The sequence below is a fragment of the Halomonas sp. SpR1 genome, assembly GCF_031010175.1.
GTDB lineage: Bacteria > Pseudomonadota > Gammaproteobacteria > Pseudomonadales > Halomonadaceae > Vreelandella.
Genome location: NZ_JAUAMB010000017.1, coordinates 1 through 57,671 on the forward strand (window position 1 = coordinate 1; position 57,671 = coordinate 57,671).

General features: G+C 52.2%; 39 protein-coding genes (1 of these 39 running past the window's edge). 29 read left to right on the forward strand and 10 right to left on the reverse strand.

Going from position 1 to position 57,671, the window contains the following annotated elements; all coding sequences use genetic code 11:
• Positions 1 to 134 precede the first annotated feature (134 nt).
• A complete protein-coding gene (locus QT231_RS13175; protein WP_308337316.1) occupies positions 135 to 1,466 on the reverse strand; it encodes a M20/M25/M40 family metallo-hydrolase in 1,332 nt (443 codons plus the stop codon).
• An 80-nt stretch (positions 1,467 to 1,546) separates the two neighbouring features.
• On the reverse strand, positions 1,547 to 2,431 hold the full coding sequence (locus QT231_RS13180; protein WP_308337317.1) for a LysR family transcriptional regulator: 885 nt from the start codon (positions 2,429 to 2,431) through the stop codon (positions 1,547 to 1,549).
• 156 nt (positions 2,432 to 2,587) lie between these two features.
• Here QT231_RS13180 and QT231_RS13185 point away from each other — a divergent pair, with 156 nt between their 5' ends.
• The 6 genes from QT231_RS13185 to QT231_RS13210 all read left to right on the forward strand — a co-directional run bounded on the left by QT231_RS13185 (position 2,588) and on the right by QT231_RS13210 (position 10,093).
• Positions 2,588 to 3,553, forward strand: coding sequence for a TAXI family TRAP transporter solute-binding subunit (locus QT231_RS13185; protein ID WP_308337318.1), 966 nt, complete (start codon positions 2,588 to 2,590; stop codon positions 3,551 to 3,553).
• A 21-nt stretch (positions 3,554 to 3,574) separates the two neighbouring features.
• Complete coding sequence (locus QT231_RS13190; RefSeq protein WP_308337319.1) at positions 3,575 to 5,482, forward strand: TRAP transporter fused permease subunit; 1,908 nt, start codon at positions 3,575 to 3,577, stop codon at positions 5,480 to 5,482.
• Complete coding sequence (locus tag QT231_RS13195) at positions 5,479 to 6,885, forward strand: acyclic terpene utilization AtuA family protein (protein ID WP_308337320.1); 1,407 nt, start codon at positions 5,479 to 5,481, stop codon at positions 6,883 to 6,885. Before QT231_RS13190 ends, QT231_RS13195 begins: the two co-directional genes overlap by 4 nt.
• A complete protein-coding gene (locus QT231_RS13200; RefSeq protein ID WP_308337321.1) occupies positions 6,872 to 7,225 on the forward strand; it encodes a hypothetical protein in 354 nt (117 codons plus the stop codon). The genes QT231_RS13195 and QT231_RS13200 overlap by 14 nt, the downstream gene beginning before the upstream one ends.
• A gap of 118 nt (positions 7,226 to 7,343) precedes the next feature.
• Positions 7,344 to 8,567, forward strand: coding sequence for a YbfB/YjiJ family MFS transporter (locus QT231_RS13205; RefSeq protein WP_308337322.1), 1,224 nt, complete (start codon positions 7,344 to 7,346; stop codon positions 8,565 to 8,567).
• A gap of 62 nt (positions 8,568 to 8,629) precedes the next feature.
• Positions 8,630 to 10,093, forward strand: a complete 1,464-nt coding sequence (locus QT231_RS13210) for a sodium-dependent transporter (protein ID WP_308337323.1) — start codon at positions 8,630 to 8,632, stop codon at positions 10,091 to 10,093.
• Between the two features lie 2 nt (positions 10,094 to 10,095).
• Here QT231_RS13210 and QT231_RS13215 read toward each other — a convergent pair whose 3' ends face one another.
• The 3 genes from QT231_RS13215 to QT231_RS13225 are packed head-to-tail and all read right to left on the reverse strand — an operon-like array spanning position 10,096 to position 13,038.
• Complete coding sequence (locus QT231_RS13215) at positions 10,096 to 11,205, reverse strand: hypothetical protein (RefSeq protein WP_308337324.1); 1,110 nt, start codon at positions 11,203 to 11,205, stop codon at positions 10,096 to 10,098.
• 42 nt (positions 11,206 to 11,247) lie between these two features.
• A complete protein-coding gene (locus tag QT231_RS13220; RefSeq protein WP_308337325.1) occupies positions 11,248 to 12,549 on the reverse strand; it encodes a Y-family DNA polymerase in 1,302 nt (433 codons plus the stop codon).
• Between the two features lie 45 nt (positions 12,550 to 12,594).
• Entirely contained in the window at positions 12,595 to 13,038 is a 444-nt protein-coding gene (locus tag QT231_RS13225) for a translesion error-prone DNA polymerase V autoproteolytic subunit (RefSeq protein ID WP_308337326.1), read from the reverse strand.
• A gap of 328 nt (positions 13,039 to 13,366) precedes the next feature.
• Here QT231_RS13225 and glyA point away from each other — a divergent pair, with 328 nt between their 5' ends.
• Complete coding sequence (gene glyA, locus QT231_RS13230; protein ID WP_308337327.1) at positions 13,367 to 14,632, forward strand: serine hydroxymethyltransferase; 1,266 nt, start codon at positions 13,367 to 13,369, stop codon at positions 14,630 to 14,632.
• Positions 14,633 to 14,719: 87 nt separating this feature from the next.
• On the opposite strand, the gene QT231_RS13235 is transcribed toward glyA, so the two are convergent.
• Both QT231_RS13235 and QT231_RS13240 read right to left on the reverse strand, forming a co-directional pair.
• Positions 14,720 to 16,156 (reverse strand): phosphomannomutase, encoded by a 1,437-nt coding sequence (locus QT231_RS13235; RefSeq protein ID WP_308337328.1) that lies wholly within the window; start codon positions 16,154 to 16,156, stop codon positions 14,720 to 14,722.
• 168 nt (positions 16,157 to 16,324) lie between these two features.
• Positions 16,325 to 20,875, reverse strand: coding sequence for an ExeM/NucH family extracellular endonuclease (locus QT231_RS13240; RefSeq protein ID WP_308337329.1), 4,551 nt, complete (start codon positions 20,873 to 20,875; stop codon positions 16,325 to 16,327).
• A 215-nt stretch (positions 20,876 to 21,090) separates the two neighbouring features.
• Between QT231_RS13240 and QT231_RS13245 the strand changes: the two genes are divergently transcribed.
• The 7 genes from QT231_RS13245 (at position 21,091) to QT231_RS13275 (ending at position 32,322) form a co-directional block, all read left to right on the forward strand.
• Positions 21,091 to 23,430 carry a DUF4214 domain-containing protein gene (locus QT231_RS13245; protein WP_308337330.1) on the forward strand — a complete coding sequence of 780 codons (2,340 nt, stop codon included), beginning with the start codon at positions 21,091 to 21,093 and terminating at the stop codon, positions 23,428 to 23,430.
• Positions 23,431 to 23,585: 155 nt separating this feature from the next.
• Entirely contained in the window at positions 23,586 to 25,349 is a 1,764-nt protein-coding gene (locus tag QT231_RS13250; RefSeq protein WP_308337331.1) for a type I secretion system permease/ATPase, read from the forward strand.
• Between the two features lies 1 nt (position 25,350).
• Positions 25,351 to 26,730, forward strand: coding sequence for an HlyD family type I secretion periplasmic adaptor subunit (locus QT231_RS13255; RefSeq protein WP_308337332.1), 1,380 nt, complete (start codon positions 25,351 to 25,353; stop codon positions 26,728 to 26,730).
• Positions 26,730 to 28,181, forward strand: a complete 1,452-nt coding sequence (locus QT231_RS13260; protein WP_308337333.1) for a TolC family outer membrane protein — start codon at positions 26,730 to 26,732, stop codon at positions 28,179 to 28,181. Before QT231_RS13255 ends, QT231_RS13260 begins: the two co-directional genes overlap by 1 nt.
• Positions 28,182 to 28,190: 9 nt before the next feature.
• On the forward strand, positions 28,191 to 29,567 hold the full coding sequence (locus QT231_RS13265) for an undecaprenyl-phosphate glucose phosphotransferase (RefSeq protein WP_308337334.1): 1,377 nt from the start codon (positions 28,191 to 28,193) through the stop codon (positions 29,565 to 29,567).
• 151 nt (positions 29,568 to 29,718) lie between these two features.
• A complete protein-coding gene (locus QT231_RS13270) occupies positions 29,719 to 31,158 on the forward strand; it encodes a mannose-1-phosphate guanylyltransferase/mannose-6-phosphate isomerase (protein WP_308337335.1) in 1,440 nt (479 codons plus the stop codon).
• A gap of 48 nt (positions 31,159 to 31,206) precedes the next feature.
• Complete coding sequence (locus tag QT231_RS13275; RefSeq protein WP_308337336.1) at positions 31,207 to 32,322, forward strand: glycosyltransferase; 1,116 nt, start codon at positions 31,207 to 31,209, stop codon at positions 32,320 to 32,322.
• Here the strand turns inward: QT231_RS13275 and QT231_RS13280 are convergent.
• Positions 32,319 to 33,317, reverse strand: a complete 999-nt coding sequence (locus QT231_RS13280) for a hypothetical protein (protein ID WP_308337337.1) — start codon at positions 33,315 to 33,317, stop codon at positions 32,319 to 32,321. The genes QT231_RS13275 and QT231_RS13280 overlap by 4 nt on opposite strands.
• Positions 33,318 to 33,344: 27 nt before the next feature.
• Entirely contained in the window at positions 33,345 to 34,748 is a 1,404-nt protein-coding gene (locus QT231_RS13285) for an MBOAT family O-acyltransferase (protein WP_308337338.1), read from the reverse strand.
• Between the two features lie 459 nt (positions 34,749 to 35,207).
• Between QT231_RS13285 and QT231_RS13290 the strand changes: the two genes are divergently transcribed.
• From QT231_RS13290 to QT231_RS13360, 15 genes are all read left to right on the forward strand, one after another.
• Positions 35,208 to 36,002, forward strand: a complete 795-nt coding sequence (locus tag QT231_RS13290) for an ABC transporter permease (RefSeq protein WP_308337339.1) — start codon at positions 35,208 to 35,210, stop codon at positions 36,000 to 36,002.
• Complete coding sequence (locus QT231_RS13295; protein ID WP_308337340.1) at positions 35,999 to 37,276, forward strand: ABC transporter ATP-binding protein; 1,278 nt, start codon at positions 35,999 to 36,001, stop codon at positions 37,274 to 37,276. The genes QT231_RS13290 and QT231_RS13295 overlap by 4 nt, the downstream gene beginning before the upstream one ends.
• On the forward strand, positions 37,276 to 40,767 hold the full coding sequence (locus QT231_RS13300; RefSeq protein WP_308337341.1) for a glycosyltransferase: 3,492 nt from the start codon (positions 37,276 to 37,278) through the stop codon (positions 40,765 to 40,767). The genes QT231_RS13295 and QT231_RS13300 overlap by 1 nt, the downstream gene beginning before the upstream one ends.
• Positions 40,764 to 41,801, forward strand: coding sequence for a glycosyltransferase family 2 protein (locus QT231_RS13305; protein ID WP_308337342.1), 1,038 nt, complete (start codon positions 40,764 to 40,766; stop codon positions 41,799 to 41,801). Before QT231_RS13300 ends, QT231_RS13305 begins: the two co-directional genes overlap by 4 nt.
• Positions 41,798 to 42,691 carry a hypothetical protein gene (locus tag QT231_RS13310; RefSeq protein ID WP_308337343.1) on the forward strand — a complete coding sequence of 298 codons (894 nt, stop codon included), beginning with the start codon at positions 41,798 to 41,800 and terminating at the stop codon, positions 42,689 to 42,691. The genes QT231_RS13305 and QT231_RS13310 overlap by 4 nt, the downstream gene beginning before the upstream one ends.
• Before the next feature lie 38 nt (positions 42,692 to 42,729).
• Entirely contained in the window at positions 42,730 to 44,544 is a 1,815-nt protein-coding gene (locus tag QT231_RS13315; protein ID WP_308337344.1) for a hypothetical protein, read from the forward strand.
• A gap of 39 nt (positions 44,545 to 44,583) precedes the next feature.
• A complete protein-coding gene (gene gmd, locus QT231_RS13320) occupies positions 44,584 to 45,624 on the forward strand; it encodes a GDP-mannose 4,6-dehydratase (RefSeq protein ID WP_308337345.1) in 1,041 nt (346 codons plus the stop codon).
• 79 nt (positions 45,625 to 45,703) lie between these two features.
• A complete protein-coding gene (locus QT231_RS13325) occupies positions 45,704 to 46,603 on the forward strand; it encodes an NAD-dependent epimerase/dehydratase family protein (RefSeq protein WP_308337346.1) in 900 nt (299 codons plus the stop codon).
• A 464-nt stretch (positions 46,604 to 47,067) separates the two neighbouring features.
• Positions 47,068 to 50,763 (forward strand): DUF4214 domain-containing protein, encoded by a 3,696-nt coding sequence (locus QT231_RS13330; RefSeq protein WP_308337347.1) that lies wholly within the window; start codon positions 47,068 to 47,070, stop codon positions 50,761 to 50,763.
• Between the two features lie 120 nt (positions 50,764 to 50,883).
• A complete protein-coding gene (locus QT231_RS13335; protein ID WP_308337348.1) occupies positions 50,884 to 51,699 on the forward strand; it encodes a SapC family protein in 816 nt (271 codons plus the stop codon).
• 24 nt (positions 51,700 to 51,723) lie between these two features.
• Positions 51,724 to 51,864 (forward strand): hypothetical protein, encoded by a 141-nt coding sequence (locus QT231_RS13340; RefSeq protein ID WP_308337349.1) that lies wholly within the window; start codon positions 51,724 to 51,726, stop codon positions 51,862 to 51,864.
• Positions 51,861 to 53,531, forward strand: coding sequence for a DUF4214 domain-containing protein (locus QT231_RS13345; RefSeq protein WP_308337350.1), 1,671 nt, complete (start codon positions 51,861 to 51,863; stop codon positions 53,529 to 53,531). The genes QT231_RS13340 and QT231_RS13345 overlap by 4 nt, the downstream gene beginning before the upstream one ends.
• Before the next feature lie 121 nt (positions 53,532 to 53,652).
• Positions 53,653 to 54,234, forward strand: a complete 582-nt coding sequence (locus QT231_RS13350; protein ID WP_308337351.1) for a hypothetical protein — start codon at positions 53,653 to 53,655, stop codon at positions 54,232 to 54,234.
• 98 nt (positions 54,235 to 54,332) lie between these two features.
• Positions 54,333 to 54,548: a DUF6447 family protein gene (locus QT231_RS13355; RefSeq protein WP_308337352.1), complete on the forward strand. Its 216-nt coding sequence runs from the start codon at positions 54,333 to 54,335 to the stop codon at positions 54,546 to 54,548.
• Between the two features lie 337 nt (positions 54,549 to 54,885).
• Positions 54,886 to 56,403, forward strand: coding sequence for a DUF4214 domain-containing protein (locus QT231_RS13360; RefSeq protein WP_308337353.1), 1,518 nt, complete (start codon positions 54,886 to 54,888; stop codon positions 56,401 to 56,403).
• A gap of 192 nt (positions 56,404 to 56,595) precedes the next feature.
• On the opposite strand, the gene QT231_RS13365 is transcribed toward QT231_RS13360, so the two are convergent.
• A protein-coding gene (locus QT231_RS13365; protein WP_308337354.1) for a DUF4347 domain-containing protein crosses the window boundary here: on the reverse strand, positions 56,596 to 57,671 show its end. Its footprint extends 5,029 nt past the window's final position; only the last 1,076 of its 6,105 coding nucleotides appear in the window; the start codon falls outside the window, past its right edge; the stop codon is at positions 56,596 to 56,598.

Below are 57,671 nucleotides of genomic sequence, written 5' to 3' on the forward strand. Positions count from 1 at the left end.
CAGGGACTGATCTCGATACTGGACGCGGTAAGATGGCTCAAGCGTTCTTCATGAACCGCCGTGGTACGGAACCGTATGCCCGGTGGTGTGAGAGGACAGGGGAGGCGACTCCCCTTCCTACTCGATCGCTTGTTTTACTTTTTGCCTTTCTTCTTGTTTTTCTTACTGTGATTGCTTTGGTTACTTGTTTGGCTTTCGCTACTCTCGTCGTTGTTACCATCATCCTCACTGTCAGGCTTGTCGCTACCTTGGTGAGTAAGCGGGCTCGCCTGGTCTAAGCGCGGGTGGTTATCGAGGAATTCACGCTGCAGATCCGGCAGGCTGTCAAGGGCTTGCAAGGTGTGGGTGAGGGCGTGAATAGCTGCCAGCACATCCTGGGTATGGCCCGTTTCGGAGATGGTGTGCATATTGCGAATTGGGAAGCCAATCGAGGTAGCCGCGCTATCGATAGAGGCCAGTACGCCCGCCATACCATCGGTACCCGTATCCACACCAACAATATCGCGCTGCAGTGGAATGTCCTGCTCTTTAGCGGCAGTGGCGATAATCCGGTTGAGCTGTTCGCTGGCAATCGAGCCCACCGACATGGTGAAGCCTTTGCCCATCTCTAGCGGCTGCATACGCTTGTCGCCGATGCCGGGGGCGGCTACGTAGTCGTGATTTACATCGACGCCAATCAACGCATCCGGCTTCATCTCACCCGCCATCACGCGGCTGCCGAAGCGGCCAATCTCTTCGTAGCTGGCAATTGCAAACAGTACGCGCACGTTTTTGGTGCCGCCTGCTTCCGCAATCAGACGCGCCACCTCGGCGGCGACAAAACAGCCCAGGCCGTTATCCAGGTAGGCACCATAGAAGGTGTTGGGGCTAAAGCCAGGGCGGATAGGGCGGTCAAATATAATTGAATCGCCCGGGCGTACGCCCAGATTCAATACCTGCTGCTTCTTGTTCTCGCCGTGGATCTGTAGATCCAGGTAGATCTGCTCTTTCTTCAGGCCCTTGCTGCCATCGCGCATGGCAGGGTCAGAAAAATGAATGGCGCCCAGCGCTTCTACGGTGCCGCCTTCAATACAGCGATAGCTGCCAGGAGCGTCGGGGTCTTCGCTAAACAGCTTCACTTCATGGCCAATCAGTACGGTAGGCAGGAACGAATCGGTGTTGATCCAAATCTTGCCGTCTTCACCAATTGAGCGCACCTGCATACGGATTTTGTCCGCATGGCCGATGATCATGACCTTAAACATATCGTCGCGGTCTGGGTGGGTGTCCAATACGACGCCCGCATTGCCCTTGAATTGGTGCAAATGCCAGCTTTTGGGGGCAAAGCTTTCAAAATGTGGTTTCAGCACGCCATAGGTCATGGCAGCTTCCAGGCCCACGGGGCTGGGGGCAGCAAGAATATCGCGCATTAGTTTGAACTGCGCGTCGGGCATCGGCTGTGTCCAGGGTTTTGCACTATCGCTCATCGTTGTCGCTCGCTCATTTGAGGTGGATGTTAATCACCTCTAGTCTGCCAGATTCCTACCTCTTGTGTAGAGAAAACCCCTCAGGGGTGATCATGTATTAGTTGACGCAAAGCACTAGTCGCGGCGGAAGGAGGATGGCGACGACTTAATATAATACCTAGCTCACGGCGTATGGTTGGCTCGATCAGAGGGCGGTGTTCAATGCCTTCGGTAGCGATCTGACGAAAGCTGAGCGAGGGTAGTACGCTAATGCCTAACCCTGCCGCTACCATGCGGCCTACCGTGGCGATCTGGCGCGCATCGCATAAAATATCCAACCGCTCTCCTACGCTCTGCATAATACGGTCAATATCCTGCCGTGAGCTGGAAAGGCGATTAATGCCAATAAACGGATACTCAGCCAGTTGTCTCCAGGCCACTGTTGATTGTGCCAGCAGCGGATGCCCGCCGGGGCAAACGGCCACATAGCTATCTTCAAGAACGGGCTCAAACATCAGGTCATCTGCATCGCTTGGCGGCACTGAAAGCCCCAGGTCAGCTCGGCCTTCGCGCACCATCTGATTGATCTGTTCGGCCAACACATCGTGCAGGCTGAGGTTGATGCGCGGATAGGCCTCATGAAAACGCTTAATAACTCGAGGAAACAGACCCGCAGCGAGGGTGGGCAGGGCGGCGACCGTCACCTTGCCACGCTGTTTTGAAAACTGGTCGTTAAGATCCTCAAAAGCTTCATTCCAATCATTCAATAGCCGCACGGCGACCGGCAGAAAGGCTTCGCCTTCCGGGGTAAGGGCAAGCTGGCGGGTAGTGCGAGCAAACAGCGCGCCGCCCACACTCTCCTCTAGTTTGCGCAACGCGATGGAGATCGCCGGTTGGGAAAGGTGTATCCGTTCGCTGGCCTCTGCAAGGCTGCGGGAATGGGCGACGGCAACAAAAACACGCAACTGCTGGATGCTTGGATTCATTTAGAAAGTAAAACATAAATTAAAAACTATTCAATATACAAAATAGAACTGGCAGACCATGCTCTGTTTATCGCATGCAAACAGTGTCGCGATCACCGTTTTTAAGCAAGTCGATCTACAACAACAATTGCTCGCTGAGCGAGCTTCGGAGACACGATGAAAACGCTACTTACTGCCATGGTGGCCAGCGCCACGGTGCTGGCCGCGGCTACCCTTCACGCTGATGAGCGCCTGTTGATTGGTTCCACCTCAAGCTCCTCCAGCCACTACAGCTACTTTGTCGCGGTTAACCAGATTATTAACAACCAAGTCGATGGCGTGAGTTCCTCTGTTGCGGAGACTGGCGCCACGGTGGATAACCTGCGCCGTTTGGGCCGCAATCAAATTGATATGGGGCTGGTAACGACCAACACCGGCTATCACGCCTACGCCGGTGAAGAGGACTTTGAAGGCCGTCCGGTCGATAGCCGCCTGCTATGGGTCTACACCGTAGCACCGCAAAATGCCGTGTTGCGTCAGGATGCGGGCGTGGAAACATTCGCTGAGCTAAACGGCGTACGTTTCAATCCCGGTATTACTGGCTCTGCTACCGAGAAAACCACCGAGGCGGTGATGCGGGCATTAGGCATTGAACCTGACTACGTGCGTGGTTCCACCACCGATATGGTCGACGCCATGAAAGATGGACGGGTGATGGGATCAGTGAAGTCTGGCGTGGGTGAGCGTTTAGACGGCTCCTCCATGGATATTGCTACTTTCACGCCTATCAGCGTGCTATCGCTAAGCGCAGAAGAGGCGGAAACATTACGCACTGAAATGCCTGACGTGGCGATAGTGGATGTGCCGGAAGGGGCAGCAGAGGGTATTCCCGCTTATACCACTTGGGCCTTCGGTGTGGCCGTGCATGCCCACCCGGACATGGATGAAGAGACCGCCTATCAAATCGTCAAAGCCGTGATGGAGAACCCAGAGCCGCAGGTTAATGCGTTTGCGGCCATGCAGGATGCGGATATGGCGAAGATGACCCTGGAGGTAGGCACCGTACCGCTCCATGCCGGCGCTGCGCGCTATTTTGAAGAGCAGGGGCATGACATCCCCGATGCCTTGCAGCCAGTCCAGTAAGGTCAAGCGGAGAAGATGATCATGCGTGAGACACTCACCAAAGGCTTAGCGCTCATATTGGGCGGACTAATCCTTTATACCTCCGCCACTGGGCCATTCGAGAGCTTGATTCAGCGGAGTATCTTTCTCGCGCTGGTTATTCTGCTGGGGCTTGCCGTTTACCCATTAGGGCAAGGCAAGCGCTGGCGACCACTTGGCATCGCTATTGATACCGTGTTGGCGGTTGGCGTGGTAGCCGCCTGCAGCTATGTAGCGCTCAATCACGAACAAATTCTGGTTGAGCTTCCTTGGGCAACACCCCGCGATATGTTGCTGACCGGCGTGCTCCTAGTGGCTATTTTGGAGCTCTCTCGGCGTGCCATAGGGGCTATTTTTCCACTGTTGGTGCTGGTGGGCTTAGCCTATGCGTGGTTAGGAGCCGCTATACCGGGGCCGCTTGGTCATCGGGGCTTCGATCTTTACTACATGACCGAAACCATCTACCTCGGCGATTTAGGCGTGTGGGGCATGCTGGTAGGAGTGGCAGCAACGACGATTGCTGCTTTTGTGCTGTTCGGCTGTTTGCTGCTGCACACCGGGGGCGGCAATACCTTTATGGATTTGGCGCTGCGTATTAGCGGCCGTTCCCCGGGCGGTGCCGCCAAAGTCGCCACGGTGGCGTCCGGGCTATTCGGCATGGTCAGTGGTAGCGCGGTGGCCAATGTGGCGACAACGGGCAACTTCACCATTCCTATGATGAAGCGCTTAAACTATCCACGCCCATTCGCCGCCGGGGTTGAAGCCGTGGCGTCCACCGGTGGTCAAATCGCACCGCCAATTTTAGGTGCTGCGGCATTTATCATGGCGGAAATTCTCGGTGAAAGTTATCTGCGTATTGCCTTGGCGGCCTTGTTGCCAGCGATCCTTTTCTACCTTGGGGTGTTTGTCACCATTCATCTAGTCGCCAAGCGCCGTCAACTGCAGGTAGTGCCTGATGATGAGCTGCCGACTTGGTCTGAAGTGATGCGGCCAGAACGGATTATTCCCATCCTGGCCGCATTAGGCGGGCTGTTTTATGGCGTGCTCAGCGGCCGTTCGATTCAGATGTCAGCGTTTTACGGCATTTTAATGACGGTACTGACCTTTATACCTTTTGCTCTGCTGTCGAAAATGCCTCTGCGCGAGATTGTTGGCAAGCTGGTGGCGGGCTTGGTCGATGCAGGCAAAGGCATGGTGATTATCGGCGTGCTGCTTGCCGGGGCGCAGATTCTGGTCGCGATGATAGGAATGACCGGAATAGGTGTGACACTAGCAAGTTTGATCGTCACGGTAGGCGGAGAATCGCTGTTCCTGGTGGCCTTCATCGTGGGTGGTGTCTGCTTGATCCTGGGCATGGGGATTCCCACTACGGCGGCCTATGTGCTGGTGGCGTCGGTACTGGCCCCTGCGCTTACCGCCATAGGCGTGGAGCCACTGATTGCCCACCTGTTTGTTTTTTACTTCGCCACACTATCGGTGATTACACCGCCCGTTTGTATTGCGGTCTTTGTGGCTTCAGGTATTGCCGATACCAACTGGCTGCCTGCTGCCGTGGAATCGGTGCGCTTGGCGGCGGCTATCTACGTGATTCCTTTCTTGCTGTTGATCTATCCGGCTTTAGCAGGCTTTGGCACCGCTATCGATATTGCGTTGGCTAGCTGCCAAGGCGTGGTGTTCGTAATGGCGTTTGCCGCGCTGATGAGTCGCGTAGCGATGACCGGCAAACGCGTCATTGACGTGGTGGCGTTGGTGATCGTGGTTGCGCTTGCACTGACGCCCGGTTGGCTCTCCACGCTAGCCGCGCTGATGCTCATTATTGGGCTGTTTATTCGCCGTCGTGCGCTGTTGGATGACGAGCCTGCACCCTCTAGTGACCCCCAAACCCTTCAGGCCAAGGAGACGCAGCTATGAGCTTTTTATTAGGCAGTGGCGCAGGCTTCTCAGGTGACCGCACCGATGCGGCGGTGGCGGTGGTGGCCGAATTAATCAAGCGTCAGCAGCCCTCTGCCTTAGTGTTTGAAACCCTGGGGGAGCGTACGCTGGCGGCGGCCCATCGGGCCATGCGCGACGACCCCGAAAGTGGGTTCGAGCCGCTGCTAGAAGAACTGTTGGCGCCAGTACTTCGGGACTGTCTGGATCACAATATTAAAGTTCTAGGTAACTTTGGCGCGGCCAACCCAGCCGGTGCTTGTCAGGTTATCGCCGATTTGGCTACTCAGCTTGGGCGCGCGGACGTACGCATCGCCCAAGTGCACGGCGATGATATCCGCCAGCGGCTGCATAGCTTGGATTTACAGCGTTGGGAAGCTGAGCGGCTTGATATGCCGGATGATGATGCTTTGATTTCAGCTAACGTTTACTTAGGAGCAAAGGCGCTTTGTGAGGCGTTGGCCATGCAAGCTGAGGTGGTGGTCACTGGGCGAGTCGCTGATCCGGCACTGTTTTTAGCCCCGCTGATGCACCACTTTAATTGGCGCTGGGACGATTGGGATCGCCTAGCCTGCGGCATGATGGCCGGGCACCTGGCCGAGTGTGGTGCACAGGTGAGCGGTGGCTATTTTGCAGATCCTGGCTTTAAAGACGTGCCGGGGCTCGCTACCGTGGGCTACCCGATTATCGAAGTAGAGCAGGACGGCAGCCTGATCATCACCAAGCCTGCTAATACCGGCGGCTGTGTGACTGAACAAACGGTGAAAGAGCAGTTACTTTATGAAGTCCACGACCCTGCTAATTACCTGACCCCGGATGTCACAGTGGATCTCTCCCAGGCTGAAGTGCGCCAGCTCTCGCCCAATCGCGTAGCGGTAACGGGTATTCGCGGTAAGCCTGCCCCTGAACGGTTAAAAACCACAGTGTGCTACGAAGGTGGCTGGCAGGGCGAAGCGGAAATCTCCTACGCCGGGCCCAATGCGTTAGCTAGAGCACAGCTCGCTGCGCAGGTACTGCGCGAACGGCTCGTGTTTCGTGCCCCCGCCGAGCTACGTACCCGCTTGGATATTATTGGCCTGGCCAGCGTGTTTGATGGTGACAGCGGTGAACTGCAGTGCAGTGCACCGGCTACCATCAGTGGCGACTATAGACTGCGATTAGCGGCTGAGCACAGTGAACGGCGCTGGGTGGCACGCGCTACACAAGAGCTGTTAGCGCTTTACTGCGCCGGGCCAGCAGGTGGCGGTGGGGTACGTCGGCAGTTTCAGCGGCGTGTCTTTACCGCCTCTTATTTGGTGAAGCGTAGTGATATTCATGCCTATGCCAACCTGTTCGAACCGTTGGCGCTCGGGGAGCGTAGGAGTGAATGCGATGCAGCAAGTTGAACACACGCAAACGGCGGTGCGCCCGCATGCCTCAGCCACCCTTCATCAATTAGCCCACGCACGGGCGGGTGACAAGGGTGAGCGCCTGAATGTGGCACTGTTTGCCTATGACCCAGCCCACTACGCGACCTTGCTGGAGCAGGTCACCGAGGAGCGGGTGCTGGCGCTGTTTGCCCACCGTGGTGCCAGCCGGGTGAGGCGTTATCCATTGCCTAATTTGGCAGGCATGAACTTTGTGATTGATGATGTGCTGGAAGGCGGTGTTAATGGCGCGCTTAATTTGGATGGGCATGGCAAAACGCTGTCGTTTTTGTTGTTAAGCCTGGAGGTGAATATTTAGCCAGACCCACGACTTAGGTGGTCATGACGGGCTGCTCGAAACTCCTTACTATGCGGTTAATGCATAAAACAATAATTAACCGCCACGCTATATGTAAAGGTGTTTAAGGAGCAATTCCATGGCCCCACCCACGCTAGGTTCTCGGCGCTTTAAAGTGCTACTGGCGGGCGTTTTCAGTCAGATATTGTGCGTTGGCGTCGCCCGCTTTGCCTATACGCCGTTATTGCCGGTCATGCAGCAGCAAACCTGGATGGGTGACGCCGATGGCGGTTGGCTGGCGGCACTCAATTACGTGGGCTATATGCTGGGTGCTGTGCTGGCAGCCTGTATACGTAGTATCCATATCAAAGATACCCTGTACCGTATTTGCTTGGTCCTGGCCGTTCTCACGACGGCCGGCATGGCATTGACCGAACACTTTTGGCTCTGGGCGGGGCTGCGCTTGTTGGCGGGCTTTTCGAGCAGCGGCGCGATGCTGTTGGCCTCGGGGCTGATTCTTCACTGGTTGATTCAGCACCGCCTGCGCGGTGAGCTGGGGATTCATTTTGCCGGGCTCGGTCTTGGCATTGTCGTTGCGGCCGTCGCCGTTGAGTTGATGCTGGCGCTGTCGTTGAACTGGCAAGTGCAGTGGTGGGGATTTAGCCTGCTTGGCGCGGCGTTGCTCGTGCCCGCCTGGCGCTGGCTGCCCCGCCCGTCGACTGATAGGCCTGGTGCCGGCGGGCACAGTAATGTCGCGGTAAAACCACCCACGCGAACCTTTATGCGCTGGATGCTGGCCGCCTATTTCTGCGCGGGGTATGGCTATGTGATCAGCGCCACCTTCATCGTCGTGATTGTGGAGCGCGAGCCGCTGTTGGCAGGTGCCGGTAATTGGACCTTTGCGTTGGTGGGCTTGGCAGCGGCCCCTGCGGTCATACTGTGGGATCTTGTGGCACGGCGAATCGGTTATTTGGGCGCGCTGATACTGGCAATGAGCCTACAGGTTATCGGCATTATTCTGCCCGCCATAACGGCGAATCTAGCCGCGGTGCTGTTCAGCGCGGTACTTTACGGCGGCACTTTTCTTGGCTGCGTCAGCCTGGTCCTGACCATGGCGGGTAGGCTCTATCCTTCCAGTCCCGCGCGATTAATGGGGCAGATGACGCTGGCATACGGCGCCGCCCAAATAGTCGCCCCGGCGTTAACCGGCATGTTGGCGGAAGCTACTGGCCACTATGGCGTTGGGCTATGGCTTGCGGGTGGCTTTGTGACCCTCGGTGCAGTGCTGCTGGCCTGCCTGCGCAAGGTAGACCAAACTGCCCAACGCTTGGATGCCGCTGCCAAAACCACGGTTTACGCTTAGTGGGCATTGTCCGTGAAATCCTTTAGGATAAGTGCCTTTTTTCTAACAGGATAACGACACAAATGACCACTTCTGGGCAACCTCGCACTCAGTGGCTAGGCCGTTGGGGCTTTCTGTTGGCCGCCACCGGCTCGGCGGTGGGGCTCGGTAATATCTGGAAATTCCCCTACATGACCGGGGAGTTTGGCGGCGGCGCCTTCGTGCTGGTTTATTTGGCGTGCATTTTTGCCGTAGGCGTGCCAGTGATGATGGTCGAAATCGCCTTTGGGCGACGTGGGCGCGGTAGCCCGGTGGATGCCATACGGCGCGTGGTCAATGAATCTGGCCGCTCGTCGGCCTGGTCGTTGATTGGCTGGATGGCCATGCTGTGTGGCTTTATGATTTTGTCGTTTTACGTGGTGGTCGCGGGCTGGTCGTTTTCCTATTTATGGAAAATGCTCACCGGCGGTTTGGCGGGCAGCAGCGTCGATGAGATGGCCGCCGTGTTTGGTGCCAACAACGCTAATCCGCTGAATCTCGGCTTCTGGAGTACGCTCGTTACGCTGGCCACTATGCTGATTGTGGGCAAGGGGGTTCAGCAAGGGATTGAGAAAAGCGTCAGCTGGATGATGCCGGGTCTGGTCATTATGCTGGTAGTGCTGATCGGTTTTGGCATGTTCTCCGGTGGCTTTGGTGCGGCGGTGAGCTTCCTGTTCTCGTTCAAGGCGGGCAGCCTCTCGAGCGAAGGCACGTTGGCAGCGCTTGGCCATGCATTTTTTACCCTCTCGCTGGCCTCCGGGGCGATTCTTACCTATGGCAGTTATCTACCTAAAGGCGCCTCGATTGGCCGCACCACGGTCAGTGTGGCGGTGGCGGATACCGTTGTTGCATTGATGGCGGGGCTGGCGATCTTCCCGGTCATTTTTGCCAACGGCATGGATCCCAGCGAAGGTCCTGGGCTGATCTTTATGAGTCTGCCACTGGCCTTCCAGGCGATGCCGCTGGGCACGCTGTTTGGCATCCTGTTCTTCCTGATGCTCTCCATGGCCGCATTAACCTCCTCGATCTCTATGGTCGAAGCCACGGTTTCCTGGCTGTGTGATAACAGAGGCATCTCGCGTTCGGCTGCCTCCTGGGGCACCGGTATTGTGCTGTGGGTGATCAGTACTCTCGCGATGCTGTCGTTTAACCTGGGGGCGGAGTGGACATTGGCCGATAAGAATTTCTTTGACTGGCTGGATTACCTCACATCGCGTTGGATGATGCCGCTGGGCGGCCTGGGCATGGTGGTTCTGGCTGGGTTTGTAATAAAAAGTGATGCTTTCCGCGAGGAGCTCGGGCTGGACCCTGTGCCTTATGCGCTGTGGCTGGCCATGGTGCGTTACGTTAGCCCGCTCGGTATTGTGGTGATTTTTGTCGATGCTCTGGGGGTATATCAGGTTTCGTTTGCCACCCATTGGCCGTGGCTATTGGCGATTCTGGTCGCCATGGTGGCGCTTGGCGAAACCCTAACCCCACGGCTGCGCCACGCACTGAAGGGGGCGTAATACTACGGTACCTGCCCCGATAACAAACGCTGCTGCTGAGCTTTTACCTCATCGCTACGTAGCGGCGTTTGGCAGGTGGCAAACACCTCCTCTAAAAAACGCTTGCGCGAACCACGGTAAGTGCCGCTGAGAAGGGCGGCCTGGGTAAGTACATTGAGCAGCGTTTGGCGCTCAGGGTCACTGAGCTGCGCATACGCTTGCTGGGTGGTTGGCCAATCCACCTCAAGGTTTTGTGGCTGATCAGGCAGGCTGTTCAGTAGGCGGGCAAGTAGCAGCACCAGGTTCGGGTGAGGGTGCTGGTTGCGCATAATCAGTTCTCCTACGCCCTGGGCCACCAACCGGCGTAAATGCGCGTCACTCTCTTTCAGCGTTGCCATTAAATGTGTCACCAGGGCGGGCCCGCGAGCCTGCAAGTAAGCTTCTTGAATAATACGCGCGGCAATCCACGCGTTCCAAACGGCGTATAGCGGGCCGGTTAATAGGGGTAACAAGCCGCGCAGTGTGAGTCGCCCCAATAGCCGACGCAGCAGTACACGCAGTAGAAAACTGCTTAAGCTGATTTTTAAGCGATATAGCAGTGCTCTAAGTGTCAGCTTCCAGCCATGCAGGTAGGCGTGGGGGTCTACGCCATAAATAAGACTACCAGGGCTGGGGTACTCCAGCGCCGACCGGGAAACGCCGTGAACGGTCAACTGAATATCGGGTTCAAGCGTATCTGTTTGGCCGTAGCGTAGGCCCGCCAAACGGGTAATGCTCGCCACGCCGCGCAGCGCATTCCAGTATAAAAAGCCGATTTCCAGAGCGGTAACCAAGCCAGCGACGGCCAGATAGCCGCCCCAGTAGGGGAGTTGCTCCCTAAGGCTCATGGCTTCCCAGTGGCTGGTGGCAAACTCACGCATCCACCATTCGGCGCAGCCAATCAGCGTGCCGGAAATCAAACCAGCGAGCGCTGCCCAGGTGATGATCCATCGCCGTGCCCGTTTCAGGGCCTGCGGGTCGGGGGAGTCAAGTGCTGGATGGCGGCGTAAATAGCCCTGTACATAGTGGCTAGCCCAGCGCTGCGCTAGGTCGGGGGCTGGGGCGTACTCTTTATCTGGCCGAGTGAGGGACATAACAACAGCGGTTCCTGCGCATTGGGTCTTCCAGGGTAGCGGTTAGGGTCGTGAAGTACACCCATGAATAGCGCCGGGGTGAGTGCCTACTTTCATAAGTTCATCCCAACGCGTGGTATAGCGGTCTGAGCGATGGGCGCAGCGTAACTGCCAGGCGGCTGGCGCATTCGTCATGCCAAAGCTGATCGTGCCCTGCCCCAAGCGCTGGTTGATTTGATCAATGGTTGCCATCAGCAACGGGTGGCGGTCTCGGGCAGGTTGATGCAGTAACGACATTTGGTACTGTTCGGCGTCCACTAAATCCAGCAGCATCACACCGGCTTTCATAAATTGGTAACGGGGGCGATGAATCTGCTCAAGCCCTTGGCGAACGGCATCCAGGATCACCCGGGTGTCGTCACTGGGTGAGGGCAGCGGTATCAATGCATTGGGATTATATTGCAACTGATCGTGGCGATGGCGGTTAGTGTTGAGAAATACCATCACCGCACGGGCTAAACTGCGCTGCTCGCGCAGTTTTTCAGCGCTGCGCTGGGCGTGACGACGCAGCGCGTTATGCACCTCTGCAAACACACCGGTCGGTTGACCGAAGGAGCGGGAGGTCATAATGCGTTCCCGGGGCTTATCTAGCGCGTTCATCGCCAAACAGGGTACGCCGCGTAGCTCAAGCGCCGTACGTGCTAGCACCACCGAGAAGCGTTTGCGGAGCTGTTTTTCATTGCTTTCACGCAAGTCCCAGGCGGTGTTAACGCCGCCAATGGCCAAGCGCTCGGCAAGCCGGTGGCCGACGCCCCACACGCTGCCTACCGGTGTGCGTTTGAGCAACGCCTGCGTGGTGTGATCCTGTCCATTAAGCAAGCAAACGCCTTGGTAGAGAGGGTCTTGCTTGGCAAGGTGATTGGCCAGTTTGGCGAGCGTATGCGTGGGTGCCAGCCCAATACACACTGGCAAGCCCAAGTGGCGGCGTATACGCTGGCGCAGGTGGCGACCCAGCGCCTCACATTGCCTGCTGGTAAAGCCTTCTAAATAGACGAACATCTCATCTATTGAGTAGGGCGCCACCTCCGGGCAGGCATCACGTAGTAGTTGAGTCAGCCGCCCCGACATATCGCCGTAGAGCTCGTAATTGGAGGAGAGCAGGTGAATCTCGCCGCGCTGGCGTAGCCCTTCAAGCTTAAAGGCTGGCGTGCCCATGGGAATATCCAGCGCTTTCAACTCCGCGGAGCGGGCGATCACGCAGCCGTCGTTGTTTGACATCACCCCAACAGGCCTGCCTTCCAGCGCCGGCTGAAAAATCCGCTCGCAGCTTACATAGAAGTTGTTGGCATCGATTAGACCGATCATCGCCACTCCTCATCTCGAATAGGCGAGTTAGCGCAAAGAAGCATGTCAACGTACATACTCGTGCACGACAGCACGCACTACGCCCCATAGCTGGCAGTCGCTGCCTTCAAGAGGCAGCGGCGGATAGTCTGGGTGACCCGAACATAGATGCGGCGTGCCCCGGTAAAGCGCGTAGCGTTTAATCAACGCCTCGCCCTCCAGCATAGCGATCAAAATATGGCCCAGGCGTGGTTCTATACTGCGATCAACAATCAGCAGGTCGCCTTCAAAAATACCCCAGCCTTCCATGCTGTCGCCGGTGGCGGTGACATAGAACGTCGCGGTGGGGTTTTTAACCAGCCGTGTGTTGAGATCCAGCGTGCATGGCTCGTAATCCTGAGCAGGCGAAGGAAAGCCGCTAAAACCAGCGCGGCCCAGAAAAGTTAAATAAGGCAGCGGCTGAGAAGTTAACGGCAAGTCTGGCGGAAAGTGAGCTGACTGGCCCGGCATCGTTGGCATCCTGGCTGATATTGATATGTATAAATATACAGTATTTAGTTTTGAGAAAGAAAATGCAAGCGAGTCAGCCGGCGTTCACTAAAAGCCTCGCAAATCGCGGGTTGAAGCACCCTACCAAAAGGGCTGCAAGCCCCCCGCACTCTTGTCAAGCTGGCAGCCCGGACATTTGCGAGCTGAAGCTACCAACGTTTAATCACTCAAGATGAATATGGCTCATTAACAACCTGACGCGGATGCGATGAAAGTCGCGTCAGGCTGCGTTATGATAGCTCCCTCGCTTCTCCCATGATGATCCTTTCTCGTTACGAGGTTCCTGCCGATGTTCAGCCGTGATATGACAATTGCCGGATTCGATGATGTGCTGTTTGATGCCATGCAGAAAGAGGTGGCGCGCCAGGAAGCCCACATCGAACTGATCGCTTCCGAAAACTACGCCAGCCCCCGCGTACTTGAAGCTCAGGGCAGCCAGCTGACCAACAAATACGCCGAAGGCTATCCCGGCAAGCGCTACTACGGTGGCTGTGAATTCGTCGATATCGCTGAGAACCTGGCCATCGATTACGCCAAAGAGCTATTCGGCGCTACCTACGTGAACGTTCAACCCCACTCGGGTTCGCAAGCTAACAGCGCGGTGTTCCAAGCGCTCGTTAAGCCCGGCGATACGATTTTAGGCATGAGCCTGGATGCAGGTGGCCACCTAACTCACGGTGCCAAACCTAACTTCTCGGGTAAGCACTACAATGCCATTCAGTACGGCTTGAATGAGCAAGAGCTGATCGATTACGAGCAAGTGGCCCAGCTTGCCCGTGAGCACAAACCCAAAATGATCATCGCCGGCTTCTCAGCCTATTCACAAATCGTTGATTGGGCCAAATTCCGCGAAATAGCCGACGAAGTGGGTGCTTACTTACTAGTCGATATGGCCCACGTCTCAGGTCTGGTTGCCGCAGGCGTTTACCCCAGCCCCTTGCCCCATGCCCACGTGGTCACCTCCACTACGCATAAAACTCTGCGCGGTCCCCGCAGCGGCGTGATCCTCTCAGCGGAAAACGACGCTGATATTGAGAAAAAGCTGCAGTCAGCGGTTTTCCCCGGTGGTCAGGGCGGTCCCTTGATGCACGTCATTGCCGCTAAGGCGATCTGCTTTAAAGAAGCCATGGCGCCGGAGTTCAAAACCTACCAGCAGCAGGTAGTTAAAAACGCCAAAGCCATGGCGAAAGTGTTTATTAACCGCGGTTACGATATTGTCTCTGGTGGCACCGAAGACCACCTCTTCCTGCTTTCACTGATCAAGCAGGGCGTAACAGGTAAAGATGCCGATGCGGCTTTGGGTCGCGCCCATATCACCGTGAACAAGAATGCTGTGCCTAACGACCCGCAAAGCCCGTTTATTACCTCTGGCCTGCGTATTGGCACTCCGGCGGTGACCACCCGCGGCTTCGCTGAGCAGGAGTGTACCGAGCTAGCAGGCTGGATCTGTGACATTCTGGATGTACTGGCCAAAGGCGAAGATACCAGCACCATCGAAGCCCAGGTGCTGGATAAAGTAGCCGAAGTTTGTGCGCGGCTGCCGGTTTATAAGTAAGCAGCTGTAACACTACTCCTTGGCTAAGGATAGCCCAAAGAACGGGTGGCCCATTAGGGTCACCCGTTCTTTGTTGGGTATATGCGGCTAGTTCAGTTTGTTGAGCGCAGCCAAACTCAGTTTTACCAGTGCCGATGCCTCTGCTTGCGAAGCTGATTCACTATAGCAGCGCAGCTCCGGCGCATTGCCAGAGGGGCGAAGATGCACAATATCGCCATTTTCAAGCGTGGCTCTTAGTCCATCGATACTGTTCACCGATGAGATGCGAGACTGAAGCCCTAACGTTTGCTGCATTAGCTCAGGTGAAGCCTGCCATTCGGTCAGCATCGCATGGCTTTTCTCTGTGGCGAAACCCTTGAGCCGGTCACTCGCCGTATAGCGAGCAGGTAAGTCAGCGATTAATCGCGAAAGGCTAACCCCACGTTGGGCGGCCATCACCATCAAAGTAAGAGCGGGTAGTAGCGCATCGCGGGTGGGCAGCGCGGCTAACTGACGGCCTTCGCTCTCCAGTCTGCTTCCCAATAGAAAACCGCCGTTGGCTTCAAACCCAGCCACTCGAGCAAACCGTTCACTGAGCTTAGCCATACTGTCCAACACATAAGGCGAACCAATGCGCGTGCGCTCAACTCGCTGAAAGGCACCGCAAGCCTCAATCGCCGTATTGCAGCTGACCGGTACTGCCAGCGCTTCGATTCCCAATGCGCGAGCGCAGAGTAAACCAACGATATCGCCACGCTGCCATGTACCCGTTTCATCCCCCAGTAATGGGCGATCACCATCACCATCAGTAGAAAATAGGGCCTGTAACTGGTGCTGGTTTGCCCAGGCACGCCCTTGGGCCTGATCTTCGTCGCTAACGGCTTCGGTATCTACGGGAACAAAAGCCTCACTGCGGCCCAGTACCACGACATCCGCACCTAACTCGCTCAAAATATGCGCGCTTAAATCGCGGCCTGCAGCAGAGTGTTGGTATAAACCTACCCGCCAACCCTTTAATGGCTCACCTGGAAACCATGTAGTGAAGCGCTGGGAGTATGCCTTATTAGCCGCTTCAGAGACTTCGCTGCGCGTTGGCGGAGGTAGTGTAGGCATCGCTGCCTCGGCATTAAGAATGGCGGTTTCATCAGCTTTGGTGATCTCGCCGTCGGGGCGGTAAAACTTGATGCCGTTCCGGTTAAACGGAATATGGCTGCCGGTAATCATGATGCAGGGTACGCCATCTTCCATCGCCTTTAACGCCAGAGCGGGCGTTGGCAATATGCCGTAATCATCCACCTCCACTCCCATTGCATGGGCCGCGCTGGTGCAGGCAGCAGCCATCGCGGGGCTGCTGGGACGGCGATCCATTCCCAGCGCAATACGCGCCACCGGGGAGGAGGCTCTCAGGGCGGTAATAAACGCCACGGTGAAGGCCGCACATACCTCATCGGTAAACTGTTCTACCAGCCCTCGCGCGCCGCTGGTGCCAAAAGCAATGCCGCTGTCATTAATAATTGCGGTAGTGGAACGCACTGAGCTCAACATGTATCTCCTGAAAAAGGTGTCTGCAGTGAGTTTAACATTCTGCTAGGGAAGTACGATGGAACACTGCGTGGTCACTAGCGAAAACTAACGTCTGCTAGGCAAAACTTAGCGCCATTAAAAAAATGGCCTCTGCAAGCGGAGGCCATTCTCTCAAGTCAGTCCGTTTAATTAAGCGTCAGCAAGGCCCAAATTTAGGCCTACTAAGATAGGATCATGGTCTGAGCTGCGAAATGCATCATTGGCATATAGGTTGTCATCCTGACGGTCGTTGGTGAAGTCGGTGTTGTAGTCCAACGCCGGTGCCTCATCCGCATTGATGTGCCAGGTCGTGGTTCCGGTGACTTGGCCTGCCAGAGATTCACTGGCTAACGCATGATCCAAAGAGCCCCAGAAGCCATCAAAGACGTAGCTGTAATCATCGTCAAGCAAATCATAGCCAGCGTCCGTCAGTGTCGTAATGGGGTCTTCCATGGCATAAGCATTCAAGTCGCCAAGAATCAGCACATCGCTGTCATCGCTACCGGTGGGTTTGGTGCCTAGCCATTCAAGCAACTCCTCTGCGGCCTTAATACGGGTAGGATTATTATTCGCTTGGCCATCGCCAATGGCATCTTCGCCGTTAACCACACTGCCCTTGGACTTAAAGTGGTTCACGACGACAGAGAATTCCTCCCCATCGCCATCTACAAAGGTTTGCATCACTGGAGCACGGTTTGCAGTGACGAAAGCACCATCGGCTTTAGTCGCAGCGGCGCCAGCAGGTGTTACTGCCTGACTGTTGTAGATTACCCCAACCGCAATGGCATCATCCCCAGGGCTAATGGGATTACCATTCTTATCTTCGGGAACGCTGTAAGCCCAGGTGACCCCCTGAATGTTTTTAGCCTGCACATCTGCATTAAGCGCATCTACCAGCGCGGCAATAGCACTATCGTCTCCATAGCCGTTGTTCTCTATTTCCATGAGACCCACGACATCTGCACCGCTACTATTGATTGCCGCCACGATCTTGGCTTCCTGACGAGCAAACTCCTCGACATTGTTGGCTCCACGCGGATCATGCAGAGTGCCATTTAAGGTTTCTGTTTTATTGCCGTTCTCATTCAGAGTAGTGAAGTAGTTCAGAACGTTGAATGAGGCAACCGTAATATCGGCGTCACCCAGGACATCTGTGTCAGGTGTAGCGGGGCGTGCCGGGCCGGTAAAGCCCAGACCCTCGACGTTTTGGACTTTCCACTCTTCGAAGTTGTAATCAAGTACACCTTCGAGTACTTGCAGCTCATCACCACCGCGCAACGGATTAGTGGCAGAAAGCGCCTCACCGTTTCTGCCATAAATAATCGGGTCTGGATTTTGCGCTGAGTTCGCGTCATCGATCTTGATGGTGCGCGCTGCGGCGTCTTCAAGCCAGGCGCTATAGCCTGCTACGTCAGGCTCGTTGACTTCCGTGAACTGTTCTAAACGGCCACCCGATGAAAGCGTGACTTCGCCGTAGCGGCCTAGCTCATAAAGCTCGGTGACCACCAAAGGTTCGCCATCCAGCGCTTCGATAGCAACGCGCATACCTTCAAAGGCTTCCAGGCCCTGCTGGTCGGTAAACGGCATGATGACGCGCTGGCTTGCCGGCAAGGCCATATCATTAGCCAGTACCTCCAGGCTATCGCGCGCGGCGGTTAACTGGGTTTTCTTGAAATACTCTGAGACCTCGCCGCTAATGCGAATCTGATCACCGGCCGTAAGCTGTTCCAACCACTCACCACTGCCGTTACCTGCATATACAAAGATGCCTTCTGATGTCTCTGCATTATCGTCGTTATCGCTATCTTCCTCTTGAAGGAAGAAGCCATCCAGGCCGGGGGTTACCATGGTGACAATGGCTTCAAGCGTCACTTCTTCACCTGTCATGGGGCTGGCATCTTCCTCACCCTGCACAGAAGAAATAAGCGTAATATCCACATGTGGCTCATTAGCCAGACCGGGTGATGCCACGGCGGGGACATCGCCATTATCGCCGCCCAACGCATCAGAGCTGAACGCCCCGTTACTTTGAGTGGTGGTAAATGCCTGTAAATCTACATCCCATGAGGCAGCGTCAAACCCATCGGTATCTGGATAGGCTTCCAACGCCACTTGGTTGCCGTCAACACGCGGGTCGCCTTGCCATAGGGTTACGGCATCGCCACCACCGCCCAGGCCAGAAGCGTCCTCAGCATAACCAATTTTTAGGCTATCGATATTGTGTAAGTTGCTCCACGCTGAACGAAACTCTGCGACTGATTCGGCGTTGCCATCCACCATGACAATTGCCGATTCTCCCGGAGCAAGTGATGTTAATCCTTGAATTTCAACAGCATCCATAGGGTCGGCGCTGTCATCATCGTAATAAAGCGACTGAGTAGTGAAATCCAGCGTTTCGTTAGAGCGGTTGTTGATCTCGAACCAGTCTTCCGTAATATCGGTGCCGCTTTGACCTGACCAAATCTCAGTGATAGCTAGTCCAATATCGCGCTCATCGGGTACATAAGGCGCTTTCATTGTGCCCAGTTGGAACTTGGTCGTTGTATTAGCAGGTAATGCACCATACTCAAACGACCAGTTTTCCGGGGCGCCGATGGCGCTTAAGAGCTCATCCGCCGTACCGAAACCATCGCCGCTAAAGGCGGCGTTGCGGGCACTGCCAACGGCCACCGCCGTTACACCCTCTTCGAGGCCAGTAGGAAGTGCGGAGTTGTTGGAGGAGTTGGCGGTGTTCTGCCACTCATCGCTATTGGTTTGCACAGCGTAGATAAACGTAGGGTTGCTAGCCTTGCCAACGAATGCAAGCACCTGATCACCGCCGACCGAAAGATTGAAACCATTGTTGCCCACATCGCTACCGTTAGCTGTGGTGAATTGCTCAGAGTCCGCTGTGTAAGTGATCACGGTGCCGGCAGCGACACCGCCTTCTGGCGCTGTCCACTTCACGGCACCTTCACTAGCGCGAAAGGCATCGCCTACCCAGCCTGAATCGGTAAAGGTAATTTCCGCACCTTCGCTGATACCCTGTAACGTCACAAACTGAAAGGTTTTTTCACTACCACTGACCGACGTAACCGCGATATCACCGGCTTGAGGTACCCAATCAGGCAAATTAAACTCAATATCAGTGCTGATAAAGCGCTGCTGTTCAGCGGGCAGATCCTTAGACTCTTGGCCATCGTCCAACCAGTCCACCGTACCGCTATCAAACAGCACACTGGCGATAACACCCGCCTCTGTGACGGAAACATCAAAAAGTGATTCCGGCTTCGCCGTCAATGCGTCCGGTAGCGTATTGAGATCCGGCCCATTAATTTCACGAACGGCATGAGCGCCATCCCATAGGTAAAGCCCAAAGCCAATGTCCTCCGAGTCATCTACCGGGCCTGCCAATATCAGATAACCCTCATCGCCAGCAGGCTCAATAGAGCGCACCGCGCGGCCATCCAGGTCTAAACGCAGGGGGTCGCCAAAGGTTGCTTCACTAGTCTCACCGGCGACCAAGGCAATAGCGTTCTCTACCGGTATTAATTGTGCAAAGCCGTTATCCAGCGGCGCGCGTAGACCCAGATAAAGGGAGTCGCCGATAAACGTAGCGCCCTCAACATTGATACCTAGTGAAAGGCCAAGCGCATTTTCACCCAATCCATGACCATCATTGGCATCCCAGTCATTAAGCTGGCTGGCTAAATCAGTAAATTGTCCTGTTACCTGGATATCCAAATTATCAGCGTTATCGCCAGTGACTTCAGTGGCAAAAATCATTGAGCGCTGGCTGCTCTCATGAGAGCCAATCCAATACTGAGTACCCTGATAAGTGGCAACTGCTTCCAGGTCGGCTTCTTGAGTTTCATTAAGCCCCAGTGCATCGTTTAGATTGATTTCCGCTAGTGGGCCATCATCGCTGTCGCGCTCATAAAGGCGAAGTACTTGGTCTTCGTCATCTGCTACCAGCATTAACCCTTCACCCACGGCAATCGCCGCTGATGCGTCAGAGGTGCCTGAGTGGTAGCGCTCTCCCAGGTTAAAAACTGGGTTGCTTGGCTCAGGTTCGCCAGGATTGGTTGGTTCTGTTGGTTCTGTTGGTTCTGTTGGCTCGGCAGGAGCTGCTGGCTCCTCTAACTCACTCTCAAGCCGCTCAATATAGCGATTCAGTAGTGACTCAGCGTCGTCCGCGCTGGAGCCATCACCCATCAGCGGAGCTAATACCCGAGCAGGTTGATGTTCAATGCTTTCGTTGTTGTTAAAAAATGCTGCAGCAAGCTCCTCGCGCGGCAGCCCATTAGCAAGTAGTTCTGACCAGTATGCTAACCCTTCGGGGTCAGGCTCACGGTTAACAGCGTCAGCATAGAGCCGAGTTAGCCAAGTGGTATCATTTAAGTTGGAAACGCTGCTTTCAAACTCATTAGATGATTGGAAACTATTTGAAATATCTTCTAATGCTAAGCTGTTGCGATACTCGTTGATCCAGTACGCGAGGCCTGCGGGATCAGCCGTACGTAATAAGTGAACACCATAGAGCGTAATAATAGGCTGAATTTGCAGCTGAAATTCATTGCTTGCCACGATAGCGTTAACAATGGTTGTTACGTCGGTAGTTCCGCTCTCTAGGGCGGTAGCCCAATAATTAGCGCCAGCTTCATCCGGCTCACGCAACAAAATATCGCGATATAACGTAGAAACAAGCTCAAAATTGGTCATTTAACCAGCCCTCATAGAGTGAATAGAAAGGTCGAACTTATTACTAAGTCATAGCAATAAAATGACTTAAATGTTTTATTTTTATGATGCTTGGATGACAAGGCGATTTCTAGCAGCATTAAAATGCTTTTTCTTTAAAGCGTCATGTTTTTGCAATGGCTGGCTGCGTAATCTCACGTTTGCCTGTTTTTCCACTGATTAAAAAAGGAATCGCCATGAGTAACTTCCAACTTCAACTCCTACACGCAGCCGATATGGAAGGGGGAGGGGGAGACCTGCTTAATGCACCCAATTTCATCTCTATTGTGGATCACTTAGAAGACCAATACGCCAACTCGCTGTTTGTCAGCTCAGGAGATTTAGTTCTGCCTGGGCCATACTTGAATGCCGCAGCTGATTCAAGCCTGCAAGCGGCCTTCCAAACAGCGGTTGAAGAGATCTATGGGCTGGAAGCCGGATCCATGAGCGGTATCACGGCGGCCTCTGGGCGCGTTGAGACTCTATTGATGGATCTGGTAGACGCGGCGGCCGTGACATTGGGCAATCACGAATTTGATTTGGGCACTGGGCTTATCGAAGCAATGATTGCTTCGGTTGTGAACGGCGACTCCGCGGCTGACATTGAATGGCTAGGCTCACAGTTCCCTTACCTTTCAGCCAACCTGGATTTCTCAGGCGATTCTGCGTTAAGTGAGCTGGCGACTAACGAATTGTTAGACCAAGATGCTTTTCAAGCCACCTTGGAGGAACTGCTGGCGGGCGCAAACAAACCTAAGCTCGCTCCGGCAGTGATTGCTGAGCGTGGTGGGGAGAAAATCGGCATTATTGGCGTGACTACACAAATTCTGGAGAGCATCTCTTCACCTGGCGATGTAGACGTGCTGACCGGTGGCAGCAATGACATGCAAGCCCTGGCCGACCTTATTCAGCCTGTTATCGATGACCTTGAGGCGCAAGGTATCAATAAAATAATCCTCAGCTCGCACCTACAGCAAATTCAGTTTGAAGAAGAGTTAGCGACACTGCTGGACGGCGTGGATATCGTGATCGCGGGTGGTTCCAATAGCCTGCTGGCAGATCAAGAAGATCAAGACCGTGGCTTATTTCCGGGGGCCGGGGAGCCCTATGACACTTACCCCATCGTTACTCATGACGCTTCAGGTAACGATGTAGTAATCGTTAATACTGACGGAGGCTGGCGCTACGTTGCCGAGCTAGTTGTGGAGTTTGACGAACAGGGGCGGGTTCTTGTTGATTCAATTGACGAGAATACCTCTGGCGTTTACGCCTCCACTGATGAGCAAGTGGAGGCGCTATGGGGCGACTTGGAGAGCGCCTTTGCCGAAGGCACTAAAGGCAATATCGCTAATGATTTAGTCAGCGCGGTGGGTGAATTTGTTGCCGAGCAAGACGGCAATATCCTGGGGTTGACCGATGTTTACCTGGTAGGTGAGCGGGAAGCGGTGCGCACCGAAGAAACCAATCTGGGTAATCTAACGGCCGATGCCAACCTCTGGTATGCCAAGCAACTTGACGAAGACGTCGTGGTATCGTTCAAAAACGGTGGTGGTATTCGTGAACCGATTGGTAATGTTGTAGTGGAAGGAGGCGACAGCGAGCCAAGCTACCAAGCACCAGGTGCCAATCCCGCTATAGGCAAGCCTGAGGGCGGCGTATCCCAGCTGGATGCAGCATCATCACTCCGGTTCAATAATGACCTTACCATCATCACTGTTACGCGCAGCAAACTGCTGGAAATTCTGGAGCATGCGGTAGCCGCATCGGCACCGGGTGTCACCGCAGGTCAGTTCGCCCAGGTGGGTGGTATTCAGTACAGCTATGATGTCAGCCAACCCGCTGGCGAGCGCATCCAAAATGCGGTCATTGTTAACGAAGATGGCAGCGCCAACGATGTAATCGCCGCTAATGGTCGCCTAGTAGGCAGTGCTGAAGAGACTGTCAAAGTCGTTACACTAGGCTTTTTGGCCGACGGCGGCGACGGCTATCCGCTGGGTGAAGACAGCTACCAAGACCGGGTAGATCTTATGGATACATTCGAGGATGACGGGCTGTTTGGCTTCGCCGACAAAGGCACAGAGCAGGATGCCTTTGCTGAATACATGACCAGCATGTTTAGCGAAACGCCGTTTAGCCAAGAAGAAACCCCCGCCAGCGAAGACCTGCGAATCCAAAATCTTGGTGAGCGCTCTGACGCTATTTTCGATGCACCTGTTGACCCGCTGTTGCGCCTTTATGATGCCGCCTTTGACCGCGCAGCGGATGGGAAAGGTCTGGGTTACTGGGTGGAGGTGAAAGAGGCTATGGGACTAGGTGATATTGCCGATAGCTTTATTGCCTCAGCTGAGTTCAGTGGTCAAAACGGGAATTTAGAAGATGAGGCCTTTGTTGAACTGATGTATTCAAATGTACTCGAAAGAGAAGCTGATTCAGCAGGGAAAGAATACTGGCTGAATCAGTTAGATAATGGCGTCGATCGAGGCGCCGTAATGGTTGGTTTTACAGAGTCAGATGAGAGCATGATGCTGTTTGGTTAATGAGTTGTTTGCAGACCTTAGGTTGAGAGATAGATAAACTCGGCCCCGTCAGGCAATTTTTACTCTCATGACGCCCCTACCCTAGGCAGGGGCGTTTCTGTTATGCTGCCGCGATAATCTTCGCGTGACTTCTTTGATTCAACGGTGACCCTTCCATGGCAAAGCAACAGGAAGCAACGGATCTGCAGCGTGCATTAAGCGCCTGTAAAGGTTCGTTTGTATCGGTGGGCTTTTTCAGTATGTTTGTCAACTTGCTGATGCTAGTTCCCCCCATGTACATGCTCCAAGTGTATGACCGCGTGCTTACAACGCAAAGTCTCGATACGCTCATCATGTTGACGCTTGTCGTCGTCTTTCTTTTTATGGTGATGGGGGGACTGGAGCTAGTTCGGTCAAGAATGTTGGTTAGGATAGGGAACCGATTAGATACCACGATTAATCAGCGCCTCTATGGCGCCATGTTCCGCCGCAGTCTAATGGTACAGGGCTCACAAAGTGCTCAGCCGCTTAACGATCTGACCAGCCTACGGCAGTTTCTTACTGGAAATGGATTGTTTGCCTTTTTTGACGCTCCCTGGGTGCCTATATATCTGGGTATTTTGTTTATTTTTCACCCGTGGCTAGGCGTATTTGCTACCTGTGCAGGGGTTATTTTGTTCGCGCTTGCAGTTGCCAATGAAAAGTCCACGAAAAACCTGCTTGCTGAAGCCAATAGCGAGCAGATTCAAGCGCAAAATCTAGCTAACTCTAACTTAAGAAACTCAGAAGTACTGCATGCTATGGGTATGCTGCCTGGAATTATGGGACGCTGGTCAAAACGTCATCACGAATTTTTAGCTAAGCAATCGCAAGCCAGTGACCGTGCTGGCGCTTTGACGAATACCTCCAAAGTTATGCGGCTTTTGTTTCAGTCCATGATTCTGGGGCTGGGGGCGTTTTTAGTACTCGAAGGTGAAATGACACCAGGCATGATGATTGCGGGCTCTATCCTAATGGGGCGTGCATTGGCACCGATCGACCAAATGATCGGAGGTTGGAAGGGGTTTGTATCTGCTCGTGGTGCTTACAGCCGGTTAAACGAGTTGCTAACACAAATCCCTGATGAACAGCGCCACATGTCGTTGCCTTCACCCCAGGGCGTAGTGGATATTGAAAACGTGGCTGCCGCGCCGCCGGGTACTCGCATGGCCACCATTCGTGGCATTAACTTCAGCGTTGCGAAGGGTGAACACGTCGGAATTATTGGCCCCAGCGCCGCAGGTAAATCAACGCTGGCCCGTGTCCTGTTGGGGATATGGCCAACCCAGGTAGGTGATGTAAGGCTTGATGGTGGGGCAATTAATCAATACAACCGTGACGAGTTAGGCCCCTATATCGGTTATTTACCTCAAGATATCGAATTATTCGATGGCACCATCAGCGAGAACATCGCTCGATTCGGCAATATAGACCCCGAAAAAGTTGTTACAGCAGCCAAAAAAGCGGGTGTTCATGAAATGGTGCTAGAGCTTTCTAATGGTTATGACACCATTATTGGTTCTAGCAGTGGAGCCCTCTCTGGTGGACAGCGTCAACGCTTAGGCCTGGCTCGTGCCTTATACGGCAATCCCGTTCTGGTCGTTCTAGACGAGCCTAATGCCAATCTAGATGATGCTGGAGAGCGAGCTCTGAGCCAAGCAATCGCTCAGTTAAAAACTGAAGGCACAACGCTATTTGTAATAAGCCATCGAACCAGCGTGTTGAAAAATATGGATAAGCTACTGGTAATGAAAGAAGGCCAAGTGAGCATGTTTGGGCCTCGCGACCAAGTGCTTGCCCAGTTCGCTAAAAAGTCGCGCCCCCAGGTTAATCAGCAAAGCGCTGCTCGTCTCTCTGCCATAGCAGGTGGGCGTGGTACCGGTGGCAGCGAGGAGTCGTAATATGAGCAACCGCAAAGATCAGCTCCCAGTTAAAAGCGAAATAGATGTAACGCCACAAGGCCCTGCTACCATTGATGGCGAGGCGCAAGAAGCTCTCCCAACCAGTGATAAAGGTTACCGTAAGCTCGGTTACGCTATTTTGATCGTAGCACTGGGTGGGTTCGTATTATGGTCTGTAACGGCATCATTGGCGGTGGCTGTGGTAGCCCCTGGTAACGTGTCCATGGAGTCCTTTAAGCGCACGGTTCAGCATCTGGAAGGCGGTATTGTTAAAGAGTTATTAGTGCAAGATGGCGATAAAGTAGAAGCGGGTCAGCCGCTGGTTATATTGAGCGACACTCAGGTGCGATCTCAATTGGAAATTGCCCAATCTCAATACTATATAAATCGTGCCATGGAGGCGCGTCTACTGGCAGAGCAGGAAGGGGCAGAAACGCTTGAAATGCCTGAAGAGCTAATGTCTGTGGATAGCGATAGAATCCAGCAGGTGACAGCCGTGCAGCAGAGTTTGTTTCATGCGCGCCGTCAATCGCTGCTCAGTACCCTAGACTCGATGGATCAGCAGATCATTCAAATGCAAGAGCAGATTGATGGACTAGAATCACGAATCAGCGTCAATAACCAGCGTATTAGCTCATTGCGCTCTGAAGCAGAAGACTTCCGCTCCCTCTACCGTGAAGGCTTGGGTGATAATCAGCGCCTGCGCGAACTCGAACGTCAGATATTGCAGTACGAAGGTGAGAATGCCGAGTTCCAATCTAATATTGCTCAATTACGTTCGCAAATCAGCGAAAATCGTATGCAAAAAGAGATTACTCAGCAGGAGTTTCAAGCTGAAGTCGGTGAGCAATTGCGCAATGCTCAAGCACAGATAGCTGAAGCGGAGGAGCAGATTATCTCGTTGACAGACCAAGTGGATCGAACTGTTGTAAGCGCTCCTGTTTCAGGCACTGTCGTGGGGCGTCAAGTGCATACTGTCGGTGCCGTTATTAGGGGAGGCGACCCCATTATGGAAGTGGTTCCTTCTGATGATGGCTTTGTGGTAGAAGCTCGAGTTCCAACGCGCGATATCGATAATCTGTTTATCGGCCAGCTTGCTGAAATTCGGTTTTCCGCCTTCAATCAGCGATTAACTAATGTGATTGATGGTGAAATTATTCACATCAGCGCTGATAGCTTCGAGGATGAGGCCACCGGCCAGCGCTACTACAAAACGCGTATTCGAGTAACCGACGAAGGAAAAGAAGACATGACTGAGCAAATGCACTTGCTTTCGGGGATGCCTGCTGAAGTCATGATTCGTACCGGTGAACGTACTTTTGCTAGTTACATCGCCAAACCAGTTACAGATATGCTATCACGCGCTATTCGGGAGGATTAATGGCACGGACGACATCTTTTACCCTCAGCGTATTTGCGCTTTCGGTTTCACTACTAAGCCAGTCTGTGCTAGCACAAGGCGATGTGCCTGCAGACCAACAAGCCTTAAGCGAATTAGAGGCGCTCGCTAATAGCGAGTCGACGTCCCAAACGTTACCTTCTCTGCCCGAGCTATTTAGTCGAGCACTGCGCCACGATGCTGATCTCTCACGTCAGCGGTATGAGTTAGATGCCTCCCGTGAAGAAATCCCCATGGCGCGCTCGCAGCTATTGCCGCAAATTAGCGCTTCAGGGGGGTACTTATGGCAAGACTCTTCGAATTCTCAAACGGTTGATGAGTTAAATCTGACGGGTGATGCGCCGCGCCCCGCTGAAATTGATGAAACCTATTATGAAGTTCAGCTCCAGCAACCGCTGTTTAGCCTAGAGCGTTGGCGTAAAATGGATGTTGCTAACGCTCAGGTAAGTGCTGCCGAATTACAGCTTGCCGTTGTTGAGCAAGAACTGGCGCTACAGGTCAGCGAAGCCTATATAAAAGCCTATTTAGCCTCGCAGCGGTTAGGGCTCCTAGAGTCTCAGCAAGAGTCGCTTGATCTACAAGTCCGCCAAGCGAGCCGGTCGTTTGACTTAGGTGTTGGCAATCGGGTTGATTTGCTGGAAGCCCAGTCAAGATACGATCAAGCGGTATCCGACGCGGTTGAAGCTGAAAATGAGTTAGATAATGCGCTTAGCGAGCTAGAGCGTCTTACCGGAGTAACGCCTCGATTTGAAGGCACCGCACCCGGAGAGTTGACCACCGTCACCCTAAATGGTGATACAGGTAGTCCTGATGAGTGGATATCACGCACTGACCAAAATCTAAAAGTATTGCTGGCCCAAGAGGAGCAGCGAGTTGCGCAAGCAAACACCAGCGTTAGACGCTCTGGCTATTATCCTGAGGTAAACTTAACGCTTAGCTATTCGGATAGACAAAGTGAAGATTATCTTCGTGAAAGCGAAGATTACCGCGCCAATGTCGAGGTTAGTGTACCCATTTATCGTGGGGGCTATACTAATGCCAGCGTTCGTCAAGGCGAAAAGCGTATCGAAGCGGGCCAAGCTGCTGTGGATAACGAGCGCAACCTCGCCATCCAAGAGGTGCGTCAGCGGATCAGGGCGTTAAATGGAGGCGAGCGTCGCCTCGAAGCATTGAATCAAGCCATTTCCTCTAGCCAGTTATTTTTAGAAGCTGCAGAAAAAGGCGAACAATTAGGACTGCGAGACCTAGTGGATGTGCTTGATGCTCGGGCGAGCCTCTATGATCAACGTATTCAATATGTCGATACAGTCGGTAACTACGCACTGGATATGTTATCGCTCCGCACTGCAGTGGGTAGCTTAGAAAGCGAAGACTTAGACCGCATTATGGCGCTACTAGCCTCAATGTCTACATCGGTACAGGTGGCGCAGTAGTCAACAACTATGGCCGTTATAAAAACAAGTCAAGGTAGTGAATGGTTGCGGCGTGCTATGCGTTGTTTCGATGCAGGTATCGCCACACTAGTCGCATCAACGGCGTTATGGCTGATGCCTAACATTGACCTAGACGGCAATGACTACCTTTTCTTAATAATCATAGGCAGCCTACTTTTACCCGCAGTAGGCGAATTATTTGGTCTCTACCAGCCGTGGCGCGGGCGCAGCCTTTACACCATGCTCGGCATTTATCTCGCCACCTGGATTGCTACTATAGGCCTGCTCAGCCTATTGCTTGTCGCTATTCAAGGTACACAGAGTTTTTCCCGGTTGTGGATGGGCGTTTCTGCATTATCAGTTTTGGCCGTGGGCAGTGTCATGCGTACCTTGCTGTATGGGTATTTAAGACGCCTGCGTGCAAAAGGGCACAATCTAAAGCGCGTGCTGCTAATCGGTAAAAAAGATAATATCGCGCTATTAGAAAAAAAAATCATCGAAACGCCCCATGCTGGTTATATAGTAGTAGGGCATTACGTAGATGAAGACGACACAACTTTTTTTCACAGGATGGCTGTTTTCGCGAAAGAGAATATATTTCAACGTAGCTTTGACGAGATATGGTTAGGCTATCCTTTGATTCAAGGTAATCGCGTTCGCCACTTAATGCGTTTACTTGCTGGTATTCCATCTAGTATCCGCTTTTTCCCTGATCTACCTGATATACGTTTTCTGAATCATCGTATTGCGCAGGTGGCAGGTCTTTACTCATTAGAGCTCAATTATACACCTCTCAATGGCCCCATGCGTTTAATTAAAGCCTTGGAAGATCGTGTGCTAGGCCTAGTGCTCTTTATAATCTTTCTTCCTGTAATGTTAGTTGTTGCTATCGCGATCAAGTGGAGTATGGGTAGTCCAGTGCTTTTTAAACAAGAGCGTCATGGTCTGGATGGTAAGCGTTTCAGAATTTACAAGTTTAGAACAATGCTCTTACACGATGGTAGCCAAACAAAACAGGCATCACATGGTGATGAGCGGGTAACCCCGCTGGGGCGTTTCCTGCGGCGCACTAGCCTAGATGAATTGCCTCAGCTCTATAACGTTCTTCAGGGCCGCATGTCGTTGGTGGGCCCCAGGCCTCATGCAATGGATCATAACGATCACTACAAAGATCATATTGATATCTATATGCAAAGGCACCGGGTTAAACCGGGCATGACAGGTTGGGCGCAAGTCAATGGTCTACGAGGCATAACTGACGATGTAAAGCTTATGGAGAAGCGAGTAGAGTACGACCTATATTATATTGAGCGATGGTCTTTAGGATTTGACTTGAAAATATTAACGATGACCTTAACTAAAGGTTTTGTTAACGGCCAGCCTTAAAGTAGAAAAGTACGCTTATAGCTAAGAATTAGTGTTCTACTAAAAATTTTTGATGTGAATTAGTGTTTAACGGCGCGTACGTAAATGCTAAATGAAACTTTTTAAGTTTGGATACTTATAGCTACCAAGTGGCTTATCTCAAGGAGGATTTATGATTTTACCCGTAATTTTATCAGGTGGTTCAGGTTCGCGCCTATGGCCAGTATCTCGTGAGCATTACCCCAAGCAGTTTCTGAACCTGCATAACGATGATGTTAGTTTGCTGCAAGAAGCGGCCCTTCGTCTGAAAGATGTCGCCAATGCAGGCGACCCTATTATTGTATGTAACGAAGAACACCGCTTTTTAGTTGCTGAGCAAATGCAGCAGGTCGGCTTCAAAGGCAGCCAAATTATACTAGAGCCCTGCGGTCGGAACACAGCGCCCGCATTAGCAATTGCCGCGTTGGCCGCAATTGATGTAAACGTAGAAGCCGAATTATTGGTCATGCCTGCTGATCACGTCATCAAAGATGCAATAGCATTCTCTGATGCGGTAGAAAAAGGCCGCGTACTTAGTCAACAAGGCAAACTAGTGACGTTTGGTATCACGCCAGCTTCGCCGCACACAGGTTATGGCTACATAAAGCGTGGTTCAGCATTGAGTGAAGGATTTGCCGTTGAAGCGTTTGTCGAAAAACCGGATTTAGCCGCGGCTGAAAGCTACTTAAAAAGTGGGGACTACCTCTGGAATAGTGGAATATTCCTATTTAAAGCAAGCAGCTACTTAGAAGCACTAAAGCAGTATGCGCCTGATATTTTAACGTCTTGCCAAGCTGCCTACCAAGCACGCACAGAAGACATGGACTTTTTGCGCATTGAAGAGGCATCGTTTGCCCAATGCAGAAATGAGTCCATAGATTATGCGGTGATGGAGCACACCAAGCAGGCAGCCGTTGTGCCTATGTCACCTGGCTGGAGTGACATTGGCGCTTGGGACGCGCTCCACGAACTGCGCTCTAGCGAGGACAAACAGAGCGGTAACGTCGTCCATGGCGATGTGATGCTCCATGAAACCCAGAATAGCTTAGTTTATAGCGATTCACGCTTAGTGGCGGCTGTTGGCGTTAAAGACCTAATCATTGTCGAAACCGACGATGCTGTGCTAGTTGCTGATCGCCATCAGGCTCAGGATACAAAGTTAATCGTTAATGCCCTTAAAGCTGCGGGTCGTAAAGAGTTTCAGTCGCATCAACAGGTTTATCGACCCTGGGGGCATTACCGCACCATGGTATTAACGGATAGCTTTCAGGTGAAAGAAATAGTCGTTAATCCAGGCGGCAAGCTATCCTTGCAAATGCACCACCATCGTGCAGAGCACTGGGTGGTTGTGCAAGGCACGGCGCAGGTTACTCAGGGCGAAGGTCATGGGGATATATCGAAGTTGCGCAGCTTTTTGCTGTCTGAAGATGAGTCCACCTATATACCATTAGGCACAGTGCACCGTCTTGAAAATCCCGGTGTGATACCCCTCAAGCTAATTGAAGTGCAAACTGGCTCCTACCTGGGGGAAGACGATATCGTCCGTTATAACGACAAGTACGGTCGAGAATAATTACGGTCGATAACAAAAAGTGGTTACACATAGGAGCAAAATGTTGTAATGAAAGTCGCCATTGTCCACGACTGGCTGACCACCTGGGCTGGCGCAGAAAAAGCGCTGGCTGAGTTGCTCAACTGTTTCCCTCAAGCAGAAATATTTACCATCGTTAATTTTCTCGAAGAGGGAACAATTCCTGCGCTCAATCGCCATGTTATCCACACCAGTTTTATCCAGCGCATGCCTTGGGCACGAACGCGATATAGGCAGTATTTGCCACTAATGCCATTAGCAGTAGAGCAGTTCGATCTCAAGGGTTTTGACCTGATTCTGTCTAGTAGTCATGCAGTAGCAAAAGGGGTGATCTCTGATCCCAGTGCGGTACACATTTGCTATTGCTACAGCCCTATGCGGTATGCCTGGGACATGCAGCACCAGTACTTACGCCAGTCAGGAAAAGAGAAAGGCTTAATGAGCTGGCTGATGCGTTGGCAGCTATACCGGCTACGTCAGTGGGACTATATTAGTGCTCAGCGTGTTGACCACTTTATTGCAATTTCAAGCTATATAAAACGGCGTATTGAAACGTTCTACCGTCGCGAAGCCGATGTGATTTACCCGCCAGTGGATGTAGATAAATTTTGTTATGATCGCCCTAGAGAACATTTTTATCTAACCGCCTCACGCATGGTGCCCTATAAGCGCATCGATTTAGTGATTGAAGCATTCAATAAAATGCCGGACAAACAGCTAGTTGTTATTGGTGATGGCCCTGATTATGCCAAATTGGCAGCGTTGGCAGGTTCGAATGTGATAATGATGGGATACCAATCTGACAGCGTGTTGATTGATCACCTAGAGCGTAGCCAGGCATTTTTATTTATGGCAGAAGAAGACTTTGGTATTTTGCCAGTAGAGGCGCAGGCCGCAGGGGCCCCTGTCATTGGCTATGGTGTTGGGGGATTGGCTGAAACAACGCTGAATAACGTGTCCGGCTTATGGGTAAAAGAGCAGTCCAGTGATGCATTAGTGGCATGTATTGAGCACTTTGAAGCGAGTAAACGGCTAGATCCTTCACTATTTTCTCCGAAAGTATGTAGACAAAGTGCAGAGCGTTTCACTACTGCGAATTTTGTCCAAGCCATGCAGTCCTTGGTTAAGAAACATCTACTCCACTAGCTGGTTTCTGTTAAGGAGCGATAAAACTGCTCACACCGTTCCATCGGCTGACTACCCAGCCAACCGATTAACTGCTTGGTATAATTTAAGCGTGCCTCATCAACTAAGTGGAAATTAGTGTCAAAGAAATCGTTGGCATTACGCATAGCAGCTCTGGGCTTGCCCACCCAAAAGAGCCCCTCTGCTGTGGCTATGTGGGGTAATGTTTCATAAAAATGTGCTTCGGTAAGAGACTCCACATAGCTTCGCTGGAACAACATAGGAGGGGGCAAAAACACCGGGCATGCGCCTTTCGCAAGCAATTCATCGCGAAAGCGACGTAGCCGCTCCCAATCAAAGCTACCGTCTCGCAACGCCTTGCCATAGGTTTCAGCAGGTAAAGAGTTCAAAAAATTCCAGTGACGCTCTTCACGCTGTGCACGCTCGGTACCTATTTGATCGCCATGCTCATTCTGGTGCTGGACACCATAATCACCGCTGACGGTGAAGCCCTCTGGGAGTCCACGGTAACCTTCTAGAATCCGGGTGAAGGATGTTTTGGCGAACACCTCAAAAGCGCGCTTGAGAGGTAACTGCAACAGGGTAATAGGATAGCTGTTTGCCCAATGGATCAGCGAGCTTGAAACCGCCTCTTCACGATTATAAAGCGGATATTCAAGTGGCAAAAGTACCAAATCTCCTGACCGGATACTGTTTTCAGCGCTGCTTAAAATAACAGGCAGAGAGATGCCAGCATTGACACCGAGATTAACGGCAGGGCGATCGTAGGTTGCTTCCAAATAGGTACTGTTAACCCCAAACATAGCCCCAGAACCAGCCAGCACCATTATTTTTGGGGACGATAACGCATCAGCGATTTCCCGTTTGTAGTTGATCGACTCAATAATCCACTCGTTGTTAGGGTGAGGCCGTCCCAGCTGCCCAGCCCAAAAAATTACCCACAAAGTGAAAATGACTAAACTGCCAGTGGCCATCCCTGTTAAAAAACGTACCATTTAAAATTCCTTCAGGAGGGCGCAATACTAAAAGTTGAAATAAAGAAAAGCCTGGCTGGGCAGATCCAACATTGCTTTCATCACCATTAATAATACACCGCCAACGATTGCGCCTTGCCAAAAATAGCGGCTTGGTTGGTTCAACTGCTTCACCCACGCCATACTGTTTGGCATTACCAACACAATTAGCGTTGCCACTATGATTAGCAGCCCAGGCGAGCGTAGAGTCATGGCCCCTTGGCCTAGATTATTAACGAGCTCACCAAGCGCGCCCCACTGCCATACTGTCAGGCCTGAATAGAGAGACCAGGTGTGTTCAAGACTGGTTGCTCGAAAAGGCACCCAGGCCAGCATTACAGTACAAAAGGTCAAAAGCCAGCCAGCGGTTTTAGGCATACGAAATAGGCTAAACTGCCGCCATAAAACCATTACCGCTAACAAAGCCCCATGCATACCACCCCATAACAAAAACTGCCAGCCAGCACCATGCCAAAGTCCGCCTAACAGCATCGTTGTGAATAACGCAAATAAGTGGCGTGGTAAGCCGTGTTTGCTACCTCCAAGTGGGACATACAAGTAGTCGCGAAGAAAACGCGAAAGCGTTATATGCCAGCGTCGCCAAAATGCTTGAATGTCACTCGCTTGGTAGGGTGACGCAAAATTTTCGGGCAGCCTGATGCCAAGCAGTAAGGCTAGGCCAATGGCCATATCCGCATAGCCTGAAAAATCAAAATAGAGCTGTAAACCATATGACCAGCCTGCCATAAGTGTATCACCAGCGACGAAGGAATCTGTCGGCGCGCTATATATATGATCCACATAGGGCGCTAAATTATCAGCAATCATCAGCTTTTTAGCCAGCCCAAGTGCTAGCAACAGCAAACCACAACGCACCGCTGAGGAACTGGGCCGCTGTAAATACGCTAACTGAGGAGCTAAATCGCGGTAATGAACAATGGGGCCCGCAATAAGCTGCGGGAAAAAGCTAACAAATACACCGTAAAGTGATAGTGGCCCCCGTTGAATGACCTTCTGCCTCACATCCACCAAAAAAGCGATCTGTTGAAAGGTAAAAAAAGAGATCCCCAGTGGCAGCACCAATGGGCTAAATGGTTGGGGAGGGAGGTCGGCTAATGAAAGAAAAAAGATTGAATACTTAAACCAGCACAGCAGCGCTAGGTTAAAACCAACACCCAGCCATAACCAAGCCCGGCTAGGCCTGCATATGTGGCCAGCCAACCAATAGTTGACGACAATGCTGCCCACTAAAAGTGGCAGTAGCGTGATATCCCATACGCCGTAAAAGGCAAAGGACACCAGCCCCAGCCAGCCAAGTAATAAATGCTGCTTGGCATAAAGTGACAATAGCCAAAAAACCAGCCACACAGTGGGTAAAAAAATAAATAGAAACTCAGGCGTGCTAAAGACCATGCTAAAAGTGCCCACTCACTCACGGGTTAAAAACGCAGGAGCATACCACAGCTGATAAGCTTGGAGCGCAGCCGACAGAGAGGCGCTATGTGCATCATACGTTAACAATTGGTAATATACCTGCTAGCAAAAATCGCCGCCGCGTAACCATAGCGCTCGCTGCCAGCGTCGATTTTCAGCAGGCAAGACACCTTTTTACAGGTCTATTAAACCCACTGAGCTATCCCAGGCATGATTGGTTATTAACACTGCCGCAGTAAGTGCCCATATGCTGGCGAAGCATCAGTCCTTCGGTCGACCAAAAAAATTGGAGCAAAGTAAGCGCAATCCAGAGGAACTCACGCTGGGCAGCGCTGCCAGTAACGGTGGTTTCCCATAGACGCTTGGCTTACCATATTGGCCTTTGAATCTATCGTCCTTAAATCAAAAACGGCTCACGAGGCGTAAAAAGGTAACGGAATGCTGGAATCCCTAAAAGGGGCATGGCGCTATCGCCAGTTTATTGCCACATCGATTCGTCACGAGCTAGTGACACGTTTTGCTCGTAGCCGCATTGGCGGTGCCTGGATGATAATCCACCCGCTCTCAATGGTGCTGATTTACGCGCTAATTCTTTCCGCTGTACTGTCTGCCAAACTGCCTGGTATCGAGAGTCAATATGCCTACGCTATTTACCTAACGGCGGGGATGCTCGGCTGGAGCCTATTTAGCGAAATACTCAATCGCTGCTTAGGGGTGTTTATTGAAAATGCCAACCTAATGAAGAAGCTCGTGTTTCCCAAAATCGCGTTACCGGTGATCATTACGGGCTCATGCTTGATCAATAACCTTGCCTTATTTGTGGTGATTCTGGTTGTGTTTGCCGTGCTTGGGCACTTTACCCCCAGCACTCTGCTATGGGTGCCTGTACTTACCGGCATTACTGTGCTGCTGGCGCTAGGGTTGGGGTTAATGTTGGGCATTCTGAACGTCTTTATTCGCGATATTGGCCAGTTGATGCCTATTGTGCTGCAGTTTCTATTTTGGTTTACCCCAGTGGTATATCCTGCGGAAATTGTCCCTCCTTCACTTCAGGCAGTCTTGGCTTTTAACCCTCTCTTTCACTTGGTGGGTGCTTATCACAACGTATTGGCCTATGGTCAGGCACCTTCACTCATTGCCCTGGTGGGGCTAACGGTACTGGGCGCTGGGTTAGTGTTTGTCAGCGCACTGCTATTTCGAAAAGCCAGCCCGGAAATGGTGGATGCCCTATGAACCACACCACTAAGGTAACCCCAAAGCCGTTATTGGAAGTGCGTGAGCTAGGCAAAGCTTATCGCCGATACCGCAATGAGCTAATGCGTGTAGTTAGCTGGTTCAGCACGGTTCAGCCCCAGGAAGAGACTTGGATACTGCGCAATATCAATTTTGATGTTGCTCAAGGTGAAGCCGTTGGCATTGTGGGACAAAACGGCGCGGGGAAAAGTACGCTGCTTAAGATGATTACCGGTACGCTGCGTCCCTCAGAAGGGTATATACGTACTCATGGCCGCGTAGCCGCTATTTTAGAGCTGGGCATGGGCTTTAATGGCGAGCTAACCGGTAGGCAAAATGTACTGCACTCGGCTGGGTTGATGGGGTTCACTCACGCACAAGTTGATGCTGCCATGGACGATATAGAAGCCTTTGCGGAAATAGGCGAGTATTTCGACCAGTCTATGCGGGTCTACTCAAGTGGCATGCAAATGCGCGTTGCTTTTTCAGTCGCCACCGCCTTCCGCCCTGAAATACTGATCGTTGATGAAGCACTCTCGGTGGGCGATGCCTATTTCCAGCACAAAAGTTTTGACCGTATTCGCGAATTCCAGCGCCAAGGTACCTCGCTGTTAATTGTTTCCCATGACAAGGCGGCCATCCAGAGTCTCTGCGACCGCGCTATCTTGTTAGAGCAAGGCAGGGTGCTGCAGGATGGGATGCCCCAAGACATCATGGACTACTATAATGCCATTATTGCTAAAAAAGAGAACGACAAGGTAGAAATAACCCCACTTGACAGTGGGCAAATTCAAACCCGTTCAGGTTCAGGTGAAGCCAGTATTACGCAGGTAAGCCTGCACGCTACTAATGGCAATCCTCTGGATGTTGTCGATGTAGGCCAAGAAGTCGAACTGCGTATTACCGTCGCCGTTTGCGCTGACCTGCCAGAACTGGTGATAGGCTATAAGCTTAAAGACCGAGTCGGCCAGGATGTGTTTGGCACCAATACTTGGCACACTCATCAAGTCGAACAGCAGCTGAGCGCAGGCGAAACGCTTACCTATCGCATGCGCTTCAACGCTAATCTTGGCCCCGGTAGTTATTCGGTGTCGCTTTCCCTGCACAGTAGCGACACTCACTTAACCCATAACTATCAATGGGTAGATCACGCGCTGGTGTTCCAAATGGTCAACATGGAAAAAGACTTCTTTTTGGGCAGCAGTTGGATCATGCCCACCATCGAGTGTGAGCGGCAAGCCGCGATAAGTTCAGAATCTAACGAGTCAGTTTAATGGATTTTTATACCCGTTTTACCAACCACTTTCGCGGCGAAAAAGACGCCATTAAAGATCGCCTAACAGTGTACGTACCCCTGTTGGCTCCCATTATGGCCCGCTACCCCGAAGCACTGGTGGTTGACTTAGGCTCAGGCCGTGGCGAGTGGCTGGAGCTAATGCAGGAAAACGGCTGGCCCGCCAAAGGTATCGATACCAACGAAAGCATGGCCAAGGCGTGTAACGAAAGCGGTCTGCACGTGGAAGTGAACGACGCGTTAACGGCTTTACAGCAAACTAAAACCAACACCCTTGCGGCGGTTACCGGCTTTCACATTGCCGAGCATATCCCGTTCGATAGCTTGGTCACGCTGATTCAAGAAGTGCATCGAGCGTTGGTGCCAGGTGGGGTGCTCATTCTCGAGACTCCTAACCCCGAAAACCTAACCGTTGGGTTGTGGAGCTTCTACCTCGACCCTACCCATTTACACCCGCTACCGCCGCCGCTGCTGCACTTCGTGGCTACTGACAGCGGCTACGCTAAAGCCAATATTTTGCGTCTCAATGGCCCTAAACCACCAGAAGAGAATGCACCGCTGCGCTATTACCTGGATTGGGTGGTATCAGCCTATCCGGACTACGCGTTGATCGCGCACAAGCAAGCCGATGAAGCCAGCGCCCCCTGGTTCGACTACCTAGATAAGCTAACCGAATCTCAGCAAGGCACGTTAGAAACCTTGGCCGCCAAAATTGAAGAGCAAACCGGGCAGCTAGCTCAATGCGATCATCAACTTAAAGTAGCTTTGCAAGAACGTCAGCACTACCTGCAGCAAACTGAACAGTTGCAGCAAGAAGTCTCCAGTATTTATAACAGTCGCTCTTGGCGGGTGACAAAGCCTCTGCGCAGCCTTATGCATTATCAGCGCCAAACCGCCGGGTTTAGCGGCAAACTGCTTTGTCGTTTGGCGCAAATTCCCTGGCTCAAGCGGCTGGCGTTAAAAGTGCTCAACCGTTTCCCTGCCCTAAAAGTACGCATTTTAAAACGTATGGCTGCAAGGGATGGTTTGTTTAGCCGGGCAGGGCAGTTTCGCGAAGCAGACTTCCAAAATCTAGATGCCGATGTGACCGCTACCGTCCGCAATGAGGCGCTCACCCTGCGCGATGCGCCTCTAGCTGCGAGCGTTGTCGCGCCAAAAGGCATTCGCTTAGAAGGCCACATTAACGGTAGCTACAGTTTGGCTGCGGTTAACCGCCACCTGCTTACTCGCTTGATGGTCAGTGAACAGCCGCCCGTGCTATGGCTGGCACCCCACGAGGGCAGCCCAGAGCCCAGCGTACGCAACACTCCTGGAGGAGCAGCAGAAGTTGCTCAGCTAAATGCACTGACCGACTCCGCTGATTGGCAAGCCGTGGCCGCTCAGCAGCGCATAGCGCTTTATCATCATTACCCGCTAATTGAGCCCGAGCCAAGCCACGGTCTCCCCATTGCGCTGTTTTTTTGGGAAGAGTCCTGGGTACCTGAAGAGATGATAGCCACCCTAAACGAGCATTATGCGGGTGTCATCGTTACGGCTTGGTTTGTAAAAAAAGTCCTCATGGATAGCGGCTGTGCGATGCCTATTCACGTGATCGCGCTGCCACTGGTGGAAAATTCGTACGCGCAAGCGAACAGTGCCAACGACCTTTTGAGAGTCAGCCAGCAACAATCCGTAAATTTGCTCCATGTATCGTCAGCCTTTCCTCGCAAAGGCGTAGATGTGCTGCTGCAGGCCTTTGAGCAATTGGCTGCTGCCGACCCAGCGCTAACGCTTACCCTAAAAACATTTCCCAATCCCCATAACCAGGTAGAGGGCTGGGTTGAGCAGTATGTTAGTGCAAAATACCGCGAGCGCTTGCACATCATCATTGAAGATTATGATGCCGAACAAATGGCGACTCTCTATCAAATGGCAGATATCGTCGTACTGCCGACCCGTGGTGAAGGCCTAAACATGCCTGCCATTGAAGCCGGTGAATTCTCGCGAGCGTTGGTAGTAACCGGCTACGGCGCCCACACTGATTTCATCCCGGAACAGCATGCAGGGTGGGTTAACTACTGCTTCGACCACGCTCAATCACATTTTAGCGCTGGGCAGGCCGTATGGGTCGAGCCCAGTGTGGCAAGTCTTACCCAGCAAGTGCAGCAACAGGTGCTTCAATTACGCCAACGCGGGGAGGGCGCAACCGGTGCCGTCAGCAAACTACATGACGCTATTCAGAAACGCTTTTTTTCGCCCGCTGCGGTAGAGTCTGTGCTGGCGGCGCTAGCGCGCCTTCAGGCTTGGGGGCAGCCTAGCAGCCTGCCCCCTATGTCCTTAAGCCTTTATACTTCCTGGAGCGAGCCTTGCGGTATTGCCCAATACAGCGCTCACGTAGTAGATGCACTGCAAGCAATTGACGCTGCATTGAGTGTCTCAATTAATGCCCCGCAATTTAATAAGGGCCAGCAGCCGTCCTCAAGAGAACAGGAAGGCTCGCTAGCGGTAAGCCGTAACTGGCAGCGCGGCCACAGCCCCACGTTATCTGAAACGTCTGGTAACGTGGTGTGGCTGCAGCATCACTTCGCATTTTATGAGCTAGATCGTGCTCTGCAGCAACAAGTAGAGCAGTGTCGTCGCCAGGGTAAACGGGTCTATATCACCTTGCACACAACCCGCCCTGTAGTTGATTTCGACACCACTCGCCGGCATACGGCCACGGTAACACTTGCAGCTTTTGATCGAGTTTTTGTACATACATTGGACGACCTTAACTACCTAAAGCGCATCGGCCTAACCGACAATGTTACCCAACTGCCCCAAGGGGTTGATACTTGTCAATATGTGCCGACTCTTGTAGGCAACCAAGCGCCTATTATTGGCAGCTTCGGCTTCCTGCTGCCACATAAAGGCGTGAATACGTTAATTGAGGCGTTCGCTGCTCTGCGTAAACAGCAGGATCTACCTCAAGAGGCCACTTTGCGCTTGGTAACCTCGGTGCGTGATGAATCCAGCTCCCAGGAAGAGCTGGCTCGTTGTCAGCGCACTGCCCAGCGTCTCGGGGTAGAAAGCCAAATTGAGTGGATCACCGACTTCCTGCCGCTGGAAGAGGCTCAGCGCTATCTAGCAGAATGCAGCGTCGTAGTGCTGCCATATCAGTACACCCAAGAGTCAAGCAGTGCGGCCGTTCGCACAGCGGTGGCGGCGTGTCCCAATACGCTTACCACGCCTGCGCCTATTTTTGACGAAGTAAAAGACATCGTGTGGCAAGCGCAGGGGTTCGATAGTCACGACATAGCCGAAGGAATTGCCCGCGTGTTGAAGGCGCCGGAAAGTGAGCGTAACGACTATCACCAGGCCCGCCAAGATTGGCTGGATGCCCGCCAATGGGCGAGGTTAGGTGAACGCTACCATCGACTTATGCGGGCTGGGCTCATCGACCTAGAATTTTTCCATGCCAGCCAACGTACAGTACACAGAGAGGCGTCGTGAAACTTATTATTCAAATTCCCTGTTACAACGAAGCCGATACTCTCTCACTGGCACTACAGGCGCTACCCAGAACGGTGCCAGGCTTCGATTCAGTCGAGTGGCTGATTATTGACGACGGAAGTGCTGATAAGACGGTTAAGGTTGCTCAGGAAAATGGTGTTGATCACATTGTACAGCACGCCCACAACCAAGGGCTGGCGCGCGCTTTCACCACCGGAATCAATGCCTGCTTGCACCGTGGTGCGGACGTTATCGTCAATACTGATGCCGACAATCAATATGACGCCTCCTGCATACCAGCGCTTACCTTGGAAATTTTAGAAAACCGAGCGGATATGGTGGTGGGCGAACGCCCCATCACCACCATTGAACACTTCTCACCAATCAAAAAAATGCTCCAAAAGCTTGGCAGCTGGGTGGTGCGCATTGCCAGTGCCAGCAATGTACCCGATGCCCCCAGCGGTTTTCGCGCTATTTCACGTGCCGCTGCTCAACGTCTGGTGGTCTTTAGTGATTACACTTACACGTTGGAAACCATCATCCAAGCTGGACAAAAAGGCATGCGGATTGCTTCCATACCCGTTGGGGTCAACGAAGACCTGCGTCCCTCGCGTCTGGTCAAAAGTATTCCTGCGTACATACAGCGCTCTGTAATGACCATTGTCCGCATTTTTGTCATTTACCGGCCATTTAGGTTTTTCGGCACTATTGGGCTAGCTATCTTTGGAATGGGAGCGCTTTTGGGGCTGCGCTTTCTGTGGTTTTACTTCACAGGGAGTGGAGATGGTCACATTCAGTCGGTTATTCTCGCCGGAGTGCTTGTTGGTATGGGATTCCAAACCATTTTGGTAGCCTTCCTGGCCGACTTGCTCAGTGCCAACCGCAAGTTGTTGGAAGAGCTACGTGCCCGCAGTCTCCAACAAGAGCTCAATGAAACCTCGCAGCAAGGTGGTTACTCGGCGGCGGTGACGCTCAACCAGCATAATCGAGACCAGATCAAGACGTCCACGGTCGACCAAACCACTACCTCATGATGCGTTTCGGCTGGGCCAAGTCGGCCAGGTTCAAGCGAGCACTGCATCTGTTGGGGGGCGTAATCGCTGTAGCCAGCCTCTATTTTGTCGGCCAGCGGCTATATCAATATCGCCACGAGATTGACATTGACCTGCTAACACCAGGCTTTACCGTTAGCCTATTCACGCTGATCGGCGTTATCGGCGCCGCCAATGTCTTCCTGGCACTTGCTTGGCACACGCTACTGCGACGCCAACTGATCAACGTTAGCGTGCGTTGGTCGGTACTTACTTATGGGGTTTCACAGTTAGCCAAATATGTGCCCGGCAACATCGCCCATCTTGCCGGAAGACAGGTACTGGCTGTTGCCGCTGGGCTGCCTGGCTGGCAGCTAGCCAAAGTCATGGCGGTTGAGCTTGTTGTTCAGGCGGTTGCTGCCAGCGTATTCGCTGTTCTTATTATACCGGTGGTGTGGCCAGGACTAACTGTTTGGACGGCACTACTCTGCTGGGCAGCAGCAATAGGGGGAGTGGGGTGGGTTGCAGGCTGCCTCAGCCGAGCAATAACCCAGGCGCTTCTCTGGAACTGGCTGTTTCTGCTCAGCTCCGCCAGTGTATTTGTTGTCATATTGCAAAGTATACTATCAGAAACCTTATCATTCACGCTGATAGTAGCCACGGGTAGCAGCTTTATTGTCGCCTGGTTGATTGGTTTTATTACCCCTGGCGCTCCCGCAGGCGTGGGCGTAAGGGAGGTGGTTCTGTTAGCGCTCCTTGGTAGCTACCTGCCTGAACAGAACCTATTACTTGCCGTAGTGCTGGCAAGGCTTGTCACTCTAGGCGGAGATATCATCTATTTCAGCATTGCCGGTATTGCCGTTTTGCAACAACGCAAAAATGCAGCGCCATGAAGTTAACAACATTAAGTTATCAACATGAACTCAGCAGCATGAACTCAGCAACGCCTCAGCCGCTTCGGCCTGCCGCTCGTATCGCGCACTTACCACTCGCTATCATATTGCTGATGGGAATATTAACCCTGCATGGCGCACTACCAGGGGTGTCGGTGCCTACCCTTGGCCAAGCTAACTGGATGCTCGGCTTTGCGGCATCCATGGCCCAAAACGGCTTATGGTCAGTTTATGCCAGCCACTTTGGTGGGCCAGCACCCGCGCCAATTGCTTTTGGGCTTGCTGGGGCCTGGCCGACGGCGGTCATTCTACGGCTTGGAGTTACCCCGGAAGATGCCTTCAGCGTTATGTATGCTGCATGGCTCAGCGTCGCTTTTTATGGCGCTTACTGGGTGGCACGCTACTATCGCGTTAGTCCGAGCCTGGCTTTGTTGGCCGCAAGCGTTTGGCTGTCGCTGCCCATGGTATGGTGGCACTCACAGTACTCAACGTTGGCGTTGGGGTTCGCCTTGCTACCCGCATACCATGGCGTTGTGCTTTCCGTTATCAGCGCTCAGCATCAAACCCGAGCATCACGCTGGTGTTGCTATCTTCTTTACCTCATCACGGTCACGATCTCCGTGTTCATGGACGGCTACACTTTTATGATGTTCGCCTGTGGGGCATCGTTTCTTCTCCTTAGCCACCTATTCCATAGCCGTGCTGACTGGTGTTCTGAAGCCATACGCCTGTTACCGATCCACAGTGTAGTGTTTGTGCTGGCTTATCTGCTATTTAGTCGCTACATCGGTCAAAGTCATTTTGAAGCTGCACCGCTTGAGTTTTTTCGCGGTTGGGGAATGGATCTTACCTACTTACTGCGGCCTAGCGCCGGGGTTAATTGGCTGTGGGACGCCTTAAAGGTGAGCCAAGTTCGCACGCCAGAAGACCATTTCGGTGACGCATCGGTATGGGACACCACCTTTTTACTGCCGCTAATCATTGTTGCAGCCTTCGGTGCCTACGCTGCCCAACGGATGCAAACTCAATGGCTAGGCTGGTGTGCCATAGCGCTGTTTGGCTTTTACATGGCGCTCGGGCCCTCACTCAAGGTCAACGACACCCGGCCTGACGTTATGCAAGGGCAGCCCTCTGTTATGGCGGCAGTACACACCACAATGCCTACCGGGAGTGCGCTTATTTCCAGCCACTTGCCTGGTTTTAACAATATGCGCGCCGCCTACCGTTGGGCAGCTCTAGGGGCGTTAGGTGCGTGGGCACTGATGCTGCCGCTACTAGCGCGCCATCAAAAGCGCCGCTACTACTGGCTTGTCGGGCTCGCTGGGGTGTTGATTATTAGTCATTTGCCAAACGCCACCCGGTGGGAGCAGACACGCCAATACCGCGCTGCCATTGCCGATATTCGCCAAACACTGGTGCCGACTTTAGCGCGCGACCTAAGCCCAGGTGAGCAGGTGTTTTTTATTCCTTACCGGAATGATTTTCTTATTAACTTTATCGCGCCACAGCTCGGTATCTATGCCTACAATATTGGCGGTGATAAAAATCTTGCTTTAGCCAGGCGCCACTGGCCCCAGCCGCTGCGCGAACTGGCGATGTATGAGTGGCCAGAGGCGCCTGGTCGGGCGCTAACCGCCATGCTTCGCCACCCCCAAATTGATACGCTTGTCGTGCCCTATCACGACATGCTCTGGGCGGCCCACATTTGGCCTGCCGAGACTACGTTGAAGCCATACCTGAAGTCGCGTGTCACAGCGCTAAAAGAAGTCGAAGCCTTAAGCGTTATTGAGCGTAACGACTATGCTATTATTCGCCTAGCTTCAGCATCTTTGGCCACCAAAGCGGCCCAGTGAATAAACCCATTACCACTCTCTTGAGACTAAGGTCAACGCATGGAGAATACAGCTGCGATTGTTACCGGCATTACAGGCCAGGACGGCGCTTACCTTGCTGAGTTACTGCTTGAAAAAGGCTATACCGTGTACGGCACCTACCGCCGTACCAGCTCGGTCAATTTTTGGCGCATCGAAGAATTGGGCATAGAAAAACACCCCAAATTACATCTTGTGGAGTATGATCTTACCGATTTATCCGCAAGCATTCGCTTGGTACAGCAGTGCAAACCGCGGGAGATTTATAACCTTGCCGCCCAAAGTTTCGTAGGGGTCTCGTTTGACCAGCCTATTACGACGGCGGAAATAACGGGGTTAGGAGTGGTGAATCTGCTGGAAGCAATCCGTATTGTGGATAGCACTATTCGCTTCTACCAAGCATCGACCTCGGAAATGTTTGGCAAGGTACAACAGGTACCCCAAACCGAAGCCACCTCCTTTTATCCTCGTAGCCCCTATGGTGTAGCAAAACTCTATGCCCACTGGATGACTATCAATTATCGTGAGTCTTACGATATTTTTGCCACCAGCGGCATCCTGTTTAATCATGAATCTCCCCTACGCGGCCGAGAGTTTGTGACCCGTAAAATTACCGATGGCGTAGCGCGCATTAAGCTTGGTAAGCAAACGCACCTAGCGCTGGGTAATCTGGATGCCAAGCGCGACTGGGGTTACGCCAAAGAGTACGTAGAAGGGATGTGGCGCATGCTACAAGCTGACACCCCAGAAACCTATGTGCTTGCCACTAATCGAACTGAAACCGTGCGCGACTTTGTTACACTGGCCTTTAAAGCAGCAGATATTGATCTGCGCTGGGAAGGTAAAGCCGAACAAGAAACTGCCACTGATGCCGCGACTGGCAATGTTGTGGTGGTGATTGACCCACAGTTTTACCGACCGGCAGAAGTAGAACTGCTCATTGGCAATCCTGCCAAAGCTATCAGCGAGCTAGGCTGGCAGCCGAAAACCAGTCTAGAAAGGCTGTGCAAGATGATGGTAGAGGCGGATCTGGAGCGAGTAAAAAATGGCACTGGTGCATAAATTGCCTAAAATAACCAAAGCGTTCAGCGTTATGTCGGCTCACTAACACTGCCGAAGATAAAATTGCCAAGGAGTCACCATGTCAACCTGTCTGGTAACCGGCGGTAGCGGCTTTACTGGTCGCCACCTTATTGCTCACTTAAAGCATCAGGGTCACCGCGTAGTGGCCCTGGCCAGCCAGCCTTGTGGAGCTGATGAGACTCACTCAATTGATCTGAACGACCAAGAGTCTTTAACTGCACTGGTAAACAGCACAGCGCCGCAACAGGTTTATCACTTAGCGGCCCTTTCATTTGTGGGGCATCCCACACCGCTTGATTTTTACCGCGTGAATGTACTTGGAACTGAAGCGCTACTGCAAGCCTTAAGCAGTCTGGCAGAGCCGCCAAAGACACTGCTAGCCAGCAGCGCCAACGTATACGGGGCAAATGGCCAAGCAGTGATTAGTGAAAACGTACCCCCTGCGCCTGTTAACCACTATGCCAATTCCAAATTGGCAATGGAAAACATCGCCCGTACCTACGCTACACGCCTGCCAATTATTATTGCTAGACCGTTTAACTATACTGGGTCGGGGCAAGCGGTACATTTCTTAGTGCCTAAAATTGTGCAACATATTAGGCACCGAGCAAGCGTGATTGAGTTGGGCAATGTTCACGTAAGTCGTGATTTTAGCGACGTACGCGACATAGTCACTGTTTATCATCGGTTATTAAGCCAATGGCCAGCTTCGGCGGTAAGTGGCAGCATTGTTAATGTAGGTAGCGGAGAGGCTGTGTCGCTAAAAACGCTGATACGTAAGCTAGAAATGCTGGCGCAACATTCTTTAGAGGTGAAAGTAAATCCTACTTTTGTTCGAAGTAATGAAATACCCGAGCTAAAGGCCTGTACTCGGCGCTTAAATGCGTGGGTACCTGGTTTAAAACGCTTTTCTCTTGATCAAACGTTGGCCTCCATGTTGGAAGCAACGCCCAATTAAGAACGTTGAAGCGGATAGCGCAATATAGGAAACGCTGTTTTTTATTGGCAACAGCCATTATCTATGGCAAGCTTAAATGATGCTAAGTTAATAGAATGAGGTGAGCGAAAAGTAACCAACACATTATTAGGGTACACGTAAAGGCGATATGGGAAGCGCTGGCGAATATAGCCCAGAGCCTTGCCAGACCTTGCATTGCGCCCGATGATGTTTTTTTACTAAGCTCAATCTATTGACTTACCTTGGGAGCTACGGGTACAACGTAGCAGCGAAATGTTTGTTACGGTCTTAAGTGTTCGCTAATAATTACGCGAAGCCTAAACCGAAACGCAAGGGATGAGTGTCAGTGTTGATGGGTTTCATCAGCCTGACCTCTGGAGCGAGGCCTCGCTCACGGCCGCGCTTGCCACACACGGCCAGACGCGGCTAATGTCGATTCGACACTTAAACACGGAGTTACATCAATGGCTTTATCAGATACTCAAATTCAGCAGCTTTATACGGCCTACCTGGGTCGTCCTGCTGACCAAGCTGGTATTAATTACTGGAAGGAACAAGACGTTTCCGAAGCTCAGCTGCGCGATAGCCTGGCGAACGACGCTCAGCCGGAATACGTAGAGCTATACGGCGATCGCACCCGTGCGGAGCTGGTAGAAGCTGTTTACCAAAACATGTTCGGTCGTGAGGCTGACGCCGATGGCCTAGAGTACTGGGTTAACGGTGACGGCGCTTCCGTACCGGCCAGCCAACTGCAGCAGCTGTTCATTGCTGCGGCTTCAGACGAAGACCGTGCAGCATTTGACGCGCAAGTTGAAGAAGACCTGGGCAACGTTGACCCGCTTCCTCCTGAGCCGGGCACTGACGAAACTGTTCGCCTGACTCAACAAGCAGACAACCTACAAGGCGCTGACGGTTCAGACACCACTTTCGAAGCACCGGTTACGCAAAACGAAACTGGTTCTGGCGCACTGGCTAACACCTTTGAAACTGGTGACGTGCTTGACGGCGGTGCCGATAGCACCAACGTACTGCGCGCTGACCTGATCGCCTCTGGCGCTATTTCTGATAACTGGGCTCCAGCGATTTCTGCTGAAACCACTAATATTCAGGAAGTTTACCTGCGCGGTCAAACTACTCGCGTAGACAATGGCGCTTCCAACACTACCTTTGGCGCTTCCAACACTACCTTTGGCGCTACTGTAGACGCTGAGAAAATGGCTGGTGTTGAACAGTGGTGGACGGATAACAGCCGTGCCGATATCCGCATCGAAGATATCCGTACCGCTACTGACGAAACCACCTTCGGTATGCGTGAAACCGATCCGGAAGTTGGCTATGAAGCTTACTTCAACCCGCTGTTCCTGGAAGGTGATGTCAGCTCTGATTCCGAGCTGAGCATTGTTATTCAGGAAATCGATGGTGACCAAGTGCTGGCCGCCAACGAACTGCAAAACATCACCGTTCGTGAAGTTAACTTCACTGTTGGTGGTGAAGACGTCACTCTGGCAAATGACCAAATCTCTGCTGCTAATACCTGGGCTGAGCTTGAAGCTGCTATCGCTGCTGAAATCGAAGCACAGAGTCTTGAAGGTCTGAGCGTTTCTCACACTGGTAACGGCCAGTTCGTGATTGACGATGAGCAAGGTCGTCCGTTCGAAATCGTTGAAGGCGAAGCGCTGATTTTCGGTGCGACGGCTGACATCGACGTACGTAACCGCGTTGAAGTGGGTCGTTTAGAGCAGGAAGGCCCGACCCAAACCACGCTGGTACTTGACGGTGCGGGTAACGGTTCTCGCGGTGGCGACGTAAATATCGCCGCTATGTCCGGCGACCGTGGCATCGAAGTAATGGATGTTCTGGTTGATCGTGATAGCCACATCAAGAGCCTGCGTTCTGAAAACAACCCTAATTCAGTACAAGACTCTTTCTCTGCTGAACAGCAGCTGGAAGAAGTTAACCTGACCCACGTTGCAGAAGGCGCGCAGGGTACTTTCCAGGTTGGCGCACGTACTGTTGACGAGAAAGGTGTTTCCACTACTATCGATGATCGTCTGTCTGTGGACGTTGATGAAGATGGACAAGGCGACAGCGGTCTTCGTGACGTTCGTGTATTCAACGCCACTGGCTACAGCGCTGAAATCAAACTGGCTGCTGAACTGTCAATCGACGTATTTGACAAGTACCTAGCCGGTGCAGATGAGACTGTTCAGTTCAGCTACTTGCTGGGTGATGCAGGCAACAACCTGAGCCTGACCGTTGACAACGAAGTAGCCTCTGACCCTGATTTCGCACTAGAAATCGTTGGTGGTGATAGCAGTGATCGCGTCAACCTGACTGATCTTGCTGTTAAGAACTCTACTACCATTGATCTCGAAGGTGGTGAAGAGAACACCGTTGAAGTTAGTACTACCACTGGCGCGACTGCTGACGAAGACGGCAACTTCACAACTGCAGCTGGTCAAGTCGAGTATTCAACTGCACAGACGGCGTTTGGTGAGTTTGTCAACGTTGATCGCTTAGTAGTAGCTGATGACAACAATACTCGTCAGAACATTGTTAGCGGCAACATGACAGCTATCGATGGCAAGGAAATCGTTATTGCAACTGACGCGCAGCTTGACGCTAATGGCGATCTGGTTCCGGGTTCTGCTGCTGATACCGATATTGTTGAAGCGCGTATCGACACTGACCTGACCATCACTGGTAAAAATCAGACGTTGGGTTCGCTCAACAACAACAATGACCAGTTCATTGGCGTTGTAGACGTAATCAACACCCGTCCGGTTCCCAGCCAGAGCAACCTGGAAGTGCAGCTCGACAACACCGCCCGTTTGGATGGTGAGTTGACTGTTGCAGCACTTAACGTCAGCACCGAAGCCGGTGGTACCAGTGCAGTTCGTGAGCTGGATCTGACCTCTGGCGGTCGTCGTAACACTGAGAACTTGGTTCAAAGTGCGGCACTGGCTGGTGTTAACGCAGTTGACCTAGACGGTACCCAGAACCTTGACCTGCACATTGCAAGCATGGCGTCTGGCGCTTCTGTTGTTGACGGTTCTGACCTGGGCGGTGACCTGGATCTGGCTATCAACGGCGGTCTGCTGACTGGCGCAACTGACGTGCTGACCGGTACTGCTGCCGCTACTGACACCCTGGCTGTTTACGGTGGTGATGCACAGGCAACTGTCACTGGCTTTGAAACCATTCAGTTGGGTCTGGCTGCTAATAATCAGTTCAACGGCGCGTTTACTGGCTTCGCTGGTGAATTCAACGCTGCTGCGGTCTCCGGTGTTGAGCAGTACAGCATTGCAGCCCTAAGCGGTGCAGCTGAGCTGATCAACCTCTCTGGCTCTGAAGTTGTAAACGTTGCAGCGAATGGCGCTGATGCAAACCTGACGCTGATCGCTGGCGACCGTGATGGCAGCAACGAAATTACGGTTAACTTCGCAGGCGATTACACCAGCGAACTGTCTGTTCAAGACTACCGTACAGTTACACTGGGTCTCGCTGCAGATACTGATTACGACTTTGCTCTGGATCTGGAAACTGCAGATGGCACCAACGCAGGTACCACTTACGCTCGCACGCTGGAAATTGTTGGCGGCGGTGTAGATGCGAATGGTGATGTTACTACTACGCTGAACATTGGCGATCTTGACACTGCCTTGAGCACTGTTGACCTGTCAGGCTTCGAAGGTAACCTGCTTAACGCACAGTGGGCCGAAGTGACTGGAACCAACGGTACTGTTGTTGCTAACGAATACAACTTTAGCTTCAACGTTGGTGGTGACGGTACAACCTCTGAATTCATCTCTAGCTTCGACTTCAATGCCGACGCTGATGAAGCAGGTGTTGTTTGGCAGATCGACAACTTCCAAGTGTTTGGTCAGGGTGGCGTTGATTTGACTAACCAGTCAATCATCGACCTTCGTGATCTGGGTGTTGATAGCGCAGCAGACATCGTTGTTGCAGACGCTAACGATTTCTTCACCGCACTGGATGGCGATGCTCAGCAAGCTTACATCGACCAAGGTTATGCAGCCGCTGACTTTGCAGCTGGCGACACCGTTGTAACCTCTAATGAAGGTCTGGACTTCACCATTCTGTTGAACGGTGTTACCTCTACTGACCTCGTCAACGAAAACTTTGCAGGTATCGCGTAAGCTGCCATTGGCAACTTATTGACTGCACTGTAGTCGTACTAAGGCCACCCTCCGGGGTGGCCTTTTTATTTGGTGGCTGGTTTAATGCCGCCAATAGCAAATATTTCTCAAGGAGAGACCATGTTTCGCCAGTTAACCCCACTACAGCCCCGTGAACACCAGCAGTTGCGTTTTAATCCCCGCCAGCCTTATGATTTTGCTAGGGAGCAAATGCTGATACCCCTGGTTGCGGCGGAAACAGCGCGTATCGCCCGCGAAATGCCTATCGTCTTCCCACTGAATGGCGGTTTGCCCCAGGCGCTGGTAGGCGTCAACCAGGGGCAAAATATGCATGTAAAGGAGGGCACCGGCCATTGGATAGGTCGCTATATACCTGCCCACATACGCCGCTACCCCTTTATGCTGGCGGCTGTGCCAAGCACAGAGGCGGCGGGTAAAAAAGGCTTAGGTAGCGAGCAACAGTATATTATTCAGTTTGATGCCGAGGCGAGCCATCTGGAACGCCCCGATGGCTTGGCTCTGTTTGATGACCAAGGGCAGGCCACAGAAACGCTTCAGCAAATCCAGAAGGTGCTCACCAACCTGGAGCGGGAAAATCACCGGACATTAGGCTTGGTGGGTGAGTTAGAAGCGGCAGGTCTACTGGCTGAGCGGCAAATACATGTGGGCGAGGAAGATAAGGGCGGTAAGCGGCTAGCCGGAATTCGTTTAGTGGATGAAAAAGCCTTGGCCGAACTAGATGCAGATACGTTAGCTAAGTTGCGCACCAGCGGTGCACTGGCGTTGGTGTACGCGCACCTGCTGTCGCTCAACAACCTTCGCGATGGCCTGCTAGCGCAAATGATCCGCACACCAGATGTCGCGGATCAACCCATGTCGCTAGATGAGCTCTTTAACGAAGGTGATGACGACTTCACTTTCGATTTTGATAGTTGATGCATCCAGCACAAGGAATTAACCATGGCCGTTCAGTCACAAGTCCTGACCATCAACGGAACCCCTTGCAATACCAGCGAGCTTTCTGAGACTTCTCAGCAGAAGGGGGTCACCTTCCTTACCACGGATGATAAAAATCAGTGCCTACAGCAGGTGGCGCTATGACCCGCTTCATTGGTATTGATAGTAATACCTTTCCTTACTCGGCCGTGGCTTATATAGAAGCCACTTTCATGGATGGAACGAGAGTCTCTGGTTCGGGTGCGCTGGTCGGTCGCAACGATGTACTGACGGCCGCTCATGTGCTCTACGATCCCATATTGGGTGCGGCTACCGATGTGCAAGTCGAGTTTGGCCGCGATGGTGGATCGCTACCTTATGGAACTTTTGAGGCACCTGAGCTTAATTACTTTGAGTTAAATACTGAACGTCCCGGTTTTCTATTTCAGTCCGAAAGCGAGTATGACGTTGCCTTAGTATCATTAAGTGATGCTGTTGGGGATGATATTGGCTGGTTTTCATTGGGCGATTATAGCTCGGGAGAAAGCTATCACGTAACCGGTTATCCTGGCGTTTACCGTGACAACACTGGCCCAAGATTAATGGAAGACAGTGGTGTCACAACACGTATACCTGGTTATGACTTGTTAGACCTCAATAACTTTGAAATTAATCCAGGCAATAGCGGTGGGCCAGTATGGTATGCATCAAGTGACGGCCCAGTGGTAGTAGGAGCCGTTTCAACCGATGAATGGGCAGTTGACGTCAATGCTCACTTGGTAACCCTCAATCAGTGGATTCAGGGTAATGACGACTTGATTTCTCCTTTGCCAAGTCTGGATGCTGAGGATAGAGCAACGTATGTGGAGAAATTTGAAACATTGCTAGCCGCAGCGGGGTGGGAGTGGCCTGATACACTTGATAAAGCACTGCAAAGTCGAGATGAGTTACTCCGCTATCCAAGCTTAGAAAGCACTATTGATCCAGTACTGCGGCTGTATACGGGCATGCTAGGGCGAGAGCCGGATAAAGCGGGGGTTGAGTATTGGGTTTCACAATTTAACGCGGGGAGCAGCCTACGCACGTTGGCTGATAGCTTTATCGTGTCTGATGAGTTTACCCATTTGGCTGACCAGCTTGGCGGCGGCAACAATGGGCGTATTGAAGCGCTTTATAGCAGTGTTCTTGGCCGTAGCCCGGATACTGCGGGCCAGGCTTACTGGCTCAAGCAGTTTGAAGGTGGTCAGGTAGAGCTAGCAGATATGGCATTAGCGTTTACCAACTCGGAAGAATATGTGTCCAGTAGCTACTCGCTAGTTCAGGGGGCGAAACTATTGTTGTGGGGTGTTGATTTACAGGCGTTAGACACAGAAGCGCTTGGGTTTGAAATTCGACCTACACTAGCAGAGGAGGAAATCGCTGCTGCGTTAGTACGCTTATACACTGGTGTGCTGGGGAGAGAACCTGATGAGCAAGGCTTTGACTATTGGCTTGAAGCGCTAGCGGGTGGCAAATCCCTTGTCTCTACTGCTGCAGACTTTTTTACAAGCAATGAATTTTTGGATGATAAGGCAGAGCCAACATCAGAGGCGCTAATCGACTCCCTTTATGAACAGGTTTTAGCGCGTACCCCAGATGCTGAGGGAGCAGCTTATTGGCAGGCTCAACTACAACAAAAGGCATTGGGGGAGGGGGATTTGGTGCTGGCATTTACTAATTCTGATGAATACATCAAAACGACCCAATCGAATGTTGATTCATACGTACAGCAGCATTACGAGCAGGCACTTATTGGCGTGCCGGAAGATATCGAGACATACCTGCTGGGCTAGAAATACTGCGATTGAATGTATCCTATTGAGCGACGTCAAAGGTATAGAACGAATATTTTTACCGTGCTGGTTGAATTGAGTACAATGCCGCGTTGGTTTCAGGCGACGAGATTGGGAAGTGATGGCGAAATTACCGAAAAGCATCGTTATTGAAGGGCGTCGCTACCCCACGTGGGGATTAAGTGCGAAAGCGCGTAAACAGCTGGTTAATCTAAGCCTTGTAGATGCGCACATTGCAGAGCTTCACCAACGATTGGCACATCACTATGTTGCTCGTGAACATTATCAATTACTTCTGACGAGCGCCTTGCCTGATCCTCGTCGGCAGCCTAACGTAGCGGATACCAGCCGATACTTCTGGCAAAGTGTTTCAAAAGCATGGGCTCAAAATCACTGGCCCCTCAGCACGTCTAAATTAGCACTGAGTGCCTTTGAATCGACTAGCCATTATCGGCAAGGTGATCGAGTACTATGTTATGTGAAAGGTTATGGTGTGGTGGGTTGGGGGGTTGTTGAAATGGATACCCACTCAACCAAAAGGCATTTGGTCTGGCGTGCAAGCGTTTCGACGCTGGAAAAAGCTTTGCCTGCGAAAACGCTAAAAGAGTTTTCGCTACGCCACCCTAATCGTCCATCGCAGGTAGTGTCATCGACTGCAGATATTGAAGGGCTATTGTCTGCGCTTGCTAACAAAGCAGCATAGTGGAAAATTTTTTCGGGATGCATAGCGCTTTCGACATTTGCGCTCGCACCTGTAATAATTCACCGCTAATTTCATGATTACCCATAAAGGAGCCTTGTATGGCGAAGGATAATGAGCAAACAGTCACTATTGATGGTAGTGAATACAATGTGGCAGACCTGTCTGAGAATGCCCGCAATCAGGTACTCAACCTGCGTGTGACCGATCAGGAGATTCAGCGCTTGAACCAGCAGCTGGCGATAGCCCAAACGGCTCGTACTGCTTATGCGCGTGCTTTAAAAGCTGAGCTTCCGGAGCAACAGAAGACACACTAAGATTAATTAGTGGTCAGGCAGTGATATCTTGTCTAGAGCCAGTCAGCTAACGCTGACTGGCTTTTTTTACGCCATCGGTTGGTGAGCGAAAAGCATCTATCGAGGTATCAGTCAATTCATGTTCGGTGGGTAAATATTGACAAATAGGGTGCTTGTCTCTATTGGTTAAGAGGGTGTGAAAAAGATGGCTGCTGTTCTCGGCCTTCTGCGTGAAAATTATAAAGGTGCTTACTAAGGGCGCTATTAGCAGCGATGGCTGTCCGCTTTATGGCATTGTTAGTGACGCTCCACCGACGATACAGGGAACGATATGCAGTGATGCCTGGAGGCATTAATTATGACAACCCCCTCCATTGAAAAAAATCTACAAACACTTTACTTAGGTATCCTAGGCCGTGCGGCTGACCCAGAAGGGTTTAATTACTGGCTAGAACAGGTCGAAAGTGGCTCTGTGGATTTAGAAGGCGTTATGGCCCTCATGCTGCAGTCTGAAGAGTTCCAGGCAAGGCGCACTGAGCTGGCCGAGCTGGAAGATAACGGCTGGGTAAACGAAGTTTATCAAAGCCTGTTTGCTCGTGAGGCCGAGGCCGAAGGCATTGAATACTGGGTAGAGCAGGCTAGCTCTGGTCAATCCCAGCAAGCGTTGTTGCAGGGTTTTATTGCAGGTGCTAGCGCAACTGATGCAGAAGCGCTTGAGGCCTATGCCTCTATTGCTCACTTTTACTCGTCCAGTGTTGATGCTGATAGTTATGATGCAGAGCGCGCTCTTGTACAAGATAGCTTCCGGAGTAATGAACAACTTTATCAAGATCTTGAAGCGTTGGATGCTGCCTACGATACGTTGAGCTTAGAGCAGGCCGGGGAGTCTGTGGAGGGTAGGCCCCTATACAGCGCTACGGTAGGCGAAGGATCGCGCAAGTTAATGATTGTGACGCAACAGCATGGCGATGAGCCAACCGGAACAGAAGCGGCCATGCATTTGCTAGAGTGGCTGAGCGGTGACAGTGAGGCTGCTCAAGCGTTACGTGAGCAAGTGATGTTAACCGTGATGCCAAGGGTCAACCCCGATGGCTTCGAGCGCTGGGAGGGGCTCGTTGCCGGTGAATTAGATCCCGAAACGACCATTGACCCTCGTCGTAACTCTGAAGATATTGATCTTAACCGTACCTGGGATTCTAGTGAAGTTATTGATGCGTCATTAATCCCAGAAACTAACGCTGTTAGGCAGGTGATCGAAGCGACTCAACCTGAACTAATTCTTGATTACCATAACCAAAATAATTATATCAACGAGTCAGGCGAGCTCGAAACGATGTCAATCTTATGGCCAACCAATGATGATGTCGACCCCACCATTACCGCAACAGCACAGCAAGCGGCTGTAGCCATATCACAAGGGCTCGATGATTTTGATTATGGCTACTTGTCGCTGTTTCCCGGTGGCGACACGCCACAAATAGCACGCAATGGAATTGCTATTGATGGTGTGCCTACGCTCCTCATTGAGCAACGTGGCCTAGAAGAGCTGAGCTTAAAAGCGCTGGAAGGACTAGAGCTAGATTTTGATGCGGTTTCTAGCGCCATAGTGCTTGAGGGCGTACTGAGTATGCTAGGCGTCGTAGAAGCTATGGGGCAAAACAGTTTTGACAGCATTGATCCTGCTTTGGCAACACTGATACCTGAGCGCGGTGAACGAATTGAATTTGACGAGATTTATGCTGAAGAAATCGAATGGTCAGGCGAGAGCGAAGAGTCTCATCAAGAAGAGATAGTCGCAGGGCTGGATACGCTGATGGTAAGTACGCCCATAATTGGCACCTCTGAGCCACTTCATCAAGAAATGCTAGTGGCTTAAGGGTAGGCCTGTCGCCCGTTAAGATTGAGTATCAAAAGCTTTCCCATAAGCTCTGAGTTAGAGCAGGGGAAGCTTTTTTATTACCTTGCCAAGCCCTCTGGCTCTTTAACAAACTGAGGGTGTTGTTATTGAGTGACAAGAGGAAATCGGCACCGCCACTTAGCTGCGGTGCCGTTGGGTTGGTTTATGGCCCTAGCCGAACAGGTAGGACTCAAGGTCAGTTTCGACGCCTACCAGGTTTGCGGCATCAAGATAATTGTCTACCTCAGAACGACTGAGTTGCTGGTGTTCTTCGGATTCAGTAAACGCCAGCACCATGTCAATCAGATTGGCATCACCGTTTTGCAGCACCTGTTGCCAATACTGCTCACCTGCGGTGTCCGATGAACGATTTAGCACCCGTTCATAGAGCGTATCGATTAGTGCCTCAATATCTAGCGCCTCGCCGGAGGTTAACAGGCCTTCACTTTCTAGCAGGCTTTCCGCTAACGCGTCTGGCGATTGATTACTCTCCAGCCATTCACTAAACGCTGCTTCATCGGGGGCTTCGCCTACTAAGCCAGTGTAGAGTCGCACCAATGTCTCGGCCAGTTGGCCTTGATCCACCGATACACCGGTATTAAAGCCTAACGTACGCATTTCCATCTGCTCAAGGTTCACACCCCAGGCCAGCAGCTTGTTGCCGTTCACGAGTGGTGTGCTGGCGTTAAGGTACTCTTGTGACTGTACAAACCAACGTGCGACCTCACTACGTTCCCCGTTGTTGTCCAGCAAGACGTCTAACCAGTAATCGCGGCCGCTATCCTCCGCGCCGCGGCCTAATGTGGATTGATAAAGCGTCTCCACAAAGGTGGCATTATCGCTGCCCATGGCTTGCAACGCGGCGCTCGCTTCTTCCGCTAACATAAAGTCCTGAACAATGTTGTTGAAGTTACCTTCTGCGTTTTGCAGTGTCACCCAGTACTCCAAGCCTTCTCGCTCGGCAGCGCGATCAAGAATACCGTTGTATAGCCGAATGATGGGGTTGAGCACCGTATCGAACTCAGGGTAACGCACAAAGGTTGTCGTATTACGCAGCTGTTCCAACAGCTCAGGTGGCCATTCCCAACCCTCTTCAGCAAGTAGGTCAACAAAATTGACGAGCGCTGTTGGCATGGGTTCTGGCTGTGGCTCAGGCTCAGGCTCAGGCTCAGGCTCAGGCTCAGGCTGTGGCTCAGGCTCAGGCTGTGGCTCAGGCTGTGGCGCCGGGGAGGCTTGTACTGTGAAGG

Bases quoted from the DNA above. Each gene is read 5' to 3' on its own strand.
- QT231_RS13175 (WP_308337316.1), bottom strand. From the start codon at position 1,466: ATGAGCGATAGTGCAAAACCCTGGACACAGCCGATGCCCGACGCGCAG.
- QT231_RS13180 (WP_308337317.1), bottom strand. From the start codon at position 2,431: ATGAATCCAAGCATCCAGCAGTTGCGTGTTTTTGTTGCCGTCGCCCAT.
- QT231_RS13185 (WP_308337318.1), top strand. From the start codon at position 2,588: ATGAAAACGCTACTTACTGCCATGGTGGCCAGCGCCACGGTGCTGGCC.
- QT231_RS13190 (WP_308337319.1), top strand. From the start codon at position 3,575: ATGCGTGAGACACTCACCAAAGGCTTAGCGCTCATATTGGGCGGACTA.
- QT231_RS13195 (WP_308337320.1), top strand. From the start codon at position 5,479: ATGAGCTTTTTATTAGGCAGTGGCGCAGGCTTCTCAGGTGACCGCACC.
- QT231_RS13200 (WP_308337321.1), top strand. From the start codon at position 6,872: ATGCAGCAAGTTGAACACACGCAAACGGCGGTGCGCCCGCATGCCTCA.
- QT231_RS13205 (WP_308337322.1), top strand. From the start codon at position 7,344: ATGGCCCCACCCACGCTAGGTTCTCGGCGCTTTAAAGTGCTACTGGCG.
- QT231_RS13210 (WP_308337323.1), top strand. From the start codon at position 8,630: ATGACCACTTCTGGGCAACCTCGCACTCAGTGGCTAGGCCGTTGGGGC.
- QT231_RS13215 (WP_308337324.1), bottom strand. From the start codon at position 11,205: ATGTCCCTCACTCGGCCAGATAAAGAGTACGCCCCAGCCCCCGACCTA.
- QT231_RS13220 (WP_308337325.1), bottom strand. From the start codon at position 12,549: ATGATCGGTCTAATCGATGCCAACAACTTCTATGTAAGCTGCGAGCGG.
- QT231_RS13225 (WP_308337326.1), bottom strand. From the start codon at position 13,038: ATGCCGGGCCAGTCAGCTCACTTTCCGCCAGACTTGCCGTTAACTTCT.
- glyA (WP_308337327.1), top strand. From the start codon at position 13,367: ATGTTCAGCCGTGATATGACAATTGCCGGATTCGATGATGTGCTGTTT.
- QT231_RS13235 (WP_308337328.1), bottom strand. From the start codon at position 16,156: ATGTTGAGCTCAGTGCGTTCCACTACCGCAATTATTAATGACAGCGGC.
- QT231_RS13240 (WP_308337329.1), bottom strand. From the start codon at position 20,875: ATGACCAATTTTGAGCTTGTTTCTACGTTATATCGCGATATTTTGTTG.
- QT231_RS13245 (WP_308337330.1), top strand. From the start codon at position 21,091: ATGAGTAACTTCCAACTTCAACTCCTACACGCAGCCGATATGGAAGGG.
- QT231_RS13250 (WP_308337331.1), top strand. From the start codon at position 23,586: ATGGCAAAGCAACAGGAAGCAACGGATCTGCAGCGTGCATTAAGCGCC.
- QT231_RS13255 (WP_308337332.1), top strand. From the start codon at position 25,351: ATGAGCAACCGCAAAGATCAGCTCCCAGTTAAAAGCGAAATAGATGTA.
- QT231_RS13260 (WP_308337333.1), top strand. From the start codon at position 26,730: ATGGCACGGACGACATCTTTTACCCTCAGCGTATTTGCGCTTTCGGTT.
- QT231_RS13265 (WP_308337334.1), top strand. From the start codon at position 28,191: ATGGCCGTTATAAAAACAAGTCAAGGTAGTGAATGGTTGCGGCGTGCT.
- QT231_RS13270 (WP_308337335.1), top strand. From the start codon at position 29,719: ATGATTTTACCCGTAATTTTATCAGGTGGTTCAGGTTCGCGCCTATGG.
- QT231_RS13275 (WP_308337336.1), top strand. From the start codon at position 31,207: ATGAAAGTCGCCATTGTCCACGACTGGCTGACCACCTGGGCTGGCGCA.
- QT231_RS13280 (WP_308337337.1), bottom strand. From the start codon at position 33,317: ATGGTACGTTTTTTAACAGGGATGGCCACTGGCAGTTTAGTCATTTTC.
- QT231_RS13285 (WP_308337338.1), bottom strand. From the start codon at position 34,748: ATGGTCTTTAGCACGCCTGAGTTTCTATTTATTTTTTTACCCACTGTG.
- QT231_RS13290 (WP_308337339.1), top strand. From the start codon at position 35,208: ATGCTGGAATCCCTAAAAGGGGCATGGCGCTATCGCCAGTTTATTGCC.
- QT231_RS13295 (WP_308337340.1), top strand. From the start codon at position 35,999: ATGAACCACACCACTAAGGTAACCCCAAAGCCGTTATTGGAAGTGCGT.
- QT231_RS13300 (WP_308337341.1), top strand. From the start codon at position 37,276: ATGGATTTTTATACCCGTTTTACCAACCACTTTCGCGGCGAAAAAGAC.
- QT231_RS13310 (WP_308337343.1), top strand. From the start codon at position 41,798: ATGATGCGTTTCGGCTGGGCCAAGTCGGCCAGGTTCAAGCGAGCACTG.
- QT231_RS13315 (WP_308337344.1), top strand. From the start codon at position 42,730: ATGAACTCAGCAACGCCTCAGCCGCTTCGGCCTGCCGCTCGTATCGCG.
- gmd (WP_308337345.1), top strand. From the start codon at position 44,584: ATGGAGAATACAGCTGCGATTGTTACCGGCATTACAGGCCAGGACGGC.
- QT231_RS13325 (WP_308337346.1), top strand. From the start codon at position 45,704: ATGTCAACCTGTCTGGTAACCGGCGGTAGCGGCTTTACTGGTCGCCAC.
- QT231_RS13330 (WP_308337347.1), top strand. From the start codon at position 47,068: ATGGCTTTATCAGATACTCAAATTCAGCAGCTTTATACGGCCTACCTG.
- QT231_RS13335 (WP_308337348.1), top strand. From the start codon at position 50,884: ATGTTTCGCCAGTTAACCCCACTACAGCCCCGTGAACACCAGCAGTTG.
- QT231_RS13340 (WP_308337349.1), top strand. From the start codon at position 51,724: ATGGCCGTTCAGTCACAAGTCCTGACCATCAACGGAACCCCTTGCAAT.
- QT231_RS13345 (WP_308337350.1), top strand. From the start codon at position 51,861: ATGACCCGCTTCATTGGTATTGATAGTAATACCTTTCCTTACTCGGCC.
- QT231_RS13350 (WP_308337351.1), top strand. From the start codon at position 53,653: ATGGCGAAATTACCGAAAAGCATCGTTATTGAAGGGCGTCGCTACCCC.
- QT231_RS13355 (WP_308337352.1), top strand. From the start codon at position 54,333: ATGGCGAAGGATAATGAGCAAACAGTCACTATTGATGGTAGTGAATAC.
- QT231_RS13360 (WP_308337353.1), top strand. From the start codon at position 54,886: ATGACAACCCCCTCCATTGAAAAAAATCTACAAACACTTTACTTAGGT.